60 protein-coding genes and 1 pseudogene (2 of these 61 cut by a window edge) are annotated in these 57671 nt (G+C 42.9%); 18 read left to right on the plus strand and 43 right to left on the minus strand.

Features of this window, described 5'->3' with window-relative positions:
* The 4 genes from hemH to OO184_RS08245 form a co-directional block, all read left to right on the plus strand.
* Positions 1-7, plus strand: the final stretch of a protein-coding gene (hemH, locus tag OO184_RS08230) for a ferrochelatase (RefSeq protein ID WP_265378753.1). It extends 971 nt beyond the left edge of the window; only the last 7 of its 978 coding nucleotides appear in the window; its start codon lies off the left edge, out of view; the stop codon is at positions 5-7.
* 179 nt (positions 8-186) lie between these two features.
* Entirely contained in the window at positions 187-1290 is a 1104-nt protein-coding gene (gene wzz(fepE), locus OO184_RS08235) for an LPS O-antigen length regulator Wzz(fepE) (RefSeq protein ID WP_265378754.1), read from the plus strand.
* A 97-nt stretch (positions 1291-1387) separates the two neighbouring features.
* Positions 1388-2698 (plus strand): inosine/guanosine kinase, encoded by a 1311-nt coding sequence (locus OO184_RS08240; protein WP_265378755.1) that lies wholly within the window; start codon positions 1388-1390, stop codon positions 2696-2698.
* A 1051-nt stretch (positions 2699-3749) separates the two neighbouring features.
* Positions 3750-4361: a LysE family translocator gene (locus OO184_RS08245; protein ID WP_265378756.1), complete on the plus strand. Its 612-nt coding sequence runs from the start codon at positions 3750-3752 to the stop codon at positions 4359-4361.
* Positions 4362-4789: 428 nt separating this feature from the next.
* Here OO184_RS08245 and ybaL read toward each other — a convergent pair whose 3' ends face one another.
* Together ybaL and OO184_RS08255 are read right to left on the minus strand one after the other, a co-directional pair.
* Positions 4790-6496: a YbaL family putative K(+) efflux transporter gene (gene ybaL / locus OO184_RS08250; protein ID WP_265378757.1), complete on the minus strand. Its 1707-nt coding sequence runs from the start codon at positions 6494-6496 to the stop codon at positions 4790-4792.
* 241 nt (positions 6497-6737) lie between these two features.
* Positions 6738-7955, minus strand: coding sequence for an MFS transporter (locus OO184_RS08255; RefSeq protein ID WP_265378758.1), 1218 nt, complete (start codon positions 7953-7955; stop codon positions 6738-6740).
* A gap of 254 nt (positions 7956-8209) precedes the next feature.
* Between OO184_RS08255 and ushA the strand changes: the two genes are divergently transcribed.
* Complete coding sequence (gene ushA / locus OO184_RS08260; RefSeq protein WP_265378759.1) at positions 8210-9868, plus strand: bifunctional UDP-sugar hydrolase/5'-nucleotidase UshA; 1659 nt, start codon at positions 8210-8212, stop codon at positions 9866-9868.
* Between the two features lie 61 nt (positions 9869-9929).
* On the opposite strand, the gene ybaK is transcribed toward ushA, so the two are convergent.
* Both ybaK and OO184_RS08270 read right to left on the minus strand, forming a co-directional pair.
* The gene (ybaK, locus tag OO184_RS08265) at positions 9930-10406 is read right to left on the minus strand and encodes a Cys-tRNA(Pro)/Cys-tRNA(Cys) deacylase YbaK (RefSeq protein WP_265378760.1); all 477 of its coding nucleotides are present in this window, start codon (positions 10404-10406) and stop codon (positions 9930-9932) included.
* A gap of 195 nt (positions 10407-10601) precedes the next feature.
* Entirely contained in the window at positions 10602-11414 is an 813-nt protein-coding gene (locus OO184_RS08270) for a TraB/GumN family protein (RefSeq protein WP_265378761.1), read from the minus strand.
* 298 nt (positions 11415-11712) lie between these two features.
* On the opposite strand from OO184_RS08270, the gene OO184_RS08275 reads away from it, so the two are divergent.
* Both OO184_RS08275 and OO184_RS08280 read left to right on the plus strand, forming a co-directional pair.
* Positions 11713-12030 (plus strand): type II toxin-antitoxin system PrlF family antitoxin, encoded by a 318-nt coding sequence (locus OO184_RS08275; RefSeq protein WP_265378762.1) that lies wholly within the window; start codon positions 11713-11715, stop codon positions 12028-12030.
* Complete coding sequence (locus OO184_RS08280; RefSeq protein ID WP_265378763.1) at positions 12030-12479, plus strand: type II toxin-antitoxin system YhaV family toxin; 450 nt, start codon at positions 12030-12032, stop codon at positions 12477-12479. Before OO184_RS08275 ends, OO184_RS08280 begins: the two co-directional genes overlap by 1 nt.
* Before the next feature lie 100 nt (positions 12480-12579).
* On the opposite strand, the gene copA is transcribed toward OO184_RS08280, so the two are convergent.
* A complete protein-coding gene (copA, locus tag OO184_RS08285; RefSeq protein WP_265378764.1) occupies positions 12580-15327 on the minus strand; it encodes a copper-exporting P-type ATPase CopA in 2748 nt (915 codons plus the stop codon).
* Between the two features lie 142 nt (positions 15328-15469).
* Between copA and cueR the strand changes: the two genes are divergently transcribed.
* Positions 15470-15871, plus strand: a complete 402-nt coding sequence (cueR, locus tag OO184_RS08290) for a Cu(I)-responsive transcriptional regulator (RefSeq protein WP_265378765.1) — start codon at positions 15470-15472, stop codon at positions 15869-15871.
* Here the strand turns inward: cueR and OO184_RS08295 are convergent.
* The 5 genes from OO184_RS08295 to tesA all read right to left on the minus strand — a co-directional run bounded on the left by OO184_RS08295 (position 15865) and on the right by tesA (position 19662).
* Entirely contained in the window at positions 15865-16320 is a 456-nt protein-coding gene (locus OO184_RS08295; RefSeq protein ID WP_265378766.1) for an NfeD family protein, read from the minus strand. The two genes, cueR and OO184_RS08295, sit on opposite strands and share 7 nt — an antisense overlap.
* A 2-nt stretch (positions 16321-16322) precedes the next feature.
* On the minus strand, positions 16323-17243 hold the full coding sequence (locus tag OO184_RS08300; protein ID WP_036775200.1) for an SPFH domain-containing protein: 921 nt from the start codon (positions 17241-17243) through the stop codon (positions 16323-16325).
* Positions 17244-17267: 24 nt separating this feature from the next.
* Entirely contained in the window at positions 17268-18125 is an 858-nt protein-coding gene (locus OO184_RS08305; protein ID WP_265378767.1) for a co-chaperone YbbN, read from the minus strand.
* A gap of 68 nt (positions 18126-18193) precedes the next feature.
* Entirely contained in the window at positions 18194-18979 is a 786-nt protein-coding gene (locus tag OO184_RS08310; protein ID WP_049582524.1) for an SDR family oxidoreductase, read from the minus strand.
* A gap of 50 nt (positions 18980-19029) precedes the next feature.
* Positions 19030-19662 carry a multifunctional acyl-CoA thioesterase I/protease I/lysophospholipase L1 gene (gene tesA, locus OO184_RS08315; protein ID WP_265378816.1) on the minus strand — a complete coding sequence of 211 codons (633 nt, stop codon included), beginning with the start codon at positions 19660-19662 and terminating at the stop codon, positions 19030-19032.
* On the opposite strand from tesA, the gene ybbA reads away from it, so the two are divergent.
* Together ybbA and ybbP are read left to right on the plus strand one after the other, a co-directional pair.
* A complete protein-coding gene (gene ybbA, locus OO184_RS08320) occupies positions 19633-20319 on the plus strand; it encodes a putative ABC transporter ATP-binding protein YbbA (RefSeq protein WP_265378768.1) in 687 nt (228 codons plus the stop codon). The genes tesA and ybbA overlap by 30 nt on opposite strands.
* A complete protein-coding gene (gene ybbP / locus OO184_RS08325) occupies positions 20316-22748 on the plus strand; it encodes a putative ABC transporter permease subunit YbbP (RefSeq protein ID WP_265378769.1) in 2433 nt (810 codons plus the stop codon). Before ybbA ends, ybbP begins: the two co-directional genes overlap by 4 nt.
* A gap of 78 nt (positions 22749-22826) precedes the next feature.
* Here ybbP and OO184_RS08330 read toward each other — a convergent pair whose 3' ends face one another.
* The 3 genes from OO184_RS08330 to OO184_RS08340 form a co-directional block, all read right to left on the minus strand.
* A complete protein-coding gene (locus OO184_RS08330) occupies positions 22827-23882 on the minus strand; it encodes an LLM class flavin-dependent oxidoreductase (RefSeq protein WP_265378770.1) in 1056 nt (351 codons plus the stop codon).
* Between the two features lie 66 nt (positions 23883-23948).
* Positions 23949-25223 (minus strand): MFS transporter, encoded by a 1275-nt coding sequence (locus OO184_RS08335; protein ID WP_265378771.1) that lies wholly within the window; start codon positions 25221-25223, stop codon positions 23949-23951.
* A gap of 56 nt (positions 25224-25279) precedes the next feature.
* The gene (locus tag OO184_RS08340; RefSeq protein ID WP_265378772.1) at positions 25280-26167 is read right to left on the minus strand and encodes an outer membrane protein OmpK; all 888 of its coding nucleotides are present in this window, start codon (positions 26165-26167) and stop codon (positions 25280-25282) included.
* A 689-nt stretch (positions 26168-26856) separates the two neighbouring features.
* Between OO184_RS08340 and OO184_RS08345 the strand changes: the two genes are divergently transcribed.
* Entirely contained in the window at positions 26857-27477 is a 621-nt protein-coding gene (locus OO184_RS08345; RefSeq protein WP_265378773.1) for a riboflavin synthase subunit alpha, read from the plus strand.
* 316 nt (positions 27478-27793) lie between these two features.
* On the opposite strand, the gene OO184_RS08350 is transcribed toward OO184_RS08345, so the two are convergent.
* The 5 genes from OO184_RS08350 to ppiB form a co-directional block, all read right to left on the minus strand.
* A complete protein-coding gene (locus tag OO184_RS08350) occupies positions 27794-28018 on the minus strand; it encodes a hypothetical protein (RefSeq protein WP_265378774.1) in 225 nt (74 codons plus the stop codon).
* A gap of 112 nt (positions 28019-28130) precedes the next feature.
* Positions 28131-29213, minus strand: coding sequence for a 5-(carboxyamino)imidazole ribonucleotide synthase (gene purK, locus OO184_RS08355; RefSeq protein ID WP_265378775.1), 1083 nt, complete (start codon positions 29211-29213; stop codon positions 28131-28133).
* Complete coding sequence (gene purE, locus OO184_RS08360) at positions 29210-29740, minus strand: 5-(carboxyamino)imidazole ribonucleotide mutase (RefSeq protein WP_265378776.1); 531 nt, start codon at positions 29738-29740, stop codon at positions 29210-29212. The genes purK and purE overlap by 4 nt, the downstream gene beginning before the upstream one ends.
* Before the next feature lie 147 nt (positions 29741-29887).
* The gene (gene lpxH, locus OO184_RS08365) at positions 29888-30610 is read right to left on the minus strand and encodes a UDP-2,3-diacylglucosamine diphosphatase (protein ID WP_265378777.1); all 723 of its coding nucleotides are present in this window, start codon (positions 30608-30610) and stop codon (positions 29888-29890) included.
* A gap of 10 nt (positions 30611-30620) precedes the next feature.
* Complete coding sequence (gene ppiB / locus OO184_RS08370) at positions 30621-31115, minus strand: peptidylprolyl isomerase B (protein WP_011147946.1); 495 nt, start codon at positions 31113-31115, stop codon at positions 30621-30623.
* Positions 31116-31382: 267 nt separating this feature from the next.
* Here ppiB and cysS point away from each other — a divergent pair, with 267 nt between their 5' ends.
* From cysS to OO184_RS08395, 5 genes and pseudogenes are all read left to right on the plus strand, one after another.
* Positions 31383-32768, plus strand: coding sequence for a cysteine--tRNA ligase (gene cysS, locus OO184_RS08375; RefSeq protein WP_265378778.1), 1386 nt, complete (start codon positions 31383-31385; stop codon positions 32766-32768).
* Positions 32769-32941: 173 nt separating this feature from the next.
* On the plus strand, positions 32942-33088 hold the full coding sequence (locus tag OO184_RS08380) for a hypothetical protein (RefSeq protein WP_265378818.1): 147 nt from the start codon (positions 32942-32944) through the stop codon (positions 33086-33088).
* 260 nt (positions 33089-33348) lie between these two features.
* Positions 33349-33420: pseudogene (locus OO184_RS08385) on the plus strand (phosphoribulokinase); the annotation flags it as partial.
* Positions 33421-33608: 188 nt separating this feature from the next.
* Positions 33609-34025, plus strand: a complete 417-nt coding sequence (locus OO184_RS08390) for a type II toxin-antitoxin system HicB family antitoxin (RefSeq protein ID WP_049582513.1) — start codon at positions 33609-33611, stop codon at positions 34023-34025.
* 231 nt (positions 34026-34256) lie between these two features.
* Positions 34257-34604 (plus strand): type II toxin-antitoxin system HicB family antitoxin, encoded by a 348-nt coding sequence (locus tag OO184_RS08395; RefSeq protein ID WP_265378779.1) that lies wholly within the window; start codon positions 34257-34259, stop codon positions 34602-34604.
* 186 nt (positions 34605-34790) lie between these two features.
* Here OO184_RS08395 and OO184_RS08400 read toward each other — a convergent pair whose 3' ends face one another.
* From OO184_RS08400 to OO184_RS08415, 4 genes are all read right to left on the minus strand, one after another.
* The gene (locus OO184_RS08400) at positions 34791-36644 is read right to left on the minus strand and encodes a phage tail protein (RefSeq protein WP_265378780.1); all 1854 of its coding nucleotides are present in this window, start codon (positions 36642-36644) and stop codon (positions 34791-34793) included.
* 496 nt (positions 36645-37140) lie between these two features.
* A complete protein-coding gene (locus OO184_RS08405; protein WP_265378781.1) occupies positions 37141-37800 on the minus strand; it encodes a CoA transferase subunit B in 660 nt (219 codons plus the stop codon).
* Positions 37800-38462: an acetate CoA-transferase subunit alpha gene (atoD, locus tag OO184_RS08410; RefSeq protein ID WP_265378782.1), complete on the minus strand. Its 663-nt coding sequence runs from the start codon at positions 38460-38462 to the stop codon at positions 37800-37802. Before atoD ends, OO184_RS08405 begins: the two co-directional genes overlap by 1 nt.
* Positions 38463-39175: 713 nt before the next feature.
* The gene (locus OO184_RS08415; protein ID WP_265378783.1) at positions 39176-40243 is read right to left on the minus strand and encodes a hypothetical protein; all 1068 of its coding nucleotides are present in this window, start codon (positions 40241-40243) and stop codon (positions 39176-39178) included.
* 876 nt (positions 40244-41119) lie between these two features.
* Between OO184_RS08415 and OO184_RS08420 the strand changes: the two genes are divergently transcribed.
* Positions 41120-41371, plus strand: coding sequence for a hypothetical protein (locus OO184_RS08420; RefSeq protein WP_265378784.1), 252 nt, complete (start codon positions 41120-41122; stop codon positions 41369-41371).
* Between the two features lie 467 nt (positions 41372-41838).
* A complete protein-coding gene (gene cspE / locus OO184_RS08425) occupies positions 41839-42054 on the plus strand; it encodes a transcription antiterminator/RNA stability regulator CspE (RefSeq protein ID WP_265378785.1) in 216 nt (71 codons plus the stop codon).
* A gap of 237 nt (positions 42055-42291) precedes the next feature.
* Here cspE and OO184_RS08430 read toward each other — a convergent pair whose 3' ends face one another.
* The 21 genes from OO184_RS08430 to OO184_RS08530 form a co-directional block, all read right to left on the minus strand.
* Positions 42292-42684 carry a CesT family type III secretion system chaperone gene (locus OO184_RS08430; protein WP_265378786.1) on the minus strand — a complete coding sequence of 131 codons (393 nt, stop codon included), beginning with the start codon at positions 42682-42684 and terminating at the stop codon, positions 42292-42294.
* A complete protein-coding gene (locus tag OO184_RS08435; protein ID WP_265378787.1) occupies positions 42681-43616 on the minus strand; it encodes a YopT-type cysteine protease domain-containing protein in 936 nt (311 codons plus the stop codon). Before OO184_RS08435 ends, OO184_RS08430 begins: the two co-directional genes overlap by 4 nt.
* Positions 43617-43785: 169 nt before the next feature.
* On the minus strand, positions 43786-44403 hold the full coding sequence (locus OO184_RS08440) for an HrpE/YscL family type III secretion apparatus protein (RefSeq protein WP_265378788.1): 618 nt from the start codon (positions 44401-44403) through the stop codon (positions 43786-43788).
* Complete coding sequence (locus OO184_RS08445) at positions 44382-45008, minus strand: Yop proteins translocation protein K (RefSeq protein ID WP_265378789.1); 627 nt, start codon at positions 45006-45008, stop codon at positions 44382-44384. The genes OO184_RS08440 and OO184_RS08445 overlap by 22 nt, the downstream gene beginning before the upstream one ends.
* The gene (sctJ, locus tag OO184_RS08450; RefSeq protein ID WP_376712544.1) at positions 45008-45745 is read right to left on the minus strand and encodes a type III secretion system inner membrane ring lipoprotein SctJ; all 738 of its coding nucleotides are present in this window, start codon (positions 45743-45745) and stop codon (positions 45008-45010) included. The genes OO184_RS08445 and sctJ overlap by 1 nt, the downstream gene beginning before the upstream one ends.
* 6 nt (positions 45746-45751) lie before the next feature.
* On the minus strand, positions 45752-46090 hold the full coding sequence (gene sctI, locus OO184_RS08455; protein WP_265378790.1) for a type III secretion system inner rod subunit SctI: 339 nt from the start codon (positions 46088-46090) through the stop codon (positions 45752-45754).
* A gap of 75 nt (positions 46091-46165) precedes the next feature.
* Positions 46166-46732: a YopR family T3SS polymerization control protein gene (locus tag OO184_RS08460; RefSeq protein ID WP_265378791.1), complete on the minus strand. Its 567-nt coding sequence runs from the start codon at positions 46730-46732 to the stop codon at positions 46166-46168.
* Positions 46725-47078: a YscG family type III secretion system chaperone gene (locus OO184_RS08465; protein WP_265378792.1), complete on the minus strand. Its 354-nt coding sequence runs from the start codon at positions 47076-47078 to the stop codon at positions 46725-46727. Before OO184_RS08465 ends, OO184_RS08460 begins: the two co-directional genes overlap by 8 nt.
* A 2-nt stretch (positions 47079-47080) precedes the next feature.
* Positions 47081-47335: a type III secretion system needle filament subunit SctF gene (gene sctF, locus OO184_RS08470; RefSeq protein WP_265378793.1), complete on the minus strand. Its 255-nt coding sequence runs from the start codon at positions 47333-47335 to the stop codon at positions 47081-47083.
* The gene (locus tag OO184_RS08475; protein ID WP_265378794.1) at positions 47301-47540 is read right to left on the minus strand and encodes an EscE/YscE/SsaE family type III secretion system needle protein co-chaperone; all 240 of its coding nucleotides are present in this window, start codon (positions 47538-47540) and stop codon (positions 47301-47303) included. Before OO184_RS08475 ends, sctF begins: the two co-directional genes overlap by 35 nt.
* Entirely contained in the window at positions 47537-48808 is a 1272-nt protein-coding gene (gene sctD / locus OO184_RS08480) for a type III secretion system inner membrane ring subunit SctD (protein ID WP_283256259.1), read from the minus strand. The genes OO184_RS08475 and sctD overlap by 4 nt, the downstream gene beginning before the upstream one ends.
* Positions 48805-50658 (minus strand): type III secretion system outer membrane ring subunit SctC, encoded by a 1854-nt coding sequence (gene sctC, locus OO184_RS08485; protein WP_283256260.1) that lies wholly within the window; start codon positions 50656-50658, stop codon positions 48805-48807. The genes sctD and sctC overlap by 4 nt, the downstream gene beginning before the upstream one ends.
* On the minus strand, positions 50646-51068 hold the full coding sequence (locus OO184_RS08490; protein ID WP_265378796.1) for a YscB family type III secretion system chaperone: 423 nt from the start codon (positions 51066-51068) through the stop codon (positions 50646-50648). The genes sctC and OO184_RS08490 overlap by 13 nt, the downstream gene beginning before the upstream one ends.
* A 14-nt stretch (positions 51069-51082) precedes the next feature.
* Positions 51083-51919, minus strand: coding sequence for a T3SS regulon anti-activator ExsD domain-containing protein (locus tag OO184_RS08495; protein WP_265378797.1), 837 nt, complete (start codon positions 51917-51919; stop codon positions 51083-51085).
* A gap of 114 nt (positions 51920-52033) precedes the next feature.
* Positions 52034-52852, minus strand: coding sequence for a helix-turn-helix transcriptional regulator (locus tag OO184_RS08500; RefSeq protein ID WP_049582489.1), 819 nt, complete (start codon positions 52850-52852; stop codon positions 52034-52036).
* A 747-nt stretch (positions 52853-53599) separates the two neighbouring features.
* Positions 53600-54655: a type III secretion system export apparatus subunit SctU gene (sctU, locus tag OO184_RS08505; RefSeq protein WP_265378798.1), complete on the minus strand. Its 1056-nt coding sequence runs from the start codon at positions 54653-54655 to the stop codon at positions 53600-53602.
* Entirely contained in the window at positions 54652-55440 is a 789-nt protein-coding gene (gene sctT, locus OO184_RS08510; protein WP_265378799.1) for a type III secretion system export apparatus subunit SctT, read from the minus strand. Before sctT ends, sctU begins: the two co-directional genes overlap by 4 nt.
* Positions 55437-55703 carry a type III secretion system export apparatus subunit SctS gene (gene sctS, locus OO184_RS08515; RefSeq protein ID WP_049582485.1) on the minus strand — a complete coding sequence of 89 codons (267 nt, stop codon included), beginning with the start codon at positions 55701-55703 and terminating at the stop codon, positions 55437-55439. Before sctS ends, sctT begins: the two co-directional genes overlap by 4 nt.
* A 2-nt stretch (positions 55704-55705) precedes the next feature.
* On the minus strand, positions 55706-56359 hold the full coding sequence (sctR, locus tag OO184_RS08520) for a type III secretion system export apparatus subunit SctR (protein ID WP_049582484.1): 654 nt from the start codon (positions 56357-56359) through the stop codon (positions 55706-55708).
* Positions 56356-57285: a type III secretion system cytoplasmic ring protein SctQ gene (gene sctQ / locus OO184_RS08525; protein ID WP_265378800.1), complete on the minus strand. Its 930-nt coding sequence runs from the start codon at positions 57283-57285 to the stop codon at positions 56356-56358. The genes sctR and sctQ overlap by 4 nt, the downstream gene beginning before the upstream one ends.
* Positions 57282-57671 carry the 3' portion of a type III secretion system needle length determinant gene (locus tag OO184_RS08530; protein ID WP_265378801.1) on the minus strand. The gene runs 792 nt beyond the window's last position, so 390 of the gene's 1182 nt are visible here — the last part of the coding sequence; its start codon lies off the right edge, out of view; its stop codon occupies positions 57282-57284. The genes sctQ and OO184_RS08530 overlap by 4 nt, the downstream gene beginning before the upstream one ends.

The following is a 57671-nucleotide window of genomic DNA, read 5'->3' on the forward strand; positions in this document are numbered from 1 at the left end:
TCAATAGTGATAGGATTAATCTATCATTAGGGTTCATTGGCTTTTTAAGGTATATTGCTACACGGATGCCAGCCTAGTGGAACTGCCATGCTTATTTTCAGAGTAAATGGGAATTAATCTATAGGCTAGTAGGATGATGTTTTGTATATCAATTAGTAACAGCATATTTGAATTTGGATATAAATAATGAGTAATAAACCGATTAAAGGCACTAATTTCAGTGAAGAATATTTTAATTATTACAATTCAAAACAAGATGATGAAATTGATTTGTTTGAGTTATTCTCTGTTTTATTTCAATCAAAGTTATTGATTATTGCTGTTACTATTCTTTTTGCTGTTATTGGTTTTGCAGCAGCATCTTTGATGCCACAAAAGTGGAGCAGTTCGGCTTCTATTGTTAAACCTCAACTTGAGGAGATACAGCCACTTAAAGATCTCTTGACTAAGTTCGAGGTTTTAAGTCTAAAATCATCAGTAACTTCATCGTCACTGTATAATAGTTTTTTAAATAATTTTAATTCACGGGTTTTACGTGAAGAATATCTGGTTAGTACAGAATATTTTAAAAATCTGGTAGCTGAATCAGGTGATCATTCACCACTTGCAAAAAGAAAACTTATTGAAAAGATTGTGAATGATAATATTTCATCCTCTTCAAAAGCGGAAAAGGATGATGAAGATGGTGAAACTAAATTGACTTTCAGTGCTGGGACCGCAGAAGATGCATATAATCTGTTAAATGGCTATATTGGCTATGCATCGTCTGTTGTCCATGAACAGGTGAAGAGTGAATTAAGTGATATGGTAAAACAAAAGCTTAATTATTCTGATGGTTTGTATAAAATTGATTTAAACCGTGTGAATAACATACAAGAAGCTAATGTTGAACGATTGAAGCATGCATTATCTATCGCTAATTCGGCAGGGATTAAAAAACCTATTTCCAGTGAAGGAGCAATGATCAAAGATGATCCAGATTATTCCATTGCTTTGGGGGCTGATGCATTACAACGTAAGTTGCAAATTACAGAAGAGATAAAAGATCCCACCTTGATTGATGCTGATTTACGTAACCGTTTATTCTATATAGAAGAGTTGAAAGCGCTTAAAGTAGATAAAGTTAGCTTCCAACCATTCAGGTATATGCAGGCTCCTTATGAGCCGACAGCTAAGGATTCACCGAAGCGCCTACTTATCTTAATAGGTAGTGCTTTCGCTGGGCTAATCTTAGCTGTGGTGTTTGTTCTGATTCGTCACATGGTGCGTAGTCGTCAGCAAGCAGCTTAGCTTTCCCTGGCAGTAAATGTCGTGGTGACATTTGCTGCCTGTCAGTTTTTATTGTGCTAATATGCGGCATCTTTTGGCGTCATAGCATCAATCAAAAATGAAATTCCCTGGTAAACGTAAATCAAAACACTATTTTCCCGTCAGTCTGCGTGATCCTTTACTCCAACCAATTAAAGAGATGATGGACGGTGAAAATAACCGAGCTTATATCGTTGGTATCGATCAGATATTAGTAGATATTGAAGCGAAAGTAGATGAGGATTTTATCCAGCGCTATAACCTCAGCCAAGGGCATTCATTAGTTATTGAAGATGATGTGGCTGAAACCCTGTATAAAGAACTTACTGATAATAATCTTATTAGCCATGAATTTGCTGGTGGCACTATTGGTAATACTTTACATAATTACTCGGTTCTTGCCGATGATCGTTCCGTTTTACTGGGTACTATGTGTAATAATATTCAGATTGGCAGCTATGCTTACCGTTACTTATGTAACACGTCTAGCCGTACTGATCTGAACTATTTACAAGGTGTGGATGGTGCAATTGGCCGCTGTTTTACGCTAGTAACGGAAAATGGCGAGAGGACTTTTGCCATCAGTCCTGGGCAAATGAATCAACTTAAACCGGAAAGTATTCCTGAGAAGATTATTGCTGAAGCTTCTGCTTTGGTATTGACCGCTTACTTGGTTCGTTGTAAACCGGGAGAACCCATGCCGGAAGCAACTATGAAAGCCATCGAATATGCGAAAAAGCATAGTGTACCTGTCGTTCTGACATTGGGGACAAAATATGTTATTGCCGATGATCCACAATGGTGGCGTGATTTTCTAGTTGAGAATATTTCTGTTTTGGCAATGAATGAAGATGAAGCTTATGAGCTTACTGGTTTCAGTGATCCCCTATTGGCTTCCAATATGGCACTGGATTGGGTTGATTTAGTTCTGTGTACCGCTGGTCCGGCTGGACTATATATGGCAGGCTATACGGAAAAAGATTACACACGTCAGACAACCCATCCATTGTTGCCGGGAGCTATTGCTGAATTTAACCGTTATGAGTTCAGCCGCGCTATGCGTAAATCTGATTGCCGAATCCCGATGAAAGTTTATTCCCATATTGAACCTTATATGGGGGGACCGGAAAAAATCATGAATACCAATGGGGCCGGTGATGGTGCTTTATCTGCTTTATTGCATGATATAACGGCTAACAATCACCATAGAATGAATGTGCCTAATTCCAGTAAACACATCCGTACATATTTGACATATTCATCACTTGCTCAAGTGTGTAAATATGCTAATAGAGTTAGCTATCAGGTACTGAGTCAGCATTCCCCTCGATTAAGCCGTGGTTTGCCTGAAAAGGAAGATAGTTTGGAAGAATCTTACTGGGAACGATAATTCTAAAATTTTGGCACCGTATAAATTAATGCGGTGCTTGAAATTTAGATATAAGATCATTGATTAAGATTGTAAATGGTAGTTTGGGTTAATCTTGTTAAAAATAATTGTTTTTCGTTGAATCTATAAAAGCCAAAGTATTTCGTGATTGTTTATATATCTGTTTAAATAAATTCACATAATATGTATAAATATTCTGGAGTAGAATATTTATATCACTAAAATAGCAATAATATGCAAATAGAATTCTCTGTATTTTTTTATATTTAAATTATCCTTTTGTTTTATATATAAAAACCCAACATGGCGGCGCATTGCTAATATAGCTAGATGTCGTTAAAGTTACCAACCCATCCCATGCCGATTTAATTATTTCTCTAATTTTTATATTTATTTTATGGGGGAGAAGATAAAGGATGAATTTGAACTAGAATCACAATTTTTAAAAATCTTGAAACTGATTTTCCAATTGTTGATTCTACTAATTATAATCAAGATGATTGGTTAGAAAACATTCCTTCATTAGTAATATGTTGAAATGATATTGGATGTATATTGAAATGATATTCTTTATATATTAAAAAGATATTGATCATATATAGAAATGATATTAGTTATATATGGATTAGAGCTGCTATATTTTAGGAATATTCCCCAGATTGATACGGAATTTCATATCTTTTGTATAGTATTGATATGTAAATTAATGTTTTATGATGCTAATTTAGATAGAAAGGCATTGGCGATAATTGATAACTTAGAAGGATCATTTAGCGAAATACTTTTTATTTTCTGTAATTATTTTATTTTGTTGCCTATATTAGGAAAGATTTTTTGTATCTTTTATTACTGAATTGGAGTTATTAAGATTACTAACATTTAGAGAAAAAACAAAGTTAATAGCTATTAAGTGAAAGTAATGGTATTTAATGACCGTGACTTATTATTATCAATTTAAAGAGAGGGAGGAGCATGATGAAATTTTTTACTGAAAATTTCCTATTATATTTCAAATAATTAATTATTATGCATAACAGCCATTGAGGATACTATGAATAGTTACTACGATTATATAAGAATTGCCAGTATGGTGAGTATGGTCTTAATTATGCCAGGACCAACAAATACTCTTTTGGTATCATCTGGATATTCACATGGTTTTATTAGTACACTCAGGCTGATATTAGCTGAGGCATTTGGTTATATAGCAGCAATTAGTTTGTGGGGATTATTTTTATCTACAGCCTCGCAAACTTTTGTGTGGTCACTAGTCGCCTTAAAAGTTTGCGCTTCGACATATATTGCTTATCTTGCCTTTAAAGTGTGGCATTTCTCATTAGATAAAGACGGAGCGAAAGTCCATTTTAACACGGTATTATTTACCACTCTGTTGAATCCTAAGGCTTTTGTGTTTGCTACATATGCATTTCCTCTTACTGCATTTACTTTGTGGTCGGAATACATTCCATGCATGACAGTTTTTGTCTGTGCATTATTACCTATTTCCTTGATTTGGGTGGGGGTTGGGAAAATGTTATATATAGGAAAATTGGGAGGAGGGGGATTAAAACCTGATTTGTTTTATCGTCTTGCTTCTTTAGTGTTATGTGTTTTCTCGGTTTCGATGTTTTACACGTCAATGAGAGGTGTTTTATATCTTTGACGTAATGAGATGTTTAATATTGCGACCTTCCGATTGATTGGCTTTTTCATTTTAGGCTAATAGTGGTTGAAGGTAGCTGAAATTGTGTAGAGTGTCTCTATTTTAGCTGGGTAAATACCATGATCATGCTAAGCAATGCAAAAAATTCAATGCATGGTATTTACCCTCCCTAATTAATAAAAAACATTTACCTCAATGAATTATTGAATCTTGTTTTGAATGGGCTAAGGATTAATTGATAATCCGATAGATTTTTGTTGTACAGAATTGAGTAGACCGAGACTTTAGCTGAAAGTTTTTCCCCTTTGAACTGCCCTTATCACTGGTATTTAAAGTGATAAGGGCGGTTCAGTGGTTCACTATAGGATAGAAGGGAAAGCCCTACTCGGTAATGAATAGGGAATTACTCCGTCAATAGTCGCATTTTTTCAAAGTAATGGCGAAAAGGGCGACGCGGGGGGAGGCTCAGTTGGATAGCCTTGTTCACTGTTGGCTAATACACTTGCCATTGTTTTGGCAATTTCACGCTCGCCAATAATGACGTGGCTAGCTCCACGCTCCGTGATATAGGTAACTTCATCGTCATAGTCAGCTCGGACAATAATATTAATATCTGGGCGCGCCTCTCTTGCACTAGCAACAATCTCACCTGCTTCATAGCCATTAGGAATGGTCAGTAGAAGGGAGCAGGCGCAATCCAAGCGTGCCAGTGACATAATATCTTTGCTGGCGGCGTTGCCCATGACTGCACTGATACCTTGTTCACCAAGTTCCTCAAATTTGGCTCTGGTGTTTTCAATAACAACCAGAGGGATCTCTTTTTCCTGCAAGCGCTGGCATAGCAAGCTGCCGATACGTCCGTAGCCGACAACGATAGTGTGACCGCAGATATCGACAGGAATTTGCGTCTCTTCCTCCAGCGTTTCTTCCAGTAACTGCTCCTCAATAGTTTCCGTTTTTTCCAGATAGCGATCCAACAGGCTAAAGAGAACTGGGTTTAGCATGATGGAAACAATCGCGCCAGCCAGAACAAGGTTACGGGCATTAGCATCAAGCAGGCCAAGTGCAACGCCAAGACCGGCCAGAATAAAGGCAAATTCACCGATTTGCGCCAGGCTGACTGAAATTGTCAACGCGGTCCGGCGTGAGTGGCCGAACATCTTTACCAGTAACATTGCAGCAGCGGACTTACCGATAATAATGATTGCCAACGTTGCCAGTATCGATAGCGGCTGTTGAATGAGGACCATTGGGTCGAACAGCATGCCGACAGAAACGAAGAACAATACGGCGAAAGCATCTCTGAGAGGCAGCGTATCTTGGGCGGCACGGTGGCTGAGTTCTGATTCGTTTAATACCATACCGGCGAAGAACGCCCCTAGTGCGAATGAGGCATCAAACAGAGCAACGGCACCATAAGCGATACCTAAGGCGATTACCAGCACGGCAAGGGTAAATAGTTCCCTGGAGCCGGTACTCGCGGTTTTTGCCAATACCCACGGGATTAGACGGCGGCCAACAATAATCATCAGCAGGATAAAAGCGATAACTTTGCCGACGGTCATGGCAAGTTCCATAATTAACTGCCCGATATTGGCTTCTTTATTACCAAGAATACCGGCAGCCGCAGGCAGTAATACCAGAGTCAGCACCATCGCCAGATCTTCGACAATCAGCCAGCCGATAGCTATTTGACCTCGTTGGCTATCAATCAATTGACGCTCTTCTAGCGCTCGTAACAGAACAACGGTACTGGCGGTTGATAGACAGAGGCCGAAGACGATGCCGCTAAATAATTCCCAACCCAGTATTGTTGATAGACCTACTCCGAGTAGGGTCGCGACCAGTATTTGTGCAATAGCGCCGGGGATAGCAATAGATTTTACTGCTAGCAGATCTTTGAGTGAAAAATGCAGTCCGACACCAAACATCAATAAGATGACACCAATTTCTGCCAGTTCGGGGGCCAGTGATGCATCAGCGACAAAACCAGGAGTAAAAGGACCAGCGAGTACTCCCGCAGTAAGATAACCAACCAACGGTGAGATTTTCAGGCGTTGTGCCAGCATACCAAGCAGATAAGCGATAAAGAACCCGCCAACGATAGTGGTGATAAGTGGTGTCGAGTGCTCCATTGAAACTCCTTCTTGCTGAGGCTATTGAATAGCAGAGTGAAGAGGTAGGTGTAACGGTATTTTATAGATAATTCGAGGTAAATTCGCTAAAAAAATGAGTAAAACATCAAAAAATATGGGTTGAAAGGATTAAATTACCCGTAACAGGTATTTTTGCTGCTCTATTTGAATATTTATGAGGTAAACAAGCACTATTCCCACATAAAAATTAACTTCTATGTGGGGTTGTATGGTGATTTTTCTAGTTCTTATCTTCTATATTAGGTAATAAAGCGGTAAATATGCCAAGTAACGGCAGAAAAGCACAAATCTGATAAACCAGTTCAATACTTGTTCTGTCTGCAATATCGCCAAGTACCGCTGCGCCAATACCTCCCATACCAAAAGCCAGCCCGAAAAACAGGCCAGATACCATCCCGGTTTTACCTGGAATAAGTTCCTGAGCGTATACCAGGATTGCAGAGAACGCAGATGCCAGAATCACACCAATAATCACTGATAGAATACTTGTCCAGTACAGAGAAGCGTAAGGCAGAACTAATGTAAAAGGTGCAACGCCGAGGATAGATATCCAGATAACATACTTTCTGCCGATCTTATCTCCAAGCGGTCCACCAATAATGGTTCCTGCCGCCACTGCGAATAAAAAAATAAACAGATGAAACTGGGCGCTTTGTACGGAAATGCCAAATTTGTGTATTAAGTAAAAAGTATAATAGCTACTGATACTGGTGAGATAAAAATATTTGGAAAATATTAAGATTAGCAAAATAACTAAGGAACTTATCACGGCTTTTCTTGATAAAACTTTGACGGCAAGGTCAGTTTTGGTTTGATTTTTCTTGATGTAATTCTGAGCTTTATACCATTTACTGATCTGTAGCAGCACAATGATACCGAGTAATGCAGCCAGAGAGAACCAGCTAACGTTGCCTCTGCCATAGGGCGCAATAAGCACAGCCGCTAGCAAAGGCCCAAGGGAGCTGCCAAAATTACCGCCGACTTGAAAAAGCGATTGGGCTAATCCGTGGCGGCCGCCGGATGCCATACGTGCTACGCGCGAAGATTCCGGGTGGAATACCGAAGAACCTGTTCCAATTAATGCAGATGCTAATAGAATTAACGGGAAATTGTTGGCATAGGCCAGCAGTAATAGACCGGACAAAGTGAAACTCATTCCAATAGGTAATGAATAGGGCTGTGGATGTTTATCAGTATAGAGACCTATCAGTGGTTGTAATAAAGAGGCGGTAATCTGATAGGTCAGTGTGATCATACCGATTTGCACGAAACTTAGGTTGAATTCTGATTGCAATAAAGGATAAATCGCCAAAATCAGCGATTGGATCATATCGTTCAATAAGTGTGAAATACTGATTGCGCCAAGAATAGTAAAAACGGTATTCCTGGTTTTTCTTGTGTGAGATGGGACTGTAGTCGTATTGCTCTGTTCACTCATATTCGCAGCCAACTTATCTTATATATTGGTTAATTTGTTGAATTTTAATACATAATTAATCAGAGAGTTGATTTTTTACTATCTTGGATATAGTTTTATAGTACACTTGTAAACACGAAATAAAACATGTTCGATATCTAGTAACTGCATAACATACATAACCTATCTCAAGAAATGATCAATTTATCCCGCCTTGTTGGCTTTTAAAGCTGTTTTTGCATGGCAATTCACTAAAAAAAGCATGGAGATATACCATGAAACTCTCGTTCAAGACCTCAGCTTGTGCTTTGGTTGTATCTGTAGCATTACTTCCAGCAATCGCAAATGCATGGGAGAAAGACAAAACCTATGACATTACTATTTTGCACACTAATGACCATCATGGTCATTTTTGGCATAACGATTATGGTGAGTATGGTTTAGCTGCTCAAAAAACGGTAGTTGATGAAATCCGTCAAGAGGTCGTGAAAAAAGGTGGTAGTGTGTTACTGCTTTCCGGCGGAGATATTAATACCGGTGTGCCAGAATCTGATTTGCAAAATGCCGAACCTGATTTTAAGGGCATGAATTTGGTGGGTTATGATGCAATGGCATTGGGTAACCATGAGTTTGATAATCCTCTATCAATACTGCGTCAACAAGAAAAGTGGGCGAATTTTCCATTTCTGTCGGCCAATATTTACCAGACCAGCACCGGCAAACGTTTGTTCAAGCCTTATACTATTTTCGATGAACAAGGCGTGAAAATTGCGGTTATTGGCCTGACGACTGATGATACGGCGAAAATTGGTAACCCGGCTAATTTTCCTGATGTTGAATTTCGTGTTCCTGCGAAAGAAGCCAAAATGGTGGTTGAAGAACTTAAGAGAGATGAAAAGCCAGATGTGATTATTGCCGCAACCCATATGGGACACTATGACGATGGTAATCATGGTTCTAATGCGCCGGGTGATGTTGAAATGGCTCGCAGTTTGCCTGCGGGCTATCTGGATATGATTGTCGGTGGTCACTCACAAGATCCGGTCTGTATGTCTGCGGAAAATAAAAATTATAAGCAGATCGATTATGTACCGGGAACGCCATGTTCGCCGGATCGCCAGAACGGTACCTGGATTGTCCAGGCCCATGAGTGGGGGAAATATGTTGGTCGAGCTGATTTCCAATTTCGTAATGGTGAATTAAAGTTAACTCACTATCAGTTGATCCCCATTAACCTCAAAAAGAAAATACAGAAGGGAGATGGTTCTACTGAGCGCGTTTACTATACTCACGGAATTGCCCAAGACCCGGAAATGATGCGGTTATTGACGCCATATCAGGATAGAGGCGATAAACAGCTTAATGTAAAAGTGGGGTCTATTGAGGGTAAATTGGAAGGGGATCGCAGCAAAGTTCGTTTTGTTCAGACTAATATGGCCCATGTTGTCCTTTCTGCCATGATGGAACGTACTGACGCTGATTTCGCGATTATGAGTGGCGGCGGCATTCGCGATTCAATTGAATCAGGCGATATCACTTATAAAGATGTATTGAAAGTGCATCCATTTGCCAACTCATTGGTTTACGTTGATATGAAAGGCAGCGAAATTGAACAGTATCTGGCGGCGATTGCTAATATGAAGGTGGACTCTGGTGCTTATGCACAGTTTGTGAATGTTAGCCTGATTGCTGATGGTAAAGGTGTTAAAGAGGTAAAAATTGGTGGAAAACCACTAGAGCCAAATAAAACTTACCGTATGGCAATGCTTGACTTTAACGCTATTGGTGGGGATGGTTATCCACGTGTTGATAATTATCCAACTTATGTTAATACCGGTTTTGTTGATGCAGAAGTTTTAAAGGATTATATCGAGAAGCATTCACCACTGAAAGCGGCTGATTATGAGCCAAAGGGTGAAATTATTTATCAATAATCCCTGACGGAAAGATAAATCGAAAGGGCTGCAATTTTGGCAGCCCTTTTTGGGTAATAGTTTAAACTTTTGCAATATCTGCGAAGTTGCCTTTCGCTAACCCACAGAGATCAGACGGTGCCAATTCAATATCCAACCCTCGTTTACCACCAGAGACAAATATAATTGGAAACTGTTGCGCTTGATTATCAATAATCGTTGGCAAGAGTTTTTTCTGTCCTAACGGACTGATCCCGCCGACGAGATACCCTGTTACTTTCTGGGCGATTTTGGGATCAGCCATTTCTGCTTTTTTGACTTTAAAAACTTTGGCGATCTTTTTTAAGTCCAGTTCACCTGAAACGGGGGTGACGGCTACCACCAAATTTTTAGCCTCACCATTAAGTGCAACCAGCAAAGTTTTGAATACCTGCTTGGCATTGAGTCTTAATTTCTTCACTGCTTCATCACCAAAGTTATGCTCATTTGTGTCGTGTTCATAGGTATGAAGAGTAAAGGTGACTTTCTGTTTCTCTAACAAAATGATCGCAGGTGTCATAATTTCATTACATAGGATGATTTTGTAATTAAGGATAAAGGATGAAATGGAATGATGGAATTGATAATCTGACTACGGCTCTGTTGCTTGTATACAAACAGGTAATATCCCGAACTAAGAATAACGAAAATGACAGGTTATTCCTCTTTGACGGGCCAATATTATTATAGCAGTATATGTAATATTGGCCTTTTTTTAATCCTGTCCTTCTGCCAGCATCTGGGGCAAATTCCCTTCACCGTATAGATGCAAAACGCCAACAGCAACGAGGTATCGACCGGCAGGTAATTCTCGTAAGCGCTTATTCCATTGCTTATTACGTTCAGTCATCAATAGTTGGTATATCTCTTTACTGAAAGTGGTTGGTAAAGCATGTTCTTGTTGTTTAGGTTGGTAATCCATCCACCAACTGATCATTGTTTGTAAAGCGCGGGCATTTGCGTGCCAATGGGTTAATGTATCTTCCAGTAGCGGCAAGCCGTTATTGGGAATTTGATTAAGTAAATTAATTTGTGATTCAGTACCTTCTAGTTCAATAATCGTTTTCCCTTGAGCTTTGGCTGCATTCAGGAGCTGATAGTCGATACCGTAGTGGGGATGCAATCCAAGGTTTTGTGCTTGTCCAGCTTGTAAAATTAAAGCGATTTGCCATGAGGGTAATAGATTGAGGAATTCTTCCTGTTGCTGGATTTCATGGCAGCAGTCCTGAAAATTCTGATACATCTCAGGAGATAAACGTTGTTCGATACGGTGATATGATTGAAACTCATCATGAAATGGGGAATCTGCCTGAGTAATATCTGCTTCCACGATTAAGGTATCGGACTGATTAAGCTGTTCTAGCAATATTTCCGAAAGTGGGAACATATTCTGCGTCCCCATATGAATACTGCCTACCAGATGCAAATGTCTATCGCCTGCCAGTGTAATATCGTGAGCGGGATAGGGATAATGGTGGAAAGAATTGATTCCCAATATATTAGTAAGGTGTTTAATCAGTCGTCCCATTGGTGCTCCGGTTTAGCATTTGTATTTTTAAGGTGACTATACTTCAGGCTAATATTATAGCTGTACTTCTGCTGTACCTTTATTTATTTCCATAGAATGTTCCTTCAGTATACAAGGAGATTTTTTTTGCTCCTTCCATTTACCTTGCTAGCCTTTTAGCAACTATCACAGTCTTTTGGTATAGAGAGTCAGTAGATTGGTGTTCACCGTTAAAGTGAAATAAACCTAAACTAGATTATCTTGACGATGTAAGGATTATTCCTTACACTTTGATGAAAGTGATAATTGGAGATTTGTTATGACATCTATCTATGAATTTGCAACATTGACTTCCAAAGGTCAGATAACGATACCTAAGTCTATCCGTCAGGCATTAGGTATTGGTACAGGTAGTAAGTTGGCCTTTGAGTTGTGTAATGGTGAGATAGTCGTGACCTGTGTAGGAATTGAGCATGAAGATCCTGTCATTGGGGCATTCCTTGATCTATTGTCTGAGGATATTCAGGTTGGGCACCATGTGAGTGGTTTACCTAAAGAATTGGAAGAGGCTATGCAGTACAATGCTGGTCACGCTATCGATCTGAGTGAAAATATTGACGGAGATGTTGTGATTTGATGCAAAGACATGGATGGACACTGCTATATCACTCATGTGTGATACAACAGCTTCAGAAGCTGCATGATGCAGTAAAAAGGGCCGAGCAGAGTGACCCACACGGGTTCGAGAGCAACTCTAGTGTCAAGCTGTTTCGGGCGTTGAGCAAATTGATTCTGGATGTGGTACCAAGTGATCCTTCTCGGGACGAGTATCGGCAAGGTAACACCTTAGGAGAAGCCTATCGCCACTGGCGACGAGCTAAGATTGGTCGAAGGTTCCGCTTGTTCTTCCGTTATGATTCTAGGGCTAGGATCATTGTGTATGCTTGGGTCAACGATGAGGAGACCTTGCGTTCGGAAGGTAGTAAGTCCGATCCCTATTCGGTCTTCGAGAAGATGCTAGGAAGAGGAAATCCGCCCGATAGTTGGGCTGCGTTGATCGCAGCCAGCCGGCATAAGTGGTTATAACTGAAGTAATTTGTCCGCGAATTGGCGATGGATGATAGGGTAAAAGTGTAAAGAGTACAGGGATGACAAATTTTTACAATTTACCCCAATATCGCTAAAGCTAACTCATTTTCGTGGTTTTAGGCTTAAACCTCAGTAATCGATTAGCATTACTCACTACCGTAATTGAAGAGAGCGCCATTGCTGCACCTGCTACCACCGGATCTAACAGGGTTCCGGTAAAGGGATAGAGCACACCGGCTGCAATGGGAATCCCCAACGAGTTGTAGATAAATGCGCCCAATAGGTTCTGTTTCATATTGCGTAGAGTGCCTTTGGACAGTTCAACCGCATCGGCCACACCGTGTAGACTGTGGCGCATCAGTGTTATTGCGGCGGTTTCAATGGCGATATCACTGCCGCCTCCCATTGCAATGCCCACATCAGCCTGCGCTAGGGCAGGAGCATCGTTAATACCATCCCCCACCATAGCAACCTTGCGACCTGCTGCCTGTAGTTTTTGAATCGCCTCAGCTTTACCATCAGGCAATACACCCGCAATCACTTGATCAATCCCTGCTTCTTTTGCAATCGCATTGGCAGTCACCGGGTTGTCACCGGTTAGCATCACTAAACGGTAACCTTGGTGATGTAATCGTTTCAATGCAGTAATCGTATCTTCACGTAGTGGGTCACGAATTGATAGCACTGCCGCAACTTTCCCTCCTGCGGCCAGAATAACTGGTGTGATGCCTTGTTCTGATTGTTGCGCAATCAGTGGTTTTAATTCCTGCGTATCAACTTGATTTTGTTCTAGCCATGCTTGATTACCTAGCAACAGTGTTGTGCCATTCACTTCACCACTAATACCGAGTCCAGCTAGAGTGCGGAATTGTTCAACTTGTGGCAACGTCAGTCCTGCGGTTTTGGCAAGAATGGCTTTAGCCAATGGATGGTTAGAACCTTGTTCCAGTGCGCCAGCCCAACGTAAAGCCTCTTGTTCACTATACCCATTGAAAGTATGGATATCAGTCACTTGAGGCATACCTTCCGTCAGCGTACCGGTTTTATCGAAAACAATGGTATCCAATGCGCTAGCTTGTTGCAGTGCATCAGCGTCCCGAACCAGTACCCCGAATTCTGCCGCTCGGCCGACACCAGAGATAATTGACATAGGGGTTGCCAACCCAAGGGCACAGGGGCAGGCAATAATCAATACGGTAGTAATAATGACCAATGAATACATGATTTGTGGCGCTGGCCCCACTAAATACCAAATAGCACCGGCAATCAGGGCAATGGCGACAACAACGGGAACAAATACGGCGGAGATTTTATCTGCTAATTGACCAATTTCGGGCTTACTACTTTGTGCTTGACGGACCAGTTTAATAATTCGTGCTAATGTTGTCTGGCTGCCAACTGCGGCAGCAGTAAACAGCACGGTACCGTCTTGCACCGTCGTACCGGCATGAATGTTATCGCCTTTGGATTTTTGCTGTGGAATTGGCTCACCGGTGAGCATTGCCTCATCTATCCAAACTTCACCTTGAATGATTTCACCATCAACGGGAACACGATCACCGGTTGCCAAACGTAACGTCATGCCGGGTTTGACATCAGCCAATCGCATCTCTTTTTCGCCATCTTCTGTCACCACACGGGCAGTCGGTGGTGTCAGATCTAGCAAACGCTCCAGTGCTTTTGAAGAACGCTGACGGGCACGCTGTTCCAGAGCATGACCCAGGTTGATAAGACCAATAATCATCGCGCTGGCTTCATAATAGAGATGACGGGCTGGTGGTGGAAAAACATCTGGCCATAGGTTGACACTGATGGAGTAAAGCCATGCTGCTCCTGTTCCCAATGCCACTAATGTGTCCATTGTGGCGCTGCCGTTTTTCAGGCTTTGCCACGCACTGCGATAGAAGTGACCACCGGCAAAAATCATCACAGCCAGCGTGATAACGCCGATAGTCAACCAGATAGTATGGTTTTCAGGTGTGAGCATCATATTATCGCCGATCATGCCCCACACCATCACGGGAATACCGACGACCAATGCTAATGCTGACTGCCAACGAAAACGACGCATATTAGCGTCAGAAACTTGTTGCTGGCGTTCACGCCGCTCAGTTTCGTCCTGAATCAGTTCTGCGCCATACCCGGCTTTTTCTATCGCTTTAATCAGTGCCTCCGGTGAAGCACTGCCGGTAATTAAAGCGCTGCGTTCAGCAAGATTCACTCTGGCATTTTCCACGCCAGCAACACCTTGTAATGCTTTCTGAACTTTATTCACGCAACTGGCACAAGTCATGCCGTCCAACAGTAATTGGATGCTCTCATCGCTATCACTCACAACGGAAGCGTCAGTTTTTTTGACCGGAACAGAAGAGGTTGCCGCTGCCAAAGGTTCCGGTCTGTTTGAGGCAGATAATGTCAGCGGCTCAGATTTTGGGCAATTTTGACTAGAACTCAGTTTTGCGTGGTAACCCGCTTGCTCAACGGCGGCAATTAGAGTATCAACATCGGCTTTACCGTAAACTTTAGCCGTTTCAGTATTCACATCTGCGGCGATAACACCCTCTACGGCTTCCAGCGCTTTACGTGTCGTGCCTGCACAATGCATGCAACTCAAGCCAGAGAGTGTCAGTTCAACATCAGGCTGGTTGGCGATTATCGCGTCGTAGCCGGCGGCTTTAATTGTTTCAATTAATGATTCAGCAGAGGCTTCGCCGGTTATTTTGGCATAATCAATCGTAATATCTGCCTGTTCCACATCTGTACGATCGTCTAGCGCTTTTTTCACACGATTAACACAGTGCATACAGGAAAGCCCCTGCAAGGCTAAAATAGTTGTGTATGACATAAAAAAACTCCTAACACATAGTGATGTAATTATTCTTCACACCTGTGTGATAATTAGTGATGAATATCTACACAGTTCAAGTAAGTTTCTGACTTGTTGCGAAGGTTAAACCTTCCCGCAAGGGTAAGGTCAAGGGGAAAAAATGAACATCAGTGAGATTGCCCAAAAAACCGGTCTTACCAGCAAAGCTATCCGGTTTTATGAAGAAAAAGATCTGATTACACCGCCGGAAAGGGGAGATAACGGCTACCGTTATTATCAGCAGAAACATATTGATGAACTAACGCTGTTGCGTCAGGCAAAACAGGTCGGTTTTACACTTGACGAATGCCGTGAGTTCTTAGTGTTATTTCGCAACCCTAATCGTCACAGCGCTGATGTAAAAGCGGCAACATTGCATAAAGCGGCTGAAATAGAAAAGGCGATTGAAGAGTTGCAGAAAATGAGAAGTAAATTGTTATCTTTGGCGGAAGAGTGCCCTGGAGATGATGGGGCGGAATGCCCCATCATAGATCATTTATCAGGTTGTTGCTCTCATCACTGAAAACTGACCGGTTTTACTTTCAGTGTAATGCCATCCACAGCAATGACTTCCACTTCGGCATTGGCGGGTAGTTCACTGTCACAATAGACTCGCCAGCTTCCATCGGCCAGTTTGATTCGGCTGTAACCATTGTCGGTATCACTAATCAGCTTGGCTCGAATACCGATAAGTTGGTGGTCTTTCTGGTTCAGGGCATCGCTGCCTTTTGACGGGCGGCGACGTAACCAATAGCGCCATAGCATTGCAGAAAGCAGCGTCAGAGTGGCAAACAAAACGCCTTGCCATTCCCAATCTATTCCTGGTAACAGCCAGGTGATAAACGCAACAACGATAGCGGCTATACCCGTCCATAACAGATAGCCGCCGGTTCCCAGAAGCTCTGCAATTAACAGTAAGCCGCCAAAAGAGAACCAGAGCCAGGGTGTTTGAGCCGCAATCTGTGCAATCATGGTTATTTACCTTTTTTGCTTTCGCCAATCAATTCAGTAATACCGCCAATCGCACCCATCAGATTGCTTGCTTCCAGAGGCATCATAATGACTTTGCTGTTATCGGAGGCGCCAATACTGGTCAGTGCATCCGTATATTTCTGGGCAACAAAATAGTTAATTGCCTGCATGTTACCGTCAGCAATCGCATCGGACACCATTTTGGTTGCGCGAGCTTCTGCTTCGGCGGCACGTTCACGTGCTTCTGCCTGGAGAAATGCCGATTGACGTTCCCCTTCTGCTTTCAGAATTTGAGACTGTTTTTCGCCTTCTGCTTTCAGAATAGCTGCCTGACGGATACCTTCCGCTTCCAGAATATCAGCACGTTTTGTGCGTTCTGCTTTCATCTGGGCGTTCATGGCAGAGATCAACTCTTTTGGTGGACGCACATCACGGATTTCAATACGGGTAATTTTCACCCCCCACGGGTTAGTGGCTTCATCAACAATATGCAATAGACGACTGTTGATAGAATCACGCTGTGACAGCATTTCATCCAGTTCCATTGAACCCAAAACGGTACGGAAGTTGGTCATTGTCAGATTGATGATGGAGAGTTCAAGGTTGCTGACTTCATAAGCAGCCCGAACAGGATCGACAACCTGAATGAAGCAGACTGCATCAATGGTAACATTGGCGTTATCGCGGGAAATCACCTCCTGTGAAGGAATATCCAACACTTGTTCCATCATATTAATTTTACGGCCAATGCGATCGATAAAAGGGACGATAATATGCAAACCCGGTAATAAAGTCCGGGTATAACGGCCGAAACGTTCTACCGTCCATTGATAGCCTTGCGGCACTGTTTTTACGCAAGTAAAGACAATAACCACGGCAATGAAGATCAGAATAGGTACGGCACCAAAAGCGAATAAATCCATAACGATTCCTTACAATTAAATAAATCAGTAAAGCAGCGAATAAACCTGGCGACGGTATTTCGAAGCCAGGGTATTACTGGTCCCCATTGCAGACATAATATCCATCATAGTTTTCCGTACTGCGCCGTTGGCAGCGGAAAGGTCCTTTTTCAGGAAGCTGAGTAATAATTCCAGAGCTTCTTCATTACGGCTAACTTCGTGCAGTTTCAGCGCGAGCTTAACAGCCAGCTCTGCATTTTCCGGTTGAATGGCGAACTCTTGTTGCAATTGTTGGATCTCTGGTGTATCCGCCGCTTGCTTTTGTAACTCAATTTGAGCCAGTAAACTGTGATAATGAGTATCTTGATCCTGTAATGGAATAACACTCAGAATTTCCTGGGCTTCTGCTATATTATTGAGCATAATTTGCACTTCGGTCAACATAAGTGCAATTCCACTGTTTTTGGGCGCTAATTGCCAGGCTTCCTTCAATAGCGGTAGCGCTTCCTGATGTTTTCCTTCGGCGATAAGCTCCTCAGCCTGAGCGGCTTTCAACTCCTCCGGCTTCGGTAATACACGAGCAAGCATCTCTCTAATAACGTTTTCAGGTTGTGGCCCTTGAAAACCATCTACAGGTTGGCCTTGTTGCATAATATAAACCGTAGGAATGGCGCGTAAGCCAAACTGTGCAGCGACCATTTGCTCTTTATCGCAATCCACTTTCGCCAATATGAATTGATTTGCATATTCGGCTGCCAGTTTATCCAGCGTTACGCCTAATTCCTGACAATGAGGGCTACGTTCAGACCAAAAATAAAATAAAACAGGCACAGTTATAGACTGCTCAACGGTTTGATGCAGGTTGCTTTCGTTAACATTAATTCCAATAGAAGTTGGTAACATATAATTAGTCTCTTAAATTTGGTTGTCGCAGGGTATGATTAAATAGATTGAGGTTATTTTCTTAACTTTCAAGTTGTACCACTCTGTTTACTCAGTATTTTATCCATTACTCTTCCTGGCAAAATCCGGCGCATAATAGTGACGGCGTGGGTTATCCAAGTTACTGGATAACGTAATTTGGGGTTCGGGCTTTCCAGAGCATGAATCAGTTTGCGCACAACGGCTTCGGGGGTTAGGGTAAAATGGCGGGCGATCCTAGGGTTTCTGACCGGTTTATCGCTTTGCGTTTGATTCACGTTTTCTGTAAAACGTGTTTTTATCGGGCCAGGGACAATCAGACAAGCTTTAATTCCTGTTCCGGCTAATTCCATTCTTAACGCATCTGACCATGCTTCCAAAGCATATTTACTGGCAGAGTAAGCACCGCGGCCTGGGGTTGAAATCAGCCCCATAACTGAACTGGTTTGGATAATACGGCCTTCACCATGAAGTTGCATTGCTGGGAGTAATAAGCAGGTAAGTTGATGTGTACCAAATAGATTAGTAGAGAATTGTCGCTCCAGTTGTTCACGACTGATAGTATTGAGCGGGCCATAAATACCAAATCCGCCATTATTAAACAGTCCGTAAAGACGGCCATTGGTTAGCCTGATGACCTCGGCGGCGGCGCGTTCAACACTCATTTTGTCATCAAGATCCAATTCGATAGGTTCCAGTCCTAACTCGCGCATATGCTGTAAATCTGCGGGTTTCCGGCAGGCTGCTAATACTCGGTAGCCCCGCTGATGTAGTGTTTTGGCCGCCACCAGACCAATTCCACTGGAACAGCCTGTGATAAGAACTGACTTTTGCATAACTTTACCTGCTTATAGACATCAATTTGTTGAAACTAATAGTTTACTACTTAAGAATAATTAAGATGTGCTGATAGTGTGTCAGACATCCAATCGGCGATAAATGGTTGGGCTGCCAGATTAGGATGTAATCCATCTTGTTGCACCCACTCTGGTTTAATAGCGACTTGCTCCATATAAAACGGCAGCAGGGGAATTTGGTTATGTTCTGCCAGTTTGGGGTAAATCTTGGCAAAAGATTCTGTATAACGGCGTCCATAATTTGGCGGCAGACGGATCTGCATCAATAAAGGCTGAATATTGGCTTGTTTCACTAGAGTAATGATCTGTTGCAGATCTTGTTCTGTTCGTTGTGGGGGAAAACCGCGTAGTCCATCGTTGGCGCCCAGTTCTATCAGTACCCAACGGGGTTTATGTTGTTTAAGTAGTTCAGGTAGCCGTTCTAGGCCTTGAGCGGCGGTGTTACCGCTAATGCTGCCGTTGATGACCGTGATTTTATTACCGGATTTCCGCCACTTTTTTTCCATCAAAGCAGGCCATGACTGCTCAATAGGCAAATGGTAACCGGCACTCAGGCTATCACCGAGAATCAGAAGGGTATCAGCCGCAGTCGCTCTGGCGCCAAATAGCATCACTAATAAAAGGAAAAGTAAATGGTAACGGGGAGTATTCTTGAAGTTCAGCATCTTAGTAAGCACGTTGGTCAGGGAGAAAATAAGATCACTATATTGCAGGGAGTCGAGTTGGTTGTCGAGCCTGCGCAGACTATCGCTTTGGTGGGAGAATCGGGCTCGGGTAAATCCACATTGCTTGGCATTATTGCCGGGTTAGATGATGGCAGTGACGGCGAAGTGCGGCTGCTAGGGCATAATTTAAGCCAGATGAATGAAGAGCAGCGAGCGCAACTACGGGCTGAAAATGTCGGTTTTGTCTTTCAATCATTTATGTTAATTCCGACGTTAAATGCATTGGAGAATGTCCAACTTCCTGCTTTATTACGTGGCGAGTCTGAAAATAATAGCAAGAAACAGGCGGTTGAATTGCTTGAACAATTGGGATTGGGGAAGCGTTTGAAACATATGCCGGCACAACTTTCTGGCGGTGAGCAACAAAGAGTGGCGTTGGCACGGGCATTTAGCAGCCAGCCTAAAATTCTGTTTGCTGATGAGCCAACAGGTAATCTGGATCGGCAAACCGGTGATCGTATTGCTGATTTACTGTTTTCTCTAAATCGTGATTATGCCACAACATTAATTCTGGTGACTCATGACAGTCAACTAGCGGCTCGTTGTCAACGTTGTTTGAGGTTGATTGATGGCAAATTGAGGGAAGAAAGATGATTTGGTGTTGGTTTTGGCGCGAATGGCGTACTCCTGCTTTACTGATCGTCTGGATATCTCTTACCTTGGCGGTAGCTTGTGTGCTGGCTTTAGGAAGGATAAGCGATCGCATTGATCAAAGTGTGCATTACCAAAGTCGGGATTTTCTGGCGGGGGATTTAGTCCTGCGTGCTGCTTATCCGGTAGACAATGAGTGGTTACAGCAGGCGAAAAAAATGGGATTAAAATTGAGTCGCCAGCTCTCTTTCACCACCATGACTTATGCCGGGGATATTCCGCAACTTGCTAATGTAAAAGCGGCGGATCATGACTATCCATTGTATGGGGAGTTGGAAACCCATCCGCCGGGTTTGAAAGCGGAAAAAGGCACCGTGCTGGTCGCGCCTCGTTTGCTTGAATTGTTGAAAATCAAAGTGGGGGATAATCTCGATGTGGGTGATACCACGCTTAAGGTGAGCGGAGAATTAATTCAGGAACCTGACAGTGGTTTCAATCCCTTTCAGATTGCGCCAAGGATTTTGATTAATCTTGATGATGCGCAATCTACCGGGGCGATTCAGCCCGGTAGTCGTCTAACTTATCGTTATATGTTTTCTGGTGATAAAGAAGCGGTTTATCAGTATCAACAGCTAATTGATCCCCAACTTAAAGCGGATCAGCGTTGGTATACCTTGAAACAGGATAGTGGGGCGCTGGCAAAATCTATTGAAAGGGCGCAGCAATTCTTGTTGTTATCGGCTTTGCTGACATTATTACTCGCTGTCGCCGCGGTAGCGGTATCAATGACTCACTACTGCCGTAGCCGCCATGATTTGATTGCTGTACTTAAAACACTTGGCGCGGGGCGTTGGGCGTTGCGTAAATGGGTGATTGGTCAATGGCTGGTGGTACTTATTGCGGCGGCGCTGGTGGGGTCGCTTCTGGGATTGATGTTTGAATATCTGCTTGTGCAGATTCTGGCGCCTATGTTGCCGAAAACATTACCCGCAGCAGGATTCTGGCCGTGGATCTGGGCGTTAGGGGCGTTATCTGTTATTGCTTTGCTGGTAGGAGGACGTCCATACACGCAGTTAATGGCAACCCAACCATCACGGGTGTTGCGTGATGATGTTATCGCGCCTGTTTGGCCGTTGCGCTATTACCTGCCGTTAGCGGTATTGGTAGTCATTAGCGGGCTGAGTCTGTTAGTTGGCGCTAAGCCCATGTTATGGGCGTTACTGGCAGGCATGGTGATGGTTGCGCTGTTACTGGCGGTGTTTGGTTGGGGAGGATTGTGGTTATTACGCCATCTGAAACTTCGTCAACTCAGTTTTCGCCTGGCGGTTAATCGATTACTGCGACAGCCGTTTCAGACAGTGGCTCAATTGTCGGCTTTCTCTTTATCATTTATGTTATTTGCTTTGTTGCTGGTGGTCCGAGGAGACTTGCTTGACCGTTGGCAGCAACAATTGCCGCCGGATAGTCCAAACTATTTTCTGATTAATATGACTGGACAGCAAATTCCACAAGTAGAAAATTTGCTGGCTCAATATCAGGTCAAACCTTCGGCATTCTATCCCGTGGTATTGGCCCGCTTGACGGAAATTAATGGTCAGTCAGCGATTGCGTGGGCAGAGGCCAGAGAATCGGATAGCAACACGGTACAGCGGGAATTGAATCTGACATGGAAAGAGGAATTACCCCAATTTAATACCCTGATGGAGGGCCATTGGCCGCCAAAAGCAGATGAGGTTTCTATTGAGCAGGGTCTTGCAGAGCGTTTAGCAATCAAAATCGGCGATAAGCTAACGTTTAGTGGCGATACGCAGCAATTCAGCGCCAGAGTTAGCAGTATTCGGCTGGTGGATTGGGAAAGTTTACGGCCAAATTTCTTGTTTATTTTCCCGAAACAAGCGTTAGAGAATCAGCAGCAAACCTGGCTGACCAGTTTCCATTATGAGGGAGACGGTCGCCTTCTGACGGATCTTAATCGTCAGTTTCCAACCTTGAGCCTGCTTGATACCGGCACGATGATTAAGCAAATTCAGGGTATTTTGCAACAGGTAAGTAAGGCATTGGAGGTCATGGTGGGGTTGGTCATGGTCTGTGGCGCATTACTGTTATTGGCGCAGGTTCAGGTGGGGATGTATCAACGGCAACTTGAACTGGTGGTTTACCGTACCTTGGGAGCCAGTAAGCAGTTACTACGTCGTACACTTTGGTATGAATTTGCTTTGCTTGGATTAATGGCGGGTTTTACTGCGGCACTTGGCGCTGAGGTTGCGCTTTGGTTATTGCAGACCAAAGTATTTGATTTTCCGTGGCAACCTGTATGGCAGATGTGGCTGTTACTACCAATAATCAGCAGCTTGTTACTCTCTTTGTGTGGTAGTTGGTTGGGGATACGATTGTTGCGAGGGACGGGATTGCACCGACGGGTTCAGGGTTAAGCAAGACGTTCAGGGAATGGGTAAGCTCGTCGAGATGTGGTGAGCCCATTCCCAGATTTATTGGCTGATTATTGTTGTTTAGGTCAATTCTGCTCTAAGTTGCGGCAGTATTTTCTCACCGAAAGTGGTTAATCCCTTAACATAATCAGGGAAGATCAACATAACTCCATCCAGTTCGCATTCACACAATAAATCTGACAATTGTTTGCGGCACGTTTCCGGGTTGCCAATAGCTGTGTGGGTCATAAAAGCGTTTTGGGATCTTTCAACCATCGCATTGCTTTTTTCGCCAACATCGACACCGAAACTGTGCATCATGCTTTTAACGGCGTCTATATCTAAGCCATCACGATAGAACTCAGCCAGCATTTCAGCTTCTTCATCTGTTTCGGCGCAGATAATCGTACACATACAAAAGGTTTTGGTGGTTGTACCGTATTCGGCTGCCAGACGTTTAGCCATCAGACTGATTTGGCGCGTTTCTTCTTCATCTTTACCACCAATGAAACACACATCGGTGTTACGCACACTAAAACGCAGCCCACATTCTGATTGACCAGCACAAACCAAATAAGGGCGTGGAACGGAAACAGGTTTAGGTTCAGAAACACAATTCTTGAAATTAAAGTAATCTCCTTGATGATTAACCTGCTTCTCACTCCAAAGCCGTTTGATCAATTGGGTCCACTCTTCGGTCATTGCGTAACGTTGATCGTGATCTAAATTGCTGTCCCATTCCCCCATCTGTTCAAATTCGTCTTTGAAGGAGCCAGAGACAATATTCAGCCCGGCGCGTCCATGACTAATTTGGTCCAGTGTCGCGATCATTTTGGCTGTCACGGCAGGATTATGCAGCCCGGCATGCATGGTTGCGATAAGTCGGGCATGATGAGTGACTTCGGCAATGCCGGCCATCATCGTAACCGATTCTAGCGAACAGCCCCAATGTTCCGTTGCGCCGCCAAAACCGCGCCATTTACTCATGGACATAATGAAATCCAAGCCAATTTGATCAGCCAGAATAGCCGCTTCACGGTTTTGCTGATAGGAAGCATCAAGTGGGGGGGTATTTTTAGAAATAATCCAGCCACCTTTCGCTATGGGTAGAAATACACCGAATTCTTTCTTTGCCATTATCAATTCCTTGTTTGCCTGTTATAAGTATAAGGAATGCCTTTTTAGGCTATTTTATTTTTAAATTCAGTTAAGCAAAGTGTTGTTGTCAGAATGTTTCTGCACTATTTGTAGTGGTGGTTGCATCATAAATGTGATGATCAGAATGGTAAGCACCGGTATAGCGATAATGAGAAATGCCGGTGTAAAACTACCTGAATAATCCTTAATGGCTCCCACCAGGAAAGGAGCGAAACATGCAATAGTGGAGATTAAATTCATCACTGAGAACAATTCCAGATAGGGCGTGCGGCCAAAATAATTGAACAGCAATATGCTGGATGCCAGAAAGGTCATGCCATAACCGATACCAATACACACAGTGAACAGGATTAAAAATGTCCATGAGGTGGCGACGCTAAGTGCGATAAGGCCACAGATAATTATTGACAGACTGCCGATAAGCAGTTTTTTGGGATCGAGCCATTCACCAACAGCGCCTCCTGCAAATCGTGAGAATGCATTGATAAACGCCAAGATACTGAGCGAAGAAGCTGCGACAGATTCACTGAATCCGTTTTCAGTAATATGGGCGACCGCAAAACTATTAACGGTTATCCCACACAGTAAAAAAGAGGTATAAGCGGCAGCAATGGCATAAAATTGCCAGGTGTGCAGTGCTTGCCGGACATTCCATATTTCCTTGGTGCGATAGATACTGGTGGGAATGTGATCTTGTTGATTTTTGCTGATTCTTTCCGCATGGGCATGTTCCTTCTTGCCTTCTCGTATAACCAAAATGGTCAATAGACTAATTAGCGTAAGTAATACCCCGGAAATCGCCCAGTGCATACGCCAGCTTCCCCAAAATACTGTTGCCAGGAAATAGAGCCACGGACCGACCACGCCCCCTAATCCACCAATGGTGAAATAGATACCAAAAGCCAGTGATTGTTTTTCAAACAATCGGCTGATGACATAAGTACCGGGAACCGTAGCCATAAGACTAAAGCCGATGCCTAATAATGTGGTACCGGTAAAATAGGCCGCGATACTGTGAGTGTTGTAGAGGATGTAAAAGCCAGTAATAAAAGTGAGTGTACCGATCAGTAACGTGGCGCGGACACCTGTACGGCGAATAAACATTGCCGGAAGATAACTGGACAGCCCACATGACAAGCCGAGTAAAGTGAAGCCCAGACCGGCATCAGTCCAACTCCAGTGTAATTCCTTGATCATGCTAGGTAATACAACGCCTAACGAGGTAAATGTGGTTGCGGTGACGAGAAAGTAAACCAAACCCAAAAGTATCAGTAGGAGCCACTGATAAGTACGTCCGAAGTGGTCATGTTGAATGGGCATTTTGACTCCATCAGGATGAAAGGCTATCAAAAAATTTCTGATATTTTATTCAGATATCAGAAAAAACTGTACCGAATAGAGATCCCGTAGCTAAATTGATCGGTTCGGTAATAAGGTGTATCTCTTATTTTATATTTATTTTTTATTGGATTCAGAACAATGCCAATCCATAAATGACCGGGTTGATGACCAAGGGATTTTCCTAAATCATAATGCAACTCTGGTTTGAAATCGATAGTTTCAGGTTGCCCACGTAAACCTAATGTATAATCAAAAGTGCCGACAACCCGGAAATCACCCAAACGGCTATTGAAGGGAATTCCGTAGTCGATGTGGATTCGCTGATCATTCCAGCTTCCTTTGGCATTATTCTCAAAATAAAAAATTGTCCGTAACCAGCTAATCCAGCTAGCTTGCCAGTCAATACTGATACCGGGGAAATAGTCGTAATCTATACCCTTAGTTTTGGCAACCCATTGGGCGAATAAAATATCTTTTACCGGCCCAAAAGAGAGGTCATTACCAGTGACTTTACTCAAGCTTACTCTGGGGACAAATTTATAATAGTAGGTACTCTTATCACCTTGATAATCACTTTGCAGAGAGTTTTGCCAAATACTATAGACGTACATATCGCCGATACTGTAGTCGCCGAAAGCTTCTAAAATCGGTGAAATCGTTTTTTGGGGATCGACTCGATTTTCAAATTGCATATACAGGCTGGTATCAATAGATTGAAAGTTGACAAAATGACTGGCTTGAGCTTGATTGATTACCGGCAGCGATAATAGCATTGCAGGTAATCCGTTTTTCTTTAATCTGGTATCGAACCAACGCCAGACTATGGCCAGATAAGTGGTACAAGAAAATGGAAAAGAGCGCTTGGAAATGACAGAATGCGGTGGACAACTTTTTGTATTGCGGGTTTTTAAGGCAAGTAACACGAAGGTTCCCCTTCTCATACAGTATCGGGCTGATGGTAGCTAACATTGATCTAATGAGGTAGTTTTGTCAAAGGGAGATTTGGTTTTATTGATAAAGGAATAGAAAAATAAGATTGCTTTGACCTTAATTTATTTTTCCATGTTAGTAAGATATTGATTATTTAATTAGCACTAGATCTTTGCTTTAACTTTGTGTTGCGGATATGAAAGCGTATTGTTAATTAATTTGAGTTATAATTATCAGTTAATCTTATTATTTAATTGCCAGTGTGATTTATTCATAATAAAAATAAGATTGTAAATGAAATATTTTTTCTTATAATCGCTTGGTCGAATGTTTCATTATCATGTATTTTTAATTAAGTGAGAGAGATGCAAGATGAAGTATTCTAATAGACTAAAAAAGTAGCTTTAGATTACAATTTTAGCTATATTTGATGATTGTCAATTCAATAGTAAAAAATCATCAACTTCATAAAAAATTTGATATAATTTGAAATCATAGGACAGAGAAGTTTATTATTTATCACTTGAATTTTCAATAAAGTCAATTATATGATAAATATTTTATTCATAACTTAAGAAAATCTTGTTAACTAATTTAATAACTTTTTATTATAAATATTTTCATGGAAAAATAGATTTTCTTATGTAATAAGGGTATTTCTACTTAATAAAAGAGGGTGATTATGTATACTGGAATTGTGCAAGGAAAAGAAAAAGTATTATCTCTTGAGAAAAGAGAGGGATTTAGTACATTGACCGTCAGTAATAATAACCATTTCTTTGATAATGTTTCTGTGGGGGCCAGTGTTGCGATTAACGGTACATGCTTGACTGTCACCCAATTTAACAACGATATCGTCTGGTTTGATATATCAGATTTTACGGCTGATGTGACCACATTAAAGTTTTTAAATGTGGGGGATGAAGTTAATATCGAAAGATCACATCAAATGAATAAAGAAAATGGTGGTCATAGCTTATATGGACATATTGAAGGCGTAGCAAAAGTCGTTGATTTTATTAAAACGGGTGAAACTTATCGATTAGTGATTAGTATTCCTGGAGATAATATAAGATATTTTTTCCATAAAGGTTTTATTGGGCTGCATGGTTGTAGCTTAACAATCAATGGCATAAATGAAGATGATAAGACTATAGAATTAAATTTAATTCCAGAAACGTTAAGAATGACTAATCTGGGTAATATTAAAGTTGGTGATTTACTTAATTATGAAATAGATCAAACAACGAGAACAATTGTAGATACTATATCCAGATCGATTAATGCTAGTAGATCAATATAATAATTGAAGAAATATAAATATACCTAATAGATTTCGAGTTGCAGCGCGGCGGCAAGTGAACGAATCCCCAGGAGCATAGATAACGATGTGACTGGGGTGAGTGAAAGCAGCCAACAAAGCAGCAGCTTGAAAGATGAAGGGTATAGGTTGGAATGAGTTGAGGTGTGAAGCGGTAAGTCACTTTACTTCCGCTTCCACAATTAATCCCAAGCCATTAAATGACAAATGCCTGATTATTTTTATGTCCGTTTGTCATATATTCCATGATAAATAGTCAACCTGATCTTTGCTTAAAATAGTGAATTCTGAGCATATTTTATTGGAAAATTTTGTCCCAAAACTCATCTATGGTATTTACACTTGTACCGCTACCACTGTCCAGCTCATGGATTGCTGCCTGCGTTGTAGCATTAGGAACATGGTGTTCTTCTATCGCTCTAGTTAATACCAAACGGACAAAGCTAGGTGTATTCAAATTATTATCCTGGGCGACTTGCGCTACCGCATTTTTAAGTTTTTCAGAAACACCAACTTCTAACATGGCCGTATTTATGCGCCTTTCCATCTTTTACTATTTGTGTCCTTACTTAGGGCTATTGTGGACACAAATCAAGATAATCAGATCAATAAACAATTCCAGTGTCAGATGTTAGTTACATTAATTTTTCCTGCGCCCATTCAAGGCTACTCTGATATTCAGATGGCAACATGGGGATAAGTTTCTGCAATGTATTTTTTAATTCATTTTTATCAAAGTGGGAAAGATTAAGGTGACCCACTTTACGTGCGGGGCGAACTTCTTTCTCATACCAATGTAAATGTACCAAGGGCAAGCTGAGCCATTGTGTATTGATATCTGTACCAATCAAATTGATCATAACTGACGGCGCAGCGACTTCTGGTCGAGGCATGGGTAAATCCAGAATAGCACGGAGATGTAATTCAAACTGGCTGATAGATGCGCCGTTTTGAGTCCAATGACCACTGTTGTGAACTCGTGGCGCGAGTTCGTTGATCAGTAAATTATCACCGACAATAAAACATTCCATTGCCATCACGCCGACATATTTCAACTCGTGCATAATAGCTGACAACATACTCTCGGCCTGTTGTTGTAAATGGTAACGCTGTAAATGGCAATTTTCCTGAGGAGAGACAACACTGGCACGGAGAATGCCATCTTGATGCAAATTGTGCGCTAATGGGTAGAACACACAATCGCCACTCTTATTGCGGGCCCCTACCAGTGAAACTTCGCCAGAGAAAGGAATTGCTTGCTCAGCAATACATTCACCATAAATATCGGTGGGTAATTCTGTTTCATCTCCGGGGCGGATACGCCATTGCCCACGCCCATCGTAACCACCAACGCGACGCTTAACGATAACGAAATTACCGAGCTCAGAGAATAATTGCGGCCATTGGTTGGTATCAGAGAGTAATTGCCACGGAGCGGTTGCCAGCCCAAGGCTGTCCATTAACTGTTTTTGTGGCAGACGATCGGCCAGACGGGGAAAAATATCTCGATTAGCGAAAGCCTTATGGCGGGCAAGTTCTTGGGTAAGGGCAGTTTCCGGCCAGCGCTCGATTTCGGCGGTAATAACGCTATTCTGATAAGGAACCGCTTCGGGTTCAGCATCCAGACCAACAGGGTAAACTGTGATGCCTAAAGGTTCGCCTGCCTGACGTAACATGCGGCCGAGCTGGCCATTGCCTAATACACAAACTGGCTTCATGCTTCCTCCCGTGGATCGGGATTATCGAGTACATCCTGAGTTTGTGTTTCACGCCAATGGCTGAGGCGTTTCAGCAAATCTTTATCATGACGAGCCAGAATCTGTGCGGCCAATAGGGCTGCGTTTGCTGCTCCGGCTTTCCCAATCGCAAGCGTGCCGACAGGAATTCCTTTTGGCATCTGTACGATAGAGTAGAGGCTGTCTACGCCATTAAGAGCGGCGCTTTGTACGGGTACGCCGAGAACCGGGACCAGCGTTTTGGCTGCCAACATGCCGGGTAAATGGGCGGCGCCGCCAGCACCAGCGATAATGACATCAAAACCGTTTTGTTCCGCTTGTTGGGCAAAACTAAAGAGTTTATCGGGCGTGCGATGGGCAGAAACAATTTCAACGTGGAAAGGTACATTAAGGGAAGTCAGGATATCCGCTGCATGTTGCATGGTAGCCCAGTCGCTTTTAGAACCCATAACGATGGCGATTTTGGCGTTGTGTTGAGTTGTTCCTGCTGAATCAGGCCGGGCAGTCATAAATCAAATGCTCCTGTGTTTTAACGTCCACCAGAACGAAAATAGCGCTTTAAGGCCGCGAATCATATCATGCCCGTAGGCTAAGGAAAACGATTGCGTTACTTTATACTTTTATTGTGATACCTGAATGTAGGTGTTCCTGGTTGATCAGAATGGGAAAGAGATCAAATCGATTGATTTATCCGTTACTTTGAACATTGAGCCTTGATGATGCCATGCGCCAAGTACACCACGGTAAACGGTTTTATTATGCAGAGGAACTTCATGTACGAAAGGGCGGTGGGTGTGTCCATGAATCATCCAATCAGCTTGATACCGCTCGAAAGTATCAATAACGGCTTGCTGGTTTACATCCATAATGGTTTCGGATTTTCTGCTGTTGACCGATTGGCTATTTGCGCGCATTTTGACGGCGATTTTTTGACGGATAGACAGAGGTAATAGTAGAAACAGGCGTTGGACCCACGGGGTATGAACCCGCTTACGATATCGTTGATAGCCTTCGTCGTCGGTACATAAGGTATCGCCGTGCAGAATAAGTACTCGCTTACCGTACAGTTCCAGTACTTTTTCCTGTGGGAGCAATATGATGCCACTCTCTTTAGCAAAGCGCGAACCGAGCAGAAAGTCACGGTTGCCATGAATAAAGTAACAGGTAACACCTTGTTGTTGCACAGTTTTTAATGCGCTAGCGATTTCACGGTGGAGAGGATTGTCATCATCATCGCCAATCCAGTAATCGAACAGATCGCCGAGAATATAGAGGCTATCTGCCTGAATGGCATCTTCATGCAAGAAACGTAGAAAACCGGCAGTGATTGCCGGTTCATGTTCGCTGAGATGTAAATCTGCGATAAAAAGTGTACACATACGCGGTGAATTATTCGCTGACAGTCACTTTTTCGATGATAACATCTTCGAGTGGTACATCTTGGTGCATACCGCTGCGACCAGTAGAAACGCCTTTGATTTTATCAACAACATCCATACCTTCGATCACTTCGGCAAAGACGCAGTAACCCCAACCATCAGGGCGCTCAGAACGGAAGTTCAGGAAATCATTATCAACAACGTTAATGAAAAACTGCGCAGTTGCTGAGTGTGGATCGTTAGTACGGGCCATTGCCAAAGTACCACGGTTGTTTTTCAGACCGTTATTGGCTTCGTTTTTGATAGCTGCATCAGTCGGCTTTTGTTTCATACCAGGTTCGAATCCACCACCCTGAATCATGAAACCGTTAATAACACGGTGGAAAATAGTATTATCGTAGAAGCTATTGCGGCAGTAGTTCAAGAAATTCTCAACAGTTACAGGAGCTTTATCGGCGAAAGTATTAATTACGATATCGCCAAAATTGGTATGGAAAGTCACCATAATTGAAATCCTAATAATAGTTTTGATTAACCCGGTTAGGGCATTTGGACCAGGCGGCTTTTATATCACATCTACCATAATGAGTCAGTACATATTAATTTCAGTGAGCTATCTTGATTACCAACCTTGCAAAGCGCTTAATATCAGGTTTCAATATCCTATTGGACTATGCCATATCGAGCATTTATTGATGAGATAAGGACATAAATCCAGAATTATCAATTCGTTATTTTTAACACACGTACAGTGAATTTACGGAAAATCTCGATGCTAAAAATTTTCAATACCCTCAGCCGTCAGAAAGAAGAATTTAAGCCAATCCATCCAGGGAAAGTGGGGATGTACGTGTGTGGTATCACAATTTATGACCTGTGTCATATTGGTCACGGCAGAACCTTTGTTTCTTTTGATGTGGTTGCTCGTTATCTACGATATCTGGGATACGATTTAACTTATGTACGTAATGTGACCGATGTTGATGACAAAATTATCAAGCGGGCGGCGGAAAACCGTGAAAGTTGTGATGATCTGACCGGTCGTATGCTGGCGGAAATGTACAAAGATTTTGACGCGCTGAATATTTTACGCCCTGATTTGGAACCGCGTGCGACTCGTCATATTCCAGAAATTATTGAACTGACCGAATCGTTAATAGAACGTGGTCACGCCTATGTTGCAGATAATGGCGATGTCATGTTTTCCGTCGAAAGTGATCAGGATTACGGATTGCTTTCCCGTCAGGATCTCAGCCAGTTACAAGCAGGGGCGCGAGTGGAAGTGGCTGATGTCAAGCGTAACCCGATGGATTTCGTGTTGTGGAAAATGTCCAAGCCTGGGGAACCAAGCTGGGAATCGCCGTGGGGAGCGGGCCGTCCAGGTTGGCATATTGAATGTTCCGCCATGAACAGTAAACAGCTAGGTAATCATTTTGATATTCATGGTGGTGGTGCTGATCTGATGTTTCCGCATCATGAAAACGAAATTGCGCAATCTACGTGTGCCCATGATGGCCCGTATGTGAATTACTGGATGCATTCAGGGATGGTAATGGTAGATAAAGAGAAGATGTCCAAATCGCTGAACAACTTCTTTACTATCCGTGACGTATTGGAATATTACGATGCCGAGACAGTGCGCTATTTCTTGCTGTCAGGTCATTACCGCAGTCAACTTAACTATACAGAAGATAACCTAAAACAGGCTCGTACCGCGCTTGAACGATTTTATACTGCTCTGCGAGGTACAGAGGCTTCTGTACAGCCGGCCGGTGGTGAAGTATTTGAGGCGCGTTTTATTGAAGCAATGAATGATGATTTCAATACGCCGGAAGCTTATTCGGTACTATTTGATATGGCACGTGAAATCAACCGTCTGAAAGCAGAAGATATTGACGCAGCGAATGGCTTAGCGGCTGAATTACGCAAGTTGGCAGGTATTTTAGGTTTGTTGCAACAAGAGCCGGAACAATTCTTGCACCGTGGTGCTCAGGCTGATGGTGAAGAGATTGCTAAAATTGAAGCACTGATTAAGCAGCGTAATGATGCCCGTAAAAATAAAGATTGGGCGCTGGCAGATTCTGCTCGTAATCAGTTAAATGAGATGGGTATTGAATTGGAAGATGGCCCGCAAGGGACAAGCTGGCGTCGTAAGTAAGCCTGATAGAGTACAACTGCCTTGATAATTAAGGCTTCCTTCTTGGGGAACCTCAGATTGATGACAAAGGTCTAGCCATTTAAGTGGGATTCGCAGATTATTGACAAAGTGCTGGTTTTTTATCCGGCACTTTGTTTTAATGAAGTTCCGTTCACCAGACGGAGCTTGCCGCTATGTTAAGAACACCGTCTCCCCAAACTTTCCCGCCAGAAACCCTCTCGCTTGACGAGCTGATCCCCAAAAACCATCCAGTAACGGCTCAATGCCGTTGCTGTCCGATAGTGAACAAAAAATCCTCAAGCATTACGACTTTTGAATAAGAATTCAACTAATAGTTAGTTATTTGATAAGTCGTTCTCTTCTTCAAGTTGTTCAATTCCATCAAATCTAACTGAACGGAAAATAACTCTAGCTGTAGCTACTTGCATTTAAACATCGTCATACTTGCAATCCATCTCCTTATACTCACTTTAAGTGGCAATGAAATTATCGTCATGTATCCCTACCGTCTCATTTCAGTACCCCCTAAATGCCATCCTTAAACACCCTTAGATGTTTCATTTAGGTTATCTTTATTCCTATGGCCAGGCAAATTAATGATCTCAAATCGACGTTAACACGTCATGGTTATCGGTTGAAAAACATGGTCGAATAGTTTAATACCAAATCGGCTGAGACTCAGACACTGTTTAATAACCAACTAAAACTTTCCTGTGCTACATCTAATCGTGCTCTAATTTAAATAGGGTTATTGAGGTTATTTTTTATTGACAGTTGGAGTTATTGGGGTTATTTTAATTGCCAAGTTAAACAGATGGAGTTGTATTGGAGGAGTATAACGTGTTATATCCTATTGCGATTGAAATTGGTGATGAGAACTGCGCTTATGGCGTGGTTGTGCCCGATATATCAGGTTGTTTCTCGGCGGGTGATTCAATGGAGGATGCAATAAAAAACTCCAAGGAAGCTATCACTGGGCATTTAGAGTTATTGGCCGAAATGAACCAATTACCCCCTGACTCAAAGCCATTGGATTACTGGATCAAAGATGAAGAATACGCAGGGTGGGCATGGGCTGTAATTGACATTGATGTTGAACCATATTTAGGTAAATCGACAAAATTCAACGTCACTCTGCCTGATTTGTTATCAAAGAAAATCGATGATCAAGTTAAAGCAAGCCCAAACTTGTACAAGAATCGTAGCCACTTTTTGCAAGTGGCTGCTTTGCATGAATTGCAAAACGGTATTCAGTAATAATAATTATGATTGATCAGCCTCATATTTTTAAGGAGTTTTGTCAGCGGTCTGAGAATCCCACTTTTTAAGTGGGATTCTCAGCAATCTGGGGGGCGCTAACGCCCCTTTTTATTGCACAAGGAACTTGACTTATTTGATATTTGTAACTACTGCTAGTTACCTTCTTGTGAAGAAGGACGAGTACATGAGCAAAGCGGAGAAACAGACTTTAAAAGAAGTGGGGTTGATATGAAATATTTAAAATATAAAGGTTATTTAGGTACAATTGAATTTGACCTGGAAAACAATACCCTTTTTGGTAAATTGGAATATATCCGCGATTTAGTGACTTATGAAGCAAAAACAATTGCAGAATTGGAAAATGAATTTAAAGTCTCAATTGATTTGTATTTGCAAGACTGCAAGGAATTAAATAAAAATCCTGATGTGCCATATAAAGGGGTTTTTAATGTTAGAGTTAATCCAGAATTGCATAGAAAAATTGCAGAACTAGCACTTGAAGAAGATGTGACGATTAATGCTTTCGTGAATCAAGCGCTAGAAAATGAAGTCAGTAAACATCATGTAGGGTCTTAATAGCTTCTCGGATTAATGATAAAAGTCTAACCATTGGGCCAGGTCTTTGATCTAACTGGAAAATGGATACCTCGATATACTAAAAGACCCCACACTACAACAATACGATTGACATCAACAGAACCCCACTTTTTGAATGGGGTTCGTCAGCAATCTGGGTCTCCCTTTTAGGGAGACTGATCCTAATTACATTTCAGGTAGTTGCACACGAATATTAATAACTCTTCCGTCTGGAATATCGCAGGGTTCAGCATCGTTGTAATAAATGACTTCCCCTGTTGCAGTTACACTTCTTACGCGTTTATTTTGAGCAAATTCTGGAGCGTCTTTATTTTGACGATGGTAACATTCGATTGTTATATCGCCGCTGGCTGTGTCTACCGATTCACGAATCCAAATCAGATTTAACCCGTTGCTGTCCGCCGGGATGATAGTTCCACCGTGAATTCCCCACGCACCATCTTTGGCAAAACCGTTGCAGCCGCTGATACGATATTTCCCTGTATCTACGCGCTTAACAGTCACACCCTCAGCTTCGCTGGTTAACTCGTAAGTTCCGTCTGGATGAATATCGACAACTGGGCTGGATACTCTGAGAATGCCGTTAGCATCGGAACGGGCGTTTTTATCTGTCCAAAGTCGGCTAACTTTTGTATTTCCACCTCCATCATTTCCGTGGATGAAGCTGATGCCGCCCGCATTGTCATAATTTGCGACAAATCCTGCCCATATGTCATGCATTCGTGTTATATAGCCGCCCGACCACGGATATCCAATGCCTCCATGATTCCCTGCAAATCTGAATGCATGACCACCCTGAGGCAATGATTTTATCCATGAGGTAAGATCACTGAGATTCGTTTGATCAATATACTTTGGTTGGATAAATTCAGATCCCTCGGATTTTGCATATGCCCCAATATCCGCCGCCGTTGGTTTATTTTTTGTTGTATAAATATTAGTCCAATCTTCCTCAAAACCATAATTATCACGGGCAGAGCGATAAGCAATCCCGCCATTTTTGTACAGCACTTTCAACTGAAAAGCTGGGCAGCTTCCAGTTCCGTTATTGAAATGAGCAATATGAGCAGAATCTATTCCAGGGTTCAGTAAATCATATAGCCCAGTGTTTGCGTTCCAGGGGACTGGATTATTAACATTGTATCTTTCTGTTAATCCGAGCTTAACTGCCCCAATATCCGCCGCAGTCGGTTTGTTTTTTGTTGTATAAATATCAGTCCAATCTTCCTCAAAGCCATAATTATCACGGGCAGAGCGATAAGCAATCCCTCGGTTTTTGTACAGTACTTTCAACTGAAAAGCAGGGCAACTTCCAGTTCCGTTATTGAAATGAGCAATATGAGCAGAATCTATTCCAGGGTTCAGCAAATCATATAACCCGGTGTTTACGTTCCAGGGGACTGGATTACTAACAGTGTATCTTTCTGTTAATCCGAGCTTAAATGCCCCCACATCCCCGGCATTCAGACTGATATCCCCGGTTAACGCTTTCCCATTAATTTTTCTACTATTCGGTACCGCATTTTTAGCTAAGTTGATGGTTTCTGTTAAGCCAAGGTTTTTTACAAACGCGTTTTTATCAAGAATGTCTGCGCCATTTTGGTTTTTTGCTAATCTGTTGTTAGCATTATCATTTACATCAGAAACAAGTTTTTGAGTTACTGCAAGTGCATTGCTGTTGCCTGTTTTATCTGTGAGTTGAACTATTCCTTTCTGGGTTAGTGAAGCACTTGGGACTTCTGTCGTGATCTTTTTTTCTAAGGCTTTATTTAATTGGGTGGTGAGTTTTGCTATATCCCCATCATCCAGAACATCATCGCCATATTGTGTAACGATAAAATTAGCTATTGCAGATGATATTGCTGAAGATTGACGTAATACCTTATTGAGTAAATGAGTGGTGATATTTTCTGATGGAAATCCAGTCTTTAAAGCCGGGCTTGCTTCATACCCTTCTTGGCTGACTACGTTAGCATTATTACTAATGGAAAAAGCTTTAAAATCATTCTTGGGACTCATATACTTTCCTCAAATTAAATAATACTATTTTATAATTAACATATTGAATTATTGTGAAAATAATTCCCGGCAATTCACATCGATCATAGTCTAGTTAGGAACGAGAATAATGGAATATTCTTATATCTTATAGGGTTAATTATTTTTGTATGGTTGCTAGTAATAAATAATTAAAAATTTTGTCACCAGAAATATATCCAATAATATCGAGTGCTTAGATGAGTCTATTCCTTGAGCATAAGGTGAAATGCATTAATAAAATAAAAAATTAATTTGTATGTAGTTATATGGTTAGCAAGAAACGATATAAGCTATTATAAACTACGTAGTTGCATGAAAATGCCTATATCAAACTGGCAGATGTGAATAAGAACTTGGTTTATTTACTATTATTCGACTCTTTGCTATTTATAATCCGGCTAGTGAACATTCACGCGTAGCAGCAATTGGTGAGGTGATAAAATGGCGCCGATAAAACCAGTCAGGATATCGCTAATCATACATTATTCTTCGGTACAGGCATGATTTTGAAATCATGTGCGATACTAAATTCTGCTGCGGTTTTTTCCCGTAGAGTCTCTAATGTGACATTTGGTGCATGTTCTTTCAGGATTAACTGGCCCTGTTCAAAGTAAAAGACACCTAATTCAGTAACAATCATGCTGACTTTATTGATGGCGGTAAGTGGCAGAGTACATTGCTTGAGGATTTTTGCTGAACCGTCTTTGGTGCAATGTTCCATTGCAATGATGACCTTGCGGGCGCCAGTGACAAGATCCATTGCTCCTCCCATACCAAGGACCATTTTCCCCGGTATCATCCAACTGGCTAGGTTGGCGTGCTGGTCAACTTGCAAACCACCCAGAACACAGGTATCTATGTGACCACCTCGGATCAGGGAAAAAGAGAGGGCACTGTCAAATATGGCGGCGCCGGGCAGGATACCGCAGGGTTTTCCGCCAGCATTGACCAGATTGGGATGTACTTCTGTAATGGGACCAAGGCCTAGAATGCCGTTTTCTGACTGGAGAGTAATATGAATGTTATCCGGTAGATAATTAGGGACTTGCGTGGGAATGCCGATGCCGAGATTAACAACATCGCCATCTTGTAATTCACGTGCAACACGGTAGGCAATAAGTTGTTTGGCGTTCATTATGAGTTTCCTTCTGGATAAATGATGTAGTCGATCAATGCGCCAGGTGTCATAACGCAATCCGGTGTGATTTCACCTACTTCAACCAGTTCATCCGGCTCGGCAAGTGTAATATCCGCCGCCAGAGCGATTACTGGGTTAAAATTCCGGGCAGTGAGTTGGTAGGTGAGGTTGCCATAATGATCGGCAAGATGAGCCTGAATTAGCGCCAAATCAGCACGTAAGGGGAGTTCTAACAAATAGTCTGTTCCATTGACGGTTATTTTTTGTTTTCCGTTTTCTACAATAGTACCCACTCCGGTGGGGGTTAGAAATCCGCCCAGACCGGCTCCGCCGCAGCGAATACGTTCGATCAACGTACCTAAAGGAACCAGTTCTACTTCTATTTCTCCAGCAAGCATTTTGCGTCCGGTTTCTGGATTAGTGCCAATATGTGAGGTGATGACTTTTTTCACTCGGTTATTAACCACAAGAGGGCCAATGCCAACGTCAACATCTGCGGTATCGTTAGCAATGATTGTCAAATCTTTGACGCCGGAGTTCAGCAATGTGGTGATTAAGCGGGGAGGTGTGCCTACGCCCATAAAACCGCCTACCATGATAGTCATCCCATCATAAAAATGCGCTATAGCTTGTTGTGTGCTAATGAGTTTATTTTTCATATTAATTCCCTATATATGATATATGGATATATACCCGTTATCTTTCAAGTTGCTTCTTTGTTGGCTGCACTCACTCACCCCGGTCACATCGTTATCTATGCTCCCGGGAATTCGCTCCCTTGCCGTCGCGATGCATCTTGAAATCCATTGGGTATAGGCACTTATCTTTAAGTTTAGCAATAGATATGCCAACTACGTAATTTAAATAAGGAGATTTTATAATTAACTGAAATTTAATTAATTCTACTTATCTGGTCGAGACAAGTGTATGCAGGTTTATACGAGCAATAAATAAGAGGTGTGCACGTATAGAAATTGAAGTTTGTATTATTACTCATGAGATTATTTTTCTCCTTTATTGATAAATAAATGAGTTATAATTTTTGCCGTTATAATAGCAATCGAAAGTAAAAAACTAGCCAAAAATATTTAATCGTGTATTAATGGCATATAAAAACCATTGTCTGAAAATGATAAAGATAGAGGGCATAGAAACTAGATCCTAAGTGATAACAGGTACTATGTAACAGAAACCGCAATAATTGGGAGTATAGAAAGCGTTGCCGAATGGGGGCAAGGGGGAAAATGGGTAAGTGTGAGGGGCTTCTAATAGGTTTGGTTCACTTTAGCCTTATAGGTGTATGGTGCAGGGATGAATTGTTAATATCGAGAGGCACGGCATTGTATTTAACGCTGTGCCTTGAATCTATTTGCTAAGGTAATTGTAGGTTAGGATTTCTAAGAGAGATAGTTATCGTTCCGACCTGTTTACTACCGTTGCGGATATCTTTTCCATAACTAAAATCAAAATATTTCATCTGGTCTCCTGTTTCTACTACCTTTCCGTTAATAGCTATAAAATTTTTACGGAGCATGATATTAAGGCCATAGGCATTAGCATCTTTTGGTGCAACATCAATGACAACTTTTCCTGTATTTTCTTCTCCTTCGGCCATGAAGTTGAATACACCTTTAGGGTAATCTTCTCTGTGAATATCTAATGGAAAGTGGATACCATCCAGAGAATTGAGATTTAATAAAGTCGCTCCGGCTTTTAGGGTGAAGTTTGTGTCGAATAAAGGGCAGCCTTTTTCATCTAAATCAGTTCTTATATTTAATACTTGAGAGCTTATTAACATCTGTGCATTGTCTTGTAAGATAATATTGCTACCATCGATGATGTTAACATGGTGACTTGTAAGACTAGTTTGAGAGGATTCGGTGATAGAAAAATGACAACTGAGTGAAATAATACTTTCTATCTTTTCTACAGTCTCTATAGTAAGCCGGCTTTTTCCTGACATAGCCACTGTTGACTCTTCTAATGTTGGTATTGCTGTATTTATCGGGCCACTAATTCTTACAATGCTTGAGTTTTTTATTGAAAAACTACTTGAGTTTTGTAATTTTATTCTATACGTATTGAATATTTCAGAATTAAGATAAAAATTAACAGGTTTTCCTTCACTTCCTAATATTATAAGATTTCCTGAGGATATGTTTATTGTTTTGCCTAAAGTTATATCTGTATTTTCTGCCTTATGTACTGCCTCATATCCCTCTTTAAACTCAATTGGTGACCTGGGCCAATGAATATCGTTTACTTCAATGCTATTTTTGTTATCAGTATCTAACAATATTAACGTATTTTCTCCAGCATCCATTTTGAAGGTGAAACCAATATTTTTATCGAAAGAGCTTGATGGAGTAATAGTTTGACTGCCATGTTGATGACCGTATGATTGATCTTCATCAGAGATCCAGATAAATTTTTCGCTCATTAATTTTACCCTTGTCTGAGTTAATGTTATTTCATAATTAAATATAGATTAATATAAATATAGTTCAAAATAAGTGAGTTTCAAGGTATTGAATGAATTTATTGTATATTTTTTTAATTTCTTATTTCTGGAAATAAATTAAATCACAGTGCATAGATCAATTCCGTTTGCCGTTAATAAGATTACCTGAAAATATATTTTATTGTAATTCAGTTACTGTTTAATGCTGAAATTAATTATTAATATTCTTCCATCTTTTTCCTGGATAATCTCTTCAATAGTTTCTTTGCCATTAGGATTATCATATTACGGATAAATAACCTGTAATCACTTAATGCTCGTGGCTATATTGAGATATTTATCTAGTTTTACAGTAAGATCATAGATGGAACTTTCTCTATATTGTAATAATATTTCTCTTCATCAGTATTATCATCGTGTTTTGTACCATTTTAAGGATGTAAATATTATAATTGATTGATTTAAAATTAAATTATATTTTGGTTTGTTAGGAATTTATCCACTTGTTCTATCTAATTAATAAATTCTAAGTTAATGAGAGTTTATATTTAACTCATTAGAATCTTACAGGGTAAATAATATCATTCTAATGATAACCATTTGAAATCAATATATGGTTTTTTTTCATCTTATATTCCAATTGACTGTAATCATATGGGGAATGGACTACTTTTTTAATGTGGATATATGAAATTCTCCGATTCACTAAAGAATATTGATTATATGATCTTATTCAGAAATTAAATATTCTTTAAGAAGAACATTAACATACCTAAAATAGCTATGAAAATTAATTTCAATTAGCCAATGCCATTATTACGATCATTGAATGGATATATAAATATGAAGAAATTTATGTTAGGAACAGTACTTCTCGGGATTGCGTCTGTCGCAAACGCAGGCAGTGGAGACGATAAGTCTATTGAACTAACTGATCAAGAGTGTATGGCTCAATCGAATATGTCTAGCGCTTTCCAGTTTTGTGATGTATTCATTTGGAAAATCGGAGATAGTCATTGCGCTATTACAGCACAATGTCGTGCTGTTAGTAGACAGGTGATCGTCGTACTCAGTTTTTCCCATATTCTGAGGTATCACAGCTCATAAACTGCAATGGTTATTTAAAGACTGATGGATGTTAACTTTGTTTTCATGAACCTCAGGCCGCGGATTGTAGCTTGACTAGAGAGTTAGAGGAAAATTGTAAATTCAAATCAGTGCCGTAGTCTCGGTAAATAGGGCTTGTAGATAAAAACTTTTTATAATTTAGTTAGTTATGGCTATGGTAAAACTATGCAATATGAACAAGGCAGCAATTTAGGAAAAGGTAAACACCAAATAGAAAAAAATAAATGAAATTAAAATTTGCCAATAACCAATCAATGTGATTTAATAGCGCCACTGGTTTGGAAGTACAGACCTATTTATGAAAAGAAAGTTAAAGCAGTTCACCATTTAGCGTTATCCCCGATACCACTTCATTGCGAATTCCTTCTAATTAGTACCCATAAGTAAAACTGAAAAACAGACCTCATAACGCCTTATGGCAACTTAATAAATTAAAGGAAAATTCTATGTCTAATGCAATGACTGGCTCAGTAAAATGGTTTAATAACGATAAAGGTTTTGGCTTTATTTCTCCAAAAGATGGCAGCAAAGATGTTTTTGTTCATTACTCTGCAATTCAGAGTAATAATTTTAAAACATTGGAAGAAGGTCAGGAAGTTTCATTCTCTGTTGAGAATGGCGCTAAAGGCCCATCCGCAGTAAATGTTATCGTATTATCTTAATTTAACTGCTTAAATCTATTAGCGACTTTACGATAGCGATGAAGATAATATTCTGAGTAGTTAAAGTTGTTAATAAGTAAAAACCCGCTTAGTTGCGGGTTTTTTGCATGGTGACAGAGTAGTATTTTATTTGATTCTCCATTTGGTTTATTTAACTTTTACCTTGCAGTTTAGAGAGGAACCAAATATTGAAGTTCCCATTGAACTTATATCCCGGTAGTGGCTTGTATTTAGCGATCAAACCCGCATCAAGGAAGGCGGCAGATTTTTAGGCTGTTGGGTTGTGTTAGGTGTCAGGCGTTGTTCAATATCATCAATAAAGCGTTCTAACCAAGCTTGTAGTTCAGCTACGTCTACTTCGGTCAAGGGGCGTTGCGACCATAGAATGGCTTGTCCATCCAAATCTCCCTGAACATGTGCGGGCCAATGTTGTCCAAAAAGGTTGTTGGCATGACTGACTTCGGACCCTAATTCGCAGAACAACTGTAGCCAGTTGTCGTGATAACAGCCAATCAATACCTGAAAACGTCCATCGACTTCCAGAGTGTAGATATCATCGTCAGTAGGAGATGCAGGTACGCCAAGTTTAGAGAATAGCGTTTCTATAAGCTGGTGATAGTTGTGTGTCATTGTGTTTTAGGCTCGAAGTTGAAAACGTAGAAATTTTGACCTAGTCCGATTTCCTTGTTGTACATGGATTTGGACCAGAAATCTTGAGAGAACCAGTTGGAGAATGAGGTTTTGTCCGGGAAGTTGAACTCGCCGAAGTTAGGATCGAAGAAGGTAACACCTTTCTGGTCATCCACATAGGCGGCTACGGTATGCCCGGCCATTTGTCCTTCAAAGCTGATCTTCTTGTAGCCTGATCCCTTATCACCGGTATCCAGGATGGCGTTTAATAGATCTTTTGTACCTTTGCTGCCAGTTTCGCCGCTTACTTCAAGTGGACTTCGTGGTTGGATACCGTTCTCACGGAGCCAGGATTCGGTTATTTGGCTTTGCTCGGCATATGGATCTAGACCGTCCATCTGTAACTGCTTAATGGAAACCAGAGAATCGATATGAAACTGACCTTTTTGGCCGCCCACGTAGAGCTGATCGAAAACACTTTCACCCTTGGCATGAGCGCTTATCCAGTGAGCGGATATGGACTCACAAACCCCGCCGGAGGTGTCTTTATGTTTCATGATTTGGTCCAGAAAGGTGCCTTTGGTCTGGGCAAACTTGAAGGTGACTTCACCGCCGTGCTTACTCGCAGAATCTCGAACACTCCCTAACTTGGTGCTCACCGCGAAGTGGACGATTCTGTCCTTTATCATGCTGAACGAGAAGCGGCTCTCCTGATTTTTCTTTTCATTAGTGGTTAGTTGGCGATCGAGCATGGAGTGGCCCGGTAGATTGCGTTGAATCGTTGCTGAAAGGCGCTCTAACAACCCTGGTCTTGGCGAAGAGACTTTCAGAGGTTTACCCGACAATTCGCCTTGTTGTTGATTAACCGCTGTAGTATCGAGCTGTTGGGTAGGAAATATTCTTTGGTGATTAATACCTGAGATGGGGGACAATGGTCACTCCTTAAGTGGTTTCTTTTGAGATTATGCCAAGAGATGTACGCTTGGATATCAGATAGAGTGAATCATAATGTTTTGTCGAAATAGAGAATATTAATAACGGCAGAAGAAATTTTCACTTTCCGTCGAAAACCGGTTACCTCTTTGAAGTGTGATGGAATCATCAATTTTGCCATTGGTTATTGATGGCGGACATCAGCGCTTCTAATTGGCTATCCAAACTGGCATCAATGATCCCGACTTCCGTTTCTAAAATACAGCCCCCTTGATCGAGACGAGCATCGGCGGTGATCTCTAGATAGCCTATCTCAGGGAAGTCTTTGTGTACCCGTGATATCTGTTCGCGTACTGCTGCGGCCTGTTCAGGATTAACGCGCAAGATAACCTGTTTTTGGTTACTGACTAATGACAGGGCTTCACGGGCCACCTGTAAGGTAAGGGAAACTTGGTCATAATTCTTTAGGATTTTGCGCACAGCTTGCAAGACCACATTGCTCATCTGTTGCTCGACCTGCCGATAGTATTGCTGGCATTGCAACTGGGTTTGATGAATCAGGTTAGCTTGTTCTGTGCGGGCGGCATCAATACCTGCTTGCCAGCCTAGCTCTTTTTGTTGTTCATACACTGCCTGCGCGTCACGTTCAATTTCTTGTGCTTGCACCCGGGCGGCATCAAGCAGAGATTTGGCGCTAAGACAGGTCTGATAGTCCGCTTTACGCAGTATCTGGAGTTCAGGAGATAGTTGAAGATGCTCTGTTGTTATTTTAATAAATGGTAACATTCTGTGTTCACTTGTTTAGCCAATTTGAGACACAACGCTTGTGCCAATGGTCGTTCTGCCTGGCTGATAGGCCAGGCCGGAAGGTTTTCATGAGGGGGAAGCCGCAAATTCAGGCGCTTAGCGAAATCGATAGCAAGAGGTTCCATCGCCGTTAGCCAGAACTGTAAGGCACTGGTACGAAAATAGTTTGCATTGATTGCTGGTGGTAATGAGCGTTGCCAGCCAGTCGGCCAGTTGCCGATAATGATATCGAGATACTTTAAGCAGAAGCGATGTCCCTCTTTTCCTAGTGAATCGTGTAAGTGGCGAAGTTCTGTCGCCAACAGGCAATGGCGGATAGCTTGCCCGTGAAGTAAGGCTCCTAGCCAGGTAAGAAGTTGTTCTAAGCGCGATTGTTCTAACAGGGCGATATTTCCCAACCCGGTTGGTAATTCATAATCCACATTCAGATCGAATTGGGTTAGCAATAGCCCATTAAGCCTGGGAGAGTTCCGCCACCCAGGTAGGGAAGATAAAACTGCAAGCCATTCTGGTGATAGGCGGTCAGAATGAATATAGCTGGCAGGGCAAAACCGAAACTGATAGGGCGTTAATGCTGTTGCCATTATTGCATCCTGCTTCGGTGCCACAGGAATTGCGCCAGATTACTGACAAACAACAGGGCTAATAACAGCACCAACAGCCCGATCAGGCGCCCCTGTGATTCTTCAGTCACTTGGATAGAAAACAGCGTGGAGTAACGTGGCGCCAACGGTACCTGACGCACGCCCGCTGCGGGCACTAACACGACACTGATCCGGTCATAATTCAGACCTTCAATACTGTTATTAACCAGTTGCTTGATCTGGGGAATGTAAGTGTCGAGTTGCACGTCCGCTGCGTGTTTGATAAACACCGAAGAAGAGGCTGGCGATAGTTTTTTACCCAGTTTGTCTTGTTCTTCGGGTAAAACAACATGTACCCGTGCTACCAGCACGCCGTCGATCTCAGAAAGCGTTCGGGCAATCTCCTGTGCTTTGGCGAAGTTGAGCCGAGCCCGCTCTTCTATTGGCGAGGAGATAAGGCCGTCTTTGGGAAAGACATCTTGCAACGAAGAGAAGTTCTCCCGTGGATATCCTTTACGTTTGAGCACTTCAACAGCTTGCGCCACATCAGACTCTTCGACTAACAGCTTGATATTGCCATCTTTGTCTGGTTGCTTATCAGAGGAAATGCCCGCTTCCCTGAGCAAGGCTAACATTTCGTTGCCTTCTTTTTGGCTGACACCGGTGTAGAGTTCGATTTTACAGCCAGTTAGCATCAGGACAGCGAGCATAACGCAAATTATATAGTGTTTCTTCACAGCTCCTCACTGGGCTTTCATTAGGGTTTCAATGTTTTGATTGAGTCGTCCTACCGTTTTGGCAATCAGCTCTTCTTGCAGGGTGATTCGCATCAGAGACCACTGCATTTGCATCAGGCTGTTAGGATCGTTACTAGAGACGGCTAGCTGTGCTTCCAACTCTTGTTTAGCCTGAGTGAATTGTTGTCTGAGCTGACCCAATTCATTGATCAGATTGTTTTCAATCCCTTGATCTTGATTGGACATAGCATGTTCAAAACTTGCAATATTTTCGGCACTGGCCTGAGATGTGTTGAGTTCATCCAAGCTGGTTATCAGTGTCTCGCTTATCTGTGGTAGATCCATTGTTCCTCCGAATTTGAGGTGTGTTGAGTTTATTTAGGTTGTCTATCCTTGTCTTACGATGTTGTGGCTGGTCCATTATTCTTCCAAATCAGGTTTATGTGAGTATTGCATCATGTTCGTCACCATACCATTAAGGGGGATTAGCGTTTTTAACTCCCGATTGATAAGGTCAGTCAGGTACTCATGGCCAGGAATAGGCTTAATTTTGCCAAGTACCTCAAGAAGAACCGTTTGCTGTTGTTGACCGGTGGGGGCGAATTCACGAACAATTTTTTTAAGTTCTGGTAGATCCAGTGGTGGCTTGATGTTGCCTGTCAGGCCGCCAAACTGCGACCATAGGCGCTCTTGTACCGGGGCAATCAGCTTGGCCTCCAACTGAGCACGTTGGGACGGCTGTTTATCAGACGATAAAGCCTGATACCACTGCCATATCACTTTGCGCTGTGTCGCTGGATCGAAGTCGCCTAAAACGTTTTCCAGCGGTTCTCCCTGAAGCCAGCGTTGTTGGCGTTCTTTCAACATTTGCTGATCAGGCGCAGTTTTCAGTGCTTGTTCAAAGCTATGCTGATGCCCTGAACTGACCGAAGGCTGTACCGTTGGTTGCGACACGGTGTTATGGGACGGTCCTTCAATCCTAACCATGAGCCAGTTGTTCTCGCATGCCGTCAACAAAGGAGAGCAGTTGTGGATCGTCGCTGCCCGCCATTCGCGTCAGTCTCTGTTCTAGGGCTGATGCCAGACCCAGACGCCACTCACACAAAGCTAACCACGGCTCCAGACTGGGCCAGGGAAGATCCCGACCAAAATCCAGAGCCTGTTGATATTTTCCTTGGTTCGTCAAAGAAGAGAGTCGAATCAGGTTTGCTGCTTCTTGTCCTTCCTCGTTTGACATCAGCCAATCAGCAATAACATTGGCTTCGTCATGGCAGTGATGGCCGCTTCCAACCAGAGCGATATCTGCCAGTAGCCCTTTGAGTGAACGTGTCATGATTAGATCTTCTGTAATATGCCCTGCATCAGGTCTTTCATGGACCGGGTGACAGTGGAGTTAATGTTGTAGATTACCGACCACTTGTTGATTTTGTGTTGCAAATCAGCTAGCAAAGCGGGGTTATCTGCACCTTTACTGAGTTCAGCGATTGCGTCGTTAACGTCAGAGTTAGCTGTGTTGGCTTGGGTCTTAAGCTGCGCAGCAACCTTATCGAGAGTATTAACTGTCTCTGCGGAAGTAAAAATTTGGGGCATGATGAGCTCCTTCTGTTGTGTTAAGTATTGTGATTGCGGCTTGGATAGCATCAGCTTCCAGTTGCCATTGTTGGTATTCTTGTACTGAACCGCCGCGTCTCAGGCGTTGTTTGATATCGTTCAGCGCCTGAGCGAGACGGTGTTGCATTTCGTTGACATAAGTGGGATCAGCACCAAACAGTCGTGCTTCCAGGGATGTCATCATGAAGCTGGGCTCCTGTTAAGTTTGACGATAAATTGTTGTCCACCCTTGATAATAACAATCGCATCTTGACGGATGGCCTCGATTCTTAAGCCATTTTCTGTGGTTGCTCCAACCGGGTAACGTAGGTTGTTTTTGAGTACCACATAGGGTATACGCCCAAGGGAAACGGCCCGGACGTCGAAATTGAGTTCATCATTGCGGGTGAGCTGTTTATTATTCAGCAATATCAGTGCTGGCCGACTGCCGAACTCTTGTTTAAATACCTGTTGTAAGCGGTAGAAGTTATGCGTCTGGTGTTCATCCAGTTGACCTGTGAATTCAATGCGATCATTTTTATCCTTGTAGATCAGCGTGTCGGGTAAATCATGTTTAGCCAATAGCATATCTAGTCGCTTGAGGTGATTACCGGTGAACTTGGTCTGGTTTTCTATGCCGAGTAAGCCGGGAACATCGCGTTTGAGTAGGGACTCGATATCATTCCATTGCTGACTGGTATCTGTGACTTCCCCCGTAAGGCGGACCCAACCGGGTTGCTTGCCATTGCGGCTTTGGACTTGGGCATAGCCTAATTTTTGTAAAATGAAATCCACCCCCTGACGTAACTCTTCCATAGTACGTAACTCCAACCGATAACTGAGAGAGTGAAGATCAAGATACTGTTGCAGCGCCAGCCGTTGTTGATTGAGGTCCACATAACCTTTGAGTAGTAGCGGCCCATGATCGGGCATCATGTGTACACTCACCTGACGATAGGCTGAGCCGTCATTGAGAAAACGGCGTAGCTCTTGCTCGGCGAGGCCATTGGACATGTTGCTCCTTTGCCATCCTTCATGTCCAAGCAGCGCCAGAAGACCGAGTGCCAGTATCAGGCAAAGTATTAACATCCCGCCTGCTACCCGGCTACGATTTTGGCGGGCAGGGCGCTGGCGTGGTGCAGCCGTCGGTTCAGCGAGTTGGTTTGGGAATGCATGTTGTTGGTCACAAAAAGCCCACAATAACGGGCCAGCCTCCTGACGGGCCAATGCTTGCAATGTGGCGCCCGCTGATAGCGGTTCGCCATTCTGACTTGGGGCGACTTCACCGGCCCATTCCAACAGGCGAATTGAGTCTGGTTCAACTTCTAAGATCAGATGCACAGGAGCAACATCTTCATCCACCAGAACGATATCTGCCTGTAGGGGGTCTGAGCCGATGGCTAAACGCCCCTCAGCTAAATTGACCTCAATACTTTTATTCAGTCCGCGGTAAAAGCGAATTTTCCAACTCATCTGTTCGCCTTATTTTGCGCACGAACACACCAGGTTTCCTTCAATGAACATTGTTGTTCAATAACTCGCCATCCGTAAGTTTTACCCATTCGGCATGAGTCTAAATATGAACTTTTACCTGCTTGCCGTAGGGTTTCTTGTACTTGACGGGCGGAGGATAATGGTTGGCATTGTGCACTAGCCAATGCTTTATTCAGCGATAAGCTCTGATTAGAGATATCTTGCGTTGCCAATAACTTAGGACGGAGATCTTGTCCGTTACCGAGAGCGAGATAATGGGCTATTCCACTATCAATCAGACGTGGTTCAATAATGAATAGACGTACTGATCGCCGAACTCGTTCACTGGTATTGCGAAATAAGACACCCAGATAGGGGATATCGCCTAAAAATGGCACCTTGCTTGTTGCTTGGTTCATTTCGTCGCGGTAGATGCCGCCGATCAGCAAACTTTGCCCATGCCCAACTCTGGCGACGGTATCGACAACGGTTCGGCTGATAGTCGGGATGCCATCCGGTCCTGAGCTATTAAGTTTCTGGTTACCATCCTCAATATGCAGGTCTAAACTGATTTCAGGAGAATCTCCGACTTGGATGACTCTAGGGATCATGCGTAGCATGGTGCCATAGGTCAGGCTTTTAAGTTCGGCAACCCGTTCACCATTCACTTTCACGTAGTAGGTTTCATTGTTGTCAATGACGGCTTGCGTATTCTCCTGCGTTAAAAGCGTTGGGCGGGAAATCACCTGAGCGCTGCCTTTGCTTTCTAGTAAAGTTATTTTGGCGAGCAGGTAATCCAGACCACGGCGATCAACCAGACTACCTAATGCAGCTGAACCGATGCTTTCGCCTTTTCCATTGCCCTCCTTTTTTTCCCCGGCGGAGGTTGTGATATCAATAATATGACGAGGCCCAGTGTTGATGCCGACTTGCCAGTCAACACCCAATTCTGAAAGGTTGTTTGCGTCAATGTCAACGATGGAAAGAGCAACTTCAATCCGGGCAGAGGGTTTGTCCAGTGCGTTGATCAAATGGGCGTACATGGACATTCTTTCTGGGTTATCCCGTACAATAATGGCATTTAGGGAGGGTTCTGCCTGCACGACAGCACGGCTTGAGTAGCTCCCGCCCATAGGAGAAGATGATGCTTCGCCAGTAACAGCGGCCACATTGGTATCACTGAGCAGACGGGAGAGAATGGTGGCTATGCCAGGCGCTTCAATGCTGGTATCACGATATTGGATCTTACGATCGACCACTGAGGCGTATTTGAGCGGAAAAATTTCCACTGTCAAGGCGCCCGTTTTTTCGCTACGCAGCAATGATTGTTGTTCCAGTGCAGATGCCGTCTGATCAACCAGTTCGAGATAACGGGGAGGGCCTGATACGTAAACCAATTGGTTGCCTGGATCAGGACGCCAGCCAAAGCGCGGTTCCCAAATACCGGAACGTTTCAGAGCTTGCTGTAGCTCCGTTGCGTTAGTTTGTTCAAGCTTAAGCAGGCGCGATTGTATTTCGCTGTTTTTGAATACATACAGCACGCTTCCGTCGTAGTACCAAACCAGATTATAGAGAGAGGATAAGTGTTGCAGAAATTCCTGCGGAGTGTCCTGCTCAAAATAACCGTTAACCTGATCGGTCACCTTATCACTGACAACCACTGAGGCTTCATAATTAGCACCGAAATTAACCAGTACATCCCGCAGGCTTTCTCCTTTTGCCAGATAGTGATAAGGCGTAGGAAACCAATCCAGATCTTGGCTATAAGCAGAGGGGAGCATCACACCGCTGATACTCAACGACAACAGTAAGGAACGGCACAGCCGTTGGAACGGTTTCATGGTTGCCATATTGCCTGTTTCCATTGCGGGACGGATTGGGTTTCCGACAATAAGGTCATGATTTGTTCCAGTAGTTCGATGTGCAGAGTTAGCATTTGTTCCAGTATTTGAACATCCAAACTATCAAGGTTAAGGCGTGCTTCCAGAATAAGATTCTCTGATTCATCTAAGGTCAGCGCGTGGGGAGCATAGCGTCCCCAACGTGTAACCTGTTGCAATAGTCTTTTCAGTAGTTCAGCGCCTGACGTATCTTTTGGGTTATGGCGCCAGCTTAGCGGGCTGGATAACACAAGTTCAGTTCCCTGTTGGCGAAGAAACAGGTTGTAGTTATCAATGTGCAAATGGTAATGCCCTTGTCTATCGGAAACGAAAGGCTGCTGGCCCAAGCGACTGGCCAAATGATTGAGTAGAGTTTGCATGTTTCCTCTAATAATTAGGTCGTCGTCGATTGCCAATAAAAACTGTCCTGTGGCAGACACAGAACACGGGCGCAAAGCCATTTTTGCAAGTGAATGGCCGACTCGCTGTCATGTTCTAAAGCGGTTAGCCACGCCCAACAGGATGACAGTGCTTCAGGAACCGGTGTAAAAGCGGTTAGGTCGTTGCCAGTCTGGAGTGCGTCCAGCCCGGTAAACCAGTTGGGCCATGCTTCGCGAGCCTGGGTTTCCGTTGTCAACAGCAGTTTTTCTAATAGTTGTTTGCGTTGGTTAAGCGCGGTTTGCAAAGATATAACCTCTTGATGATGTTGTTCCCGGCATTGAGATGAGATATTTTCAGCTTGCTGCCAAAAATGCGTTTTAGCACGCAGTTGCCGCTCTTGGATCTGTAACTGATCAAATTCAGTGAACCAGAAATCTATCTCTGGCTCCAACAGACGGAGCCACCAGTCAAATAGCGGCTGTAATACCCAATGCTGTAAAAGATGTCTGTCAGCCAAGTTTATGCGGTCACCCAATACCTTATTCCAGTCACATTCTGGTTCTGCCGCCGCTCTGATGAGCTGTTGTAGGTCATCACGCCGCAAAGCTTGTCCGCAATTTAACCGTCTACGAAACCAAACGGACTTCATCAAGCTTTCCAGCAGATGTCTGGGTAGCAAGCGTTGTAATAAAATAAACTGTTGGCTATTAATAATGTCTCTATTCTGATACTGAATAGCCGATGATTTTCCGAGTAACTGATCCCGGCGTGGAATTCCCGACTGCATAACAGAGATCTTGCGGCCGAGAAACATGCTGGTTCGAGTCTGATTATGTTCTTGCTGGCTCATGCTATGCTCATCTTGCTGCTAGTCACTCTTGTCGATTAAATTAGGAATAGCCTTATTTTATCTGTCAGGCCAATGGTTAACTTGTAAAAAACGTCAGATTATTTTAGCCCATCGTTACTCTTTGCCATACCTGGCTCGACTGGGGGTGCAATTAAAGCGTCTCCGATAGCTTTGAGTGAAGTAAGATTGGCTGGAGAATCCCGCTTCCATTGAAATATCAACAATACTCATCTCGCTATTGAGTAGTAGTTGGTGTGCATAAAGAATGCGGCGTTCACTGATCCAGGCGCGTGGTGATATTCCATATACTGAACGGAACAACTCCTTGAAGGTGGTTAATCCCATACCAAATTCTTTAGCGAATTCACTGAGTTTCCACTCCTTAAGGTAGTGGTTTTCCATAAAACTCTGCAAACGTTCCACTTGGCGGTTGCTCAATTGTCGTAATACTGACATGAGCAAAGTACCCTGTTCTCCAAATGCTAGTAACAATAGCAATTCTTCTGTTCTGAGTTGACCCAATGCTGCGGGGTAATCATGAGCCAGTAGATCGACCAGCCCATTTATACTTTGAGACAACAAAGGCGATGAGGTAAGTGCAATTAATTCGGGTGTTGGCATATTGTGCCGCTCGACCTCACTGAGCAAAGTACCAAAACGTTGCAGAAAACCGTGGAGAAAAGTAGTGCTTAGAGGCAACCAGAGTAGCTTACAGGTATCACTACGCGTTTTTGCTGCATAACTGCCACGACGAACAAAAAGCAGTTCGTTGTGGGAGATATCGTAGGTATTGGTACTATCCTGCCATGTCATTTCACCTTCGAGCAGGATATATATCCCTTCCTGAGGATGTTCTATAACGTTAAAGGCAGGCATGCTACGTTGGAATAGCGAGATATCCATTCCCTTCCCTGATGTTGTGATGCCGTTCATTCTATTGTCCTGGACCTGTTGGTGTATGTCTTAAAAATACAAATCACATTATTATTATTAATAGATATTTTCTTTGGTTTCGCTGTCTGAAATAGACAGGAAGAATAGTTTATGTATTTAACCTGATGGTTAACTATAGCACCTTTTAATTAAAATGGTTTTTACTCGTGGGCCTATTATGTTCCTTGGTCCAGATACCGTATTATTCTCACGTTTTATAAACACTTTATAAACGAAGAGTGAAAAGCGATCAATTTTTCACACGATAACGGTTGCTTATAAATTTCGCACCCTGAGTCATAAACCGAGTCTTTTGTCTTGATTGATATTGATAGTTATCTCCTTATTATTCAGACAATCTATTGGTAATTCAGAATATGTTAGTAATTGTAATGAGTAATGGCTAGGGTAATATTAACGAATCAATAGCTATAGAAGTCAGCGCAAAGTGAAATTCAAATAGCTACGCGTAATATAAATCACTTATTAATAAATTCAATCTGGTTTCAGCTATTTGATCAATCGATAAAAACATAAAATCAACCTAACCGAATTGGATTGTTTATTACAATATTGTTTAAGTAATGTTGGGTTATTAGCAGTAATTTTTATTTATATTAAATTTGTTGTTATTATGTGATTGAATCGTAATAATTAAGAAGCAAATCTGAATTATATTTCATTTGTATTGAACATTGGCGAAATATTTTAAACGCCAATGTTCAGTTCGTATATGCTAGGGGCGAGTTACGGCTCAGGAGCACGATCTTGCCACTGCTCTAGCCAGCGTAAGACTTCTGCGGTAGCTTGGATGAGATCGGCAGGAATATAGTGGTCGATCAGGCCATCCTGATAAAGCGCACGAGCCAGAGGAATCCGTTGTAACACCGGAATACCTTCTTCTTCGGCAATACGTCGAACTTGTAGGGCCTGAGCATCGGTGAACTTGAGCGTGATAAGGGGTAACGGTGTTTCCCCTTTCTTATAACGGATACCTACGGCAATGTGAGTTGGGTTGGCGACAATCACTGATGAGTTCTTGACGCTAGCGCGCATATTGCTTGATTGTAATTCTTGGTGAAATTGGCGTCGTTTGCTTTTTATCTCTGGGCTGCCTTCACTCTCTTTATATTCCCGTTTAACCTCGTCTTTGCTCATTTTAAGCTGTTTAATATGTTGGTAGTGTTCAAAGGCATAATCGGCAATAGAGATCACGATAAGCCCCATGCCGCATACGGTCATGAGCTGGGTTAACATGATTCCGAGTACAGGGATAATGCATCTTTCCCCACATTCCGGTAGGTTCAGCAGCGCTTGTAGATTGCCTGCCAGAGTCACCCAGACCAAGGTACAGAGCAGCCCCACTTTGAGTATCGATTTGATGAATTCCACCAGACTCTTGATAGAGAAGATTCTCTTAGCGCCTTCAACAGGATTGATCTTCTTAATATCTGGCTTGATGGAATGTCCGCTCAGTAGAAAACCGTATTGGGCGAAGTGTGAGGCCAGCGATAGCAAAGCGGAAACGCCCAGAATTGGCAGGCAGAGGTAGACCAGCTCCTGCATCAAGTTTTCAACCACATGGTTTAAGGCTTGGGGAAAGGGTTTATCCAGCAGATTAGCCGGGATCAGCATCAGTTTACTCAGATGCTCTAAATAGTATTCAGACATGACCATCATTATGCCGATTAGCCCCAAGATTAAGGAGGTAGAGACGACTTCGTTACTTTTGGTTACTTGGCCTTTCTTCCTGGCATCTCTGAGTTTCTTCGGGGTAGGCTTTTCCGTCTTTTCTCCACTCATGGCGCCTCCAGGATAGGGATTAACATGCGTACCGGGGAGAGAATTAACAGCACCTTATCATAGGCATGATGCATCAATAATTGGATATAGATAACCAGTAACAGGCTGGCAATCGCGCTTTTGATCGGCATTGCTAACACAAAAACGTTGAGAGAAGGAGCGAAGCGGCTAATCAGTGCCAGCCCGAATTCTGCCAGAAACATGGCAATTAACAAGGGAGCAGCCATCAGGGCGCAGAGTTGCAGCAGATAACTAAACTGGCCGTAGAAAAAATGGAGCCACTGGTTGGTAATTTGAGGGAAAAACTGTGTTACCGGCCAACTGTTATAACTTTGAAATAAGGCGCCAAGCAGACTAAGAAAAGCGCCGCCAGAGAAAAAAAGTGTGATTAGCGTTTGAGTTAATAACAGACCTGTGGGTGAGGTTTGGCTTCCCAGAGAAGGGTTGAGCACTGACGCCATTGTTGCTCCCCGTTGGTTATCTATAATAAAACCGGTGGCTTCCATCGCCCAAAATGGAATAGAAGCGATAAAGCCAATGAGCAAACCAAGCAGGACTTCCTTGCCGAGCAACAATGTCAACTCTAGACTACCTAATGTAGGCAACTGAGTACCTGCTACTGTTGGGTAAGCATAGAGGGCCAGTGAGCAGGCCACGCCGTTGCGGATTAGCCCACCACCTAACATCTGTTTGCTGAGTACAGGAAATATCACAAAGCAGCTCATGATACGTGGTAACAACAGGGTATAAGCCAGCATTTGTTGCTGGAGCTCTGGTAGGGTCATTTGATCAGCGGCACCTTAAGAAAGGTCATGTTGGCGAAGCTATAGAGTTCGTTGCCAAGCCAGGTAGCTGTAGCGAACAGGGTGATAATGACCGCAACTAATTTGATGACAAAACCCAATGTTTGTTCTTGTATTTGGGTGAGCGCTTGGATCAACGAGACCAATGTTCCCACTGCCGCAGCCATGAGTACCGGCGGCAGGGAAAGGATTAACACTAACCAGAGAGATTGGCTGGTGAAATGCAAAATATCAGCATTACTCATATTCAATCTCCATAACTGATGACAAGGCCGTGTGTCAGGCGTGTCCAGCCATCAAGCAGGACAAATAACAGTAATTTGAAAGGAAGAGAGATAGTCATTGGAGAAACCATCATCATCCCCATTGCGAGCAGAATGTTAGAAATAATGAGATCGATGGCAATAAATGGTAGATAAAGAAGAAACCCAATTTCAAAAGCTCGGGTTAATTCACTGACGGTAAAGGCGGGCAACAGTATCAATAGGCTGTCTGGTTCTAGCCGATCTGCGTACTGGCTTGGCCAAATTTGTCGGGTACTGTCGATAAAGAAAGTACGTTCACTGGGCTTAATATGTTGTTTGAGAAAATTCCGGTAAGGTGTCAGTCCCTCTTCCACAAATTTCTCTACTGATTGTGCATTGCTGAATGAAACTTCATTTTGGCGCAGGTAATCTTGAGTGGCGAAACCTACTGGAGCCATCACATAGATAGTGAGGATAATTGCCAATCCGTACATAGCCATGTTAGGTGGGATCTGTTGTACGCCCAATGCGTTACGCAGTAAGGAGAATACCACTGCCAGTTTGAGAAAAGAGGTCGCCATCACCGCAATAAAGGGAAGCAGAGACAGCAACGCCAGACCGATGATGAGATCCAATTCGTTCGGTAGCTGGATCATGGTTGTTTCTCCACGGAGAGATGTTCGACTCTTACCCCCAGACGCCCCTCAATATCGACCAACCGCCCTGAACCCAGGTATTTCTGATTGACAAGAATACGTACTGTACCGTCTGAGGGAACACCAAGATCGAGTAATGAACCGGGTTGCAGGCTGGTGAGTGTCTGTAGATCTAGGGTCTGACGGCCCACTTCAAAGCTGACATGAACCTCCAGGTCGTTTAAGTCCGTTACTGGCAGAGTATCGTCAGAATTGTCAGGAGAGGGGGTGTGCATAGTGATTAACTCCAGTTTATGGTTATGGGATTTAAAGTAGGCCCAAGGGCGTCCTTCCAGATACGCTAATAAAGGGGCATCTGGTTGTTGCTGTGGGGGCAGTAGCAGCACATCCCCTGATTCCAAGGTGCGAAATGCATCTAAAGTTAAGGTTATTGCTCCCCATTGCAGAGAGAGTCGTAATGGAATAGACAGGTGCTCGCCAGGTTGACGTTTTGGCAATATGGCAATTAAGGGGGATGGTTCTGGCAACCAGAGCGGCAATATGGTCCCCGGCCGTTCAAGGCGTAGTCGCAAGCAAGCTGACACAGGGTGTCCTGACACGGTACGCAGTGCTGACCATGACAGAGTGGGTAGAATTTTGCTCTGGTATTCCAGTAGTGCCAGCAGCAGATCTTGAGGGAGCGAGGTCAGATTCGCTTGTTGCAGATCAGGAGCAAGCCACAACGCTAGCTCGGCTGCATGGCAATAAAGGGAAAAAGTTTGCCCCTGCCAATGGGCGATCAGTATCCTGTCCAACGTTTGTGGCGGGAATGCCACATCTAGGGAAAGATGGCTATTATCCCAACTAAATTGTTGCTGGTGGCGACTCAGGGTTTGATGCAGCGTTAATTCTTCCAATGAAACTTTGGATAAGGTTAGGTCATTCATGCATCTTTTTTCCATTCTTCATATACGCTGCGACGTTGACGCGATCCATGTTCACCATCCGTTTGAGACGGAAGGGATAGTTCAACAGTTTGTGTTGGGTAAAGAAGTTGTAGACGTTCAATCAGTTCAAAGCGTGCCTGTTTCAGGAGTTGTTGAGCTGCCGGATTCGCCAAAATTTCGATTTGAAGTTTGCCATGCTCGTTAGTGAGTTGGATCTCAAGCGCCCCCAAGCTAGGGAGTGTCAAGTGTAATGTCGCTGGACGCTGCTGTGTTAGGTCGATGTTGATTTCCACGCTCAGTTTATCGATCAACGCTTCCAAAAGAGGAGATATAGTTGAAGTTGCTTGCATCGTGGCGAGGATGCGCTCTCCTGGCAGGAGTGGGGC

The organism is Photorhabdus aballayi, assembly GCF_026153155.1.
Lineage (GTDB): Bacteria > Pseudomonadota > Gammaproteobacteria > Enterobacterales > Enterobacteriaceae > Photorhabdus > Photorhabdus luminescens.

What these genes read in the sequence shown, in the direction of transcription:
- sctD (WP_283256259.1), bottom strand. Translation starts at nt 48,808, where the DNA reads ATGAGTTGGAAAATTCGCTTTTACCGCGGACTGAATAAAAGTATTGAG.
- purK (WP_265378775.1), bottom strand. Translation starts at nt 29,213, where the DNA reads ATGAAGCCAGTTTGTGTATTAGGCAATGGCCAGCTCGGCCGCATGTTA.
- OO184_RS08405 (WP_265378781.1), bottom strand. Translation starts at nt 37,800, where the DNA reads ATGAACGCCAAACAACTTATTGCCTACCGTGTTGCACGTGAATTACAA.
- OO184_RS08495 (WP_265378797.1), bottom strand. Translation starts at nt 51,919, where the DNA reads ATGAGCCAGCAAGAACATAATCAGACTCGAACCAGCATGTTTCTCGGC.
- OO184_RS08300 (WP_036775200.1), bottom strand. Translation starts at nt 17,243, where the DNA reads ATGGATTTATTCGCTTTTGGTGCCGTACCTATTCTGATCTTCATTGCC.
- OO184_RS08305 (WP_265378767.1), bottom strand. Translation starts at nt 18,125, where the DNA reads ATGTTACCAACTTCTATTGGAATTAATGTTAACGAAAGCAACCTGCAT.
- OO184_RS08395 (WP_265378779.1), top strand. Translation starts at nt 34,257, where the DNA reads ATGAAATATTTAAAATATAAAGGTTATTTAGGTACAATTGAATTTGAC.
- OO184_RS08400 (WP_265378780.1), bottom strand. Translation starts at nt 36,644, where the DNA reads ATGAGTCCCAAGAATGATTTTAAAGCTTTTTCCATTAGTAATAATGCT.
- ppiB (WP_011147946.1), bottom strand. Translation starts at nt 31,115, where the DNA reads ATGGTGACTTTCCATACCAATTTTGGCGATATCGTAATTAATACTTTC.
- OO184_RS08255 (WP_265378758.1), bottom strand. Translation starts at nt 7,955, where the DNA reads ATGAGTGAACAGAGCAATACGACTACAGTCCCATCTCACACAAGAAAA.
- OO184_RS08335 (WP_265378771.1), bottom strand. Translation starts at nt 25,223, where the DNA reads ATGCCCATTCAACATGACCACTTCGGACGTACTTATCAGTGGCTCCTA.
- OO184_RS08420 (WP_265378784.1), top strand. Translation starts at nt 41,120, where the DNA reads ATGTTAGGAACAGTACTTCTCGGGATTGCGTCTGTCGCAAACGCAGGC.
- OO184_RS08240 (WP_265378755.1), top strand. Translation starts at nt 1,388, where the DNA reads ATGAAATTCCCTGGTAAACGTAAATCAAAACACTATTTTCCCGTCAGT.
- cspE (WP_265378785.1), top strand. Translation starts at nt 41,839, where the DNA reads ATGTCTAATGCAATGACTGGCTCAGTAAAATGGTTTAATAACGATAAA.
- sctI (WP_265378790.1), bottom strand. Translation starts at nt 46,090, where the DNA reads ATGGATCTACCACAGATAAGCGAGACACTGATAACCAGCTTGGATGAA.
- cueR (WP_265378765.1), top strand. Translation starts at nt 15,470, where the DNA reads ATGAACATCAGTGAGATTGCCCAAAAAACCGGTCTTACCAGCAAAGCT.
- ybaL (WP_265378757.1), bottom strand. Translation starts at nt 6,496, where the DNA reads ATGGAGCACTCGACACCACTTATCACCACTATCGTTGGCGGGTTCTTT.
- OO184_RS08310 (WP_049582524.1), bottom strand. Translation starts at nt 18,979, where the DNA reads ATGCAAAAGTCAGTTCTTATCACAGGCTGTTCCAGTGGAATTGGTCTG.
- OO184_RS08275 (WP_265378762.1), top strand. Translation starts at nt 11,713, where the DNA reads ATGACATCTATCTATGAATTTGCAACATTGACTTCCAAAGGTCAGATA.
- sctU (WP_265378798.1), bottom strand. Translation starts at nt 54,655, where the DNA reads ATGAGTGGAGAAAAGACGGAAAAGCCTACCCCGAAGAAACTCAGAGAT.
- OO184_RS08245 (WP_265378756.1), top strand. Translation starts at nt 3,750, where the DNA reads ATGAATAGTTACTACGATTATATAAGAATTGCCAGTATGGTGAGTATG.
- OO184_RS08380 (WP_265378818.1), top strand. Translation starts at nt 32,942, where the DNA reads ATGTTAAGAACACCGTCTCCCCAAACTTTCCCGCCAGAAACCCTCTCG.
- sctF (WP_265378793.1), bottom strand. Translation starts at nt 47,335, where the DNA reads ATGCCCCAAATTTTTACTTCCGCAGAGACAGTTAATACTCTCGATAAG.
- OO184_RS08350 (WP_265378774.1), bottom strand. Translation starts at nt 28,018, where the DNA reads ATGTTAGAAGTTGGTGTTTCTGAAAAACTTAAAAATGCGGTAGCGCAA.
- OO184_RS08440 (WP_265378788.1), bottom strand. Translation starts at nt 44,403, where the DNA reads ATGTTACCATTTATTAAAATAACAACAGAGCATCTTCAACTATCTCCT.
- sctT (WP_265378799.1), bottom strand. Translation starts at nt 55,440, where the DNA reads ATGACCCTACCAGAGCTCCAGCAACAAATGCTGGCTTATACCCTGTTG.
- ushA (WP_265378759.1), top strand. Translation starts at nt 8,210, where the DNA reads ATGAAACTCTCGTTCAAGACCTCAGCTTGTGCTTTGGTTGTATCTGTA.
- OO184_RS08330 (WP_265378770.1), bottom strand. Translation starts at nt 23,882, where the DNA reads ATGGCAAAGAAAGAATTCGGTGTATTTCTACCCATAGCGAAAGGTGGC.
- OO184_RS08465 (WP_265378792.1), bottom strand. Translation starts at nt 47,078, where the DNA reads ATGACACGTTCACTCAAAGGGCTACTGGCAGATATCGCTCTGGTTGGA.
- sctQ (WP_265378800.1), bottom strand. Translation starts at nt 57,285, where the DNA reads ATGAATGACCTAACCTTATCCAAAGTTTCATTGGAAGAATTAACGCTG.
- OO184_RS08430 (WP_265378786.1), bottom strand. Translation starts at nt 42,684, where the DNA reads ATGACACACAACTATCACCAGCTTATAGAAACGCTATTCTCTAAACTT.
- OO184_RS08490 (WP_265378796.1), bottom strand. Translation starts at nt 51,068, where the DNA reads ATGCAAACTCTACTCAATCATTTGGCCAGTCGCTTGGGCCAGCAGCCT.
- ybbP (WP_265378769.1), top strand. Translation starts at nt 20,316, where the DNA reads ATGATTTGGTGTTGGTTTTGGCGCGAATGGCGTACTCCTGCTTTACTG.
- ybbA (WP_265378768.1), top strand. Translation starts at nt 19,633, where the DNA reads ATGGTAACGGGGAGTATTCTTGAAGTTCAGCATCTTAGTAAGCACGTT.
- purE (WP_265378776.1), bottom strand. Translation starts at nt 29,740, where the DNA reads ATGACTGCCCGGCCTGATTCAGCAGGAACAACTCAACACAACGCCAAA.
- atoD (WP_265378782.1), bottom strand. Translation starts at nt 38,462, where the DNA reads ATGAAAAATAAACTCATTAGCACACAACAAGCTATAGCGCATTTTTAT.
- OO184_RS08460 (WP_265378791.1), bottom strand. Translation starts at nt 46,732, where the DNA reads ATGGTTAGGATTGAAGGACCGTCCCATAACACCGTGTCGCAACCAACG.
- sctR (WP_049582484.1), bottom strand. Translation starts at nt 56,359, where the DNA reads ATGATCCAGCTACCGAACGAATTGGATCTCATCATCGGTCTGGCGTTG.
- cysS (WP_265378778.1), top strand. Translation starts at nt 31,383, where the DNA reads ATGCTAAAAATTTTCAATACCCTCAGCCGTCAGAAAGAAGAATTTAAG.
- OO184_RS08415 (WP_265378783.1), bottom strand. Translation starts at nt 40,243, where the DNA reads ATGAGCGAAAAATTTATCTGGATCTCTGATGAAGATCAATCATACGGT.
- ybaK (WP_265378760.1), bottom strand. Translation starts at nt 10,406, where the DNA reads ATGACACCTGCGATCATTTTGTTAGAGAAACAGAAAGTCACCTTTACT.
- OO184_RS08280 (WP_265378763.1), top strand. Translation starts at nt 12,030, where the DNA reads ATGCAAAGACATGGATGGACACTGCTATATCACTCATGTGTGATACAA.
- copA (WP_265378764.1), bottom strand. Translation starts at nt 15,327, where the DNA reads ATGTCATACACAACTATTTTAGCCTTGCAGGGGCTTTCCTGTATGCAC.
- OO184_RS08345 (WP_265378773.1), top strand. Translation starts at nt 26,857, where the DNA reads ATGTATACTGGAATTGTGCAAGGAAAAGAAAAAGTATTATCTCTTGAG.
- OO184_RS08475 (WP_265378794.1), bottom strand. Translation starts at nt 47,540, where the DNA reads ATGATGACATCCCTGGAAGCACGACTGTTTGGTGCTGATCCCACTTAT.
- OO184_RS08500 (WP_049582489.1), bottom strand. Translation starts at nt 52,852, where the DNA reads ATGAACGGCATCACAACATCAGGGAAGGGAATGGATATCTCGCTATTC.
- OO184_RS08270 (WP_265378761.1), bottom strand. Translation starts at nt 11,414, where the DNA reads ATGGGACGACTGATTAAACACCTTACTAATATATTGGGAATCAATTCT.
- sctS (WP_049582485.1), bottom strand. Translation starts at nt 55,703, where the DNA reads ATGAGTAATGCTGATATTTTGCATTTCACCAGCCAATCTCTCTGGTTA.
- sctC (WP_283256260.1), bottom strand. Translation starts at nt 50,658, where the DNA reads ATGGCAACCATGAAACCGTTCCAACGGCTGTGCCGTTCCTTACTGTTG.
- OO184_RS08445 (WP_265378789.1), bottom strand. Translation starts at nt 45,008, where the DNA reads ATGGCAACAGCATTAACGCCCTATCAGTTTCGGTTTTGCCCTGCCAGC.
- lpxH (WP_265378777.1), bottom strand. Translation starts at nt 30,610, where the DNA reads ATGTGTACACTTTTTATCGCAGATTTACATCTCAGCGAACATGAACCG.
- OO184_RS08295 (WP_265378766.1), bottom strand. Translation starts at nt 16,320, where the DNA reads ATGATTGCACAGATTGCGGCTCAAACACCCTGGCTCTGGTTCTCTTTT.